The organism is Pseudomonas fluorescens, from assembly GCF_000968015.1.
Classification (GTDB): domain Bacteria; phylum Pseudomonadota; class Gammaproteobacteria; order Pseudomonadales; family Pseudomonadaceae; genus Aquipseudomonas; species Aquipseudomonas fluorescens_W.
The window spans coordinates 266926-307827 of the sequence record NZ_LACH01000002.1 but is presented as its reverse complement, the minus strand read 5'-3'; the positions used below and the strand labels follow the sequence as shown (position 1 = coordinate 307827).

Genomic DNA, 40902 nt, shown 5'->3' with positions numbered 1-40902 from the left:
GTGGATGGGGCCGTGCCTATCCGTTGAGTAAAAGTTCGCGCCGGGCCCACATCCAGTCACGCAGAGCTTCAATGACGCCGTTTCAAGGGTTGATCTGGCCCTGATTGGCGCACAAAGAGCCCAGCCCGAGCAGCAGGGCCGAACGCTTGGGTTTCAGATACGACTCGATCCGCGTCAGGGTGCAAGGCGCCAGGGCTTGCAATGCCGCGGGAAGCGGTTCCTGGACAAACAGCAGTCCCGGCGTATGGGCTACGCTGCTGGCCTGCGACTCGGTGATCGAACTGACGGGCCGCCCCATGTAATAGACCAGGCGAATGTCCGCAGTTCCCAAGCTATAGGCCGGGAAGTTTGGATATGCGTCGGTGGCGGCCTGTATCTGCGCAAATCCGTCGATCCGATGGGCGAACACCCGCCCTTCAAGACCCAAGTAGAACAACGTGTATCCCGCCAGTACCACGGCCGGAACAATTCGCAGACTCCAGCGCTGCCAAGGGTGCCGGGCCTGGGTCAGCAATTGGCTCCAGTGCCAGGCCAACAGCAGGGCAATGGCCGGGTAGATAGGCAACAGGTACTTGGCGTGCTTTTCGGTGAACAGCGAGAACAGCAGCAGCGGCACCAGAATGCAGCACAGCAACAAGGTCAGCTGCGGGCTCAGGCGGATGGCGCGCCAGAGTTGCCGCGGCCGCACCAGTAAGATCAGCCAGAAGGGAAAGAAATCCCCACACAGATACAACAGATAGGCATACCAGGCTTCTGCCCCCTGGCCATTGATTTTCTTGACGATGTCTTCGTTGAGGATGGCCGACCAGACGCCCCAGCCCTCCTGCATGGACACAGCCAGATACCAGGAAGTCCCGACCAGCACCGCAAGCATCCAGCCCCAGCTGTCACACAGAAAAGCGCGGGCCAGACGATCGCGGCTGATCAACGCATAGACCAGTATCGGTGCGGTCACCCACAACAGGCAAACCGGCCCCTTGGTCAGCAAGGCACAGCCGAGCAGCCCGTAACTGAGCCAGACCCAGATGCGACCGCCTTGCTCGAACAGAAAGCGCCATGCACAAAAGAGCGCCAGCAGACACAGGCCGGTCAAAGGCATTTCTATTTCTGCCCGGCGGGCAAACAGGCTGAACCCGGCATTCGCCGCCAGGAACACCACCGCCAGCAGCGCCACTTGACGCCCGGCGAATGCACAAGCCTGGCGATACAAGGTCAGGCAACACAGCGTCGCAAATAGCGCCGAAGGCAGGCGCACGCTCCATTCGGAGAGGCTGCCCAGCAGTGACGTACTGACCAGGGCCAGCCAATAGAACAGCGGCGGCTTGGACAGGTACAGCTCACCGTTCATGTAAGGCAGCAGCCATTGGCCAGCCTCGTGCATTTCCCGTGTCGTAACGGCGCGCCGGGCTTCATTGACGCTCATGAACGGCAAACTCCCCAGTCCCCAGTAAAACAACAACAGGAGCAACACCGCCACACCCAGGGTTTGCCAGTCCAGTGCGCGCCGCGCGGTTTGCGTCGGCAGGAATGCCTCGCCTTCTTTACTCATACCCGCCTTACTCCTTTCCCAAGATGCACGAAAATACGTGAGTCTGCCCAAGAGGTCAGCTCATCGTGTTTTCGTGAACTAATTACAACGCATTGCGCCTTCACGTAAGTTCCCGCTGGTTTCCAACGGAACACGAAGTGTAGCCAAGGCTGTAGAAAAGTAGCGTACGCTAATCACACTTTGCAACCTGCATGAAATACCCACTTAAATGGCTAGCACTAGTGCCTAATGCCAATCAGTTAAGCCGTAACGCAATCTGTAGCAGCTGACATTAAAAACTAGTGCCCACTTAAAATTTAAGTGCACACCATGTCCTGGCCTTGCGGGGTTGGGTGATGACTCGGCCGGACGGATACCGGGATCGAAGCCCTAATACTTCCACGGTGTTCCACCCATTTTCAGCTCAACAAACAGCCCGTTTTTTAAAGAAAAAAAGGGAGGGCATCCAAGCCCTCCCCTTCTTTTTTCACGCGTCTGCGACAGTACTGATCAGGACCTCAAGTGGCGAGAATGAAGTCTGCGGCAGTGACGGTTGTTGCATCGGCCACACCGACCAGGCGGATGGAGTCAGCTATTCCTGGGGCGCTGATCAAGGTATCCGCACCGACATCGGTGATGACGACGGTGCCGGCAAAGGTCGCAGCCGTGACGCCGAACGCGGAAATATCGAGCAGGTCCTGCCCTCCCACCGCGTTGGCATCGAAGCCGATGATCTGATCGACCCCGAAGCCCGCTGAGAACATGAAGATATCGTTGCCACTGCTGGCAACCATCACGTCGTTGCCGGCACCGCCGGTGACCGTATTGTTGCCAATACCGCCATCGATAGTGTCATTGCCGGCACCACCCAACAATGTGTCGTTACCGTCACCACCGAGCAGCGTGTCGTTGCCTGTTCCACCATTCAAGACATCCGCCCCATCACCGCCGTCGAGGCTGTCATCGCCAGTGCCGCCGTTCAGGGTATCCGTGCCAAGGCCACCGAACAGTTGGTCGTTTCCGGCGTCGCCATTCAGTGTGTCGTTGCCGCTGTTGCCGGTGAGGATGTCGTTGCCGCCGCCACCATTGAGGGTGTCATTACCCACCCCGCCGGTGATGACGTTATTCAACCCGTTACCGTTGCCGACGAAGTTGCCGACTCCGGTGTAGGTCAGATTCTCGACATCAGCGCCCAGCGTGTAGCTGGCCAACGAGGTCTGCACGGTGTCCGAACCGCCACCCGCCACCTCGACCACCACGTCTGCGGCTGCATCGACCACGTAGGTATCGTTGCCGGCTCCCCCCACCAACCGGTCAGCACCTGCACCGCCATTGAGGAAGTCGTTACCCACCCCGCCGGTGATGGTGTTGGCCAGCGCGTTACCGGTACCGGTGAAGTTACCGGTTCCTGTATAGGTCAAGTTCTCGACGTTGGCACCGAGCAGGTAGTTCGTCAGGCTGGTTTGCACCAGATCAGTACCACCACCCAGCGCCTCGGTGACGGAGTCACCGACGTTGTCGACCACAAAGGTGTCGTTGCCGGCACCGCCGTTCATGGCATCCGCGCCAAGCCCACCGTTGAGGGTGTCGTTGCCGTCCTCGCCATTGAGGACGTCGTTGTCGTCTCCGCCGTTGAGGATGTCGTTGCCAGTGCCGCCAAACAACTGGTCGCTACCGGCCAGGCCATTCAGCGTATCGTTCCCGCCCAGGCCAGACAGCACATCGTTACCCGCGGTGCCGGTGAGGGTGTTCGCCAAAGCGTTGCCCTGCAGTACCACGCCCTGTACCACCACCGCCGCCGTCGCCGCCGAGGTCACCGACTCCAGCGTGCCGAAGCCATCGGTGTAGCGCACGATCACTCGCAGTTGCAGATTGACCTGCGCCGCACCAGGGGTGAAGGTCGCAGCGGTCGCGCCGTTGATGTCGGTGAAGGACGTACCGACACCTTGCTGCCACTGGAAGCTGAAGGTGCCCAGCCCATCGGCATCGGCAATCCCGGCCGTCAGCGCGGTCAGTACCTGCCCTTGATCCGGCGTCGTATCGCTGATCAGCAACACACCTGTCGGTGCATCGTTGACGTTGGCCACCGGCCCCAGGACGTTGGATGAAACGCTTTCGGCCGCGCCGAAGTCATCCACGTAACTGACCACCACGCGCACTGCCTGGCCGACCTGAGCCTGGCCAAGCGCGAACGTGCTACCGGTAGCGCCGGCGATGTTGACGAAGCCAGGCCCGTTGTTCGCCTGCCATTGGTAGGTGAACTGCGGATTGCTGAGGCCATCAATGTCGATGATGCTCGCCGGGTCAGCGGTCAACACCTGGTTCTGCGCTGCAAGCCCGGTTACGGTCGGCCCTGCAGTCGGTGCATCGTTGACGTTGTCCACCGGCCCGAGGATGTTGGACGAAACGCTTTCGGCTACACCGAAGTTATCCACGTACCCCATCACCACGCGCACTTCCTGGCCGACCTGAGCCTGGCCAAGCGCGAACGTGCTACCGGTAGCGCCGGCGATGTTGACGAAGCCAAGCCCGTCGTTCGCCTGCCACTGGTAGGTGAACTGCGTAGTGCTCACGCCATCGAGGTCGACGATGGTCGACGGGTCAGCGGTCAACACCTGGTTCTGCACTGCAAGCCCGAGAACGGTCGGCCCTTCGGTCGGTGTACTGTTTCCGGACGAGTCGACGATCTCCAGCGTGCCCTTGGCATCCTGATACACCGCACGGACGCGGATGTTCAGACCCGCCACATCATCCGCCACCCGATAGGTGGCGCCAGTCGCCCGCGATACCTCGCCAGCGGCGACAAAGGTGATGTCTTCATAAACACCTGTACCGGGAATGGTTTCGACTTGCCAGTAGTAAGCCACCCCACCGGTCACAGCGCCGGTCGGGTTGGCCACACTCTGGTTGTCCGCGTCGCGTACCGCCGAATCACTGACACGCAGCAACTGGCCGGCCACAGGCGTTTCATCACGCACACCGGTGGCAGCATCGAGGATTGCCAGATGACCCAACGGGTCGTTGTTTTGAGCAGTGCCTACTCCGGATGATTGCGCAACGTCAGCGAACTGCAGACGCTCGATGCCCGTCAAGCGATCGACACCATCACGCCCCGCCACCGAGTCGGTCACGATGACCGTGTCGCCAACGATCTCGATACCGTATTCCCCCAAATTACCGGAGAACAGCGCGGTGTCGAAGCTGTTATCGCCGTTCAGAATCTCCCGCACGATGACCAACTGGCCTGGGTTGTAAGTACCGTTCAGCATCAGCGGCACCATCGGCTCCATGCTGTCGAACGTGGCGATTTCCGGACCGGTGCCATCAGCGTTCGCCCGTACGCTGATGCGTACGTTCAGCCACTTGTCACCATCGATGATGTCGTCACCACCGCGACCTTCGATCAGGTCGCTACCGCTACCGCCGAGGATGATGTTGCCACCGTCGTAGAACGTCGCTCCGGCGGGCAGCAAATCAGCCAGGCCGTTGATCAGGTTGATGTTGGTCAGCACACTGCCGGTTGCCCCCGCAGTGGGCAGCGATGTGGCATCTTCGTTATCACCGCGCAGGAAGTCACCGTGCGATGAACCCGACAGACCTTCCACGATGTCGAAACGCACCAGCGCCGAAGCACCCGAACCCGGCACCGGTGGAACATCGAAAAAGCGGTCGCTGTAATCGATGGTCACGCCCTGAGCGAGGTCCTTGAAGGTTGCCCAGTCATAGCCGGAGCCGCCGATATAGCGGTCACCCATGCCGAGACTGCCCACCATGATGTCGTCGCCACCTTCGGCGTTGAACTTATCGTTCTCGTTACCGCCGATAAACACATCGTTACCGATCACCGTGTCGTTGCCGAGCGGGTCGAAGTTGTCGCCAGGTGCACCGTCCGAAGTGCCCTTCTCGATCCAGTCGTCGCCTTCGTTACCCATGTCCTGTTCGTTGGCTTTGCTGCCCAGGATGAAGTCGTTGCCCTGGCCACCAATGGCCTCGGAAGCGTCCTCACCGGTTACGATGAAGTCATTGCCGAACCCGCCAATGATCAGGTTGACGCCGTTGCCTCCGTGCAGCACGTCGTTGCCGTCGCCACCCTGGATGTTATCGTCGCCGCCGGCGTCAGTGATGATGTCGTCGCCGGCGCCACCGCGCAGTTGATCGTTGCCGTTACCACCTTCGATGCGATCGTTGCCGGCATCACCCCAGACCGTGTCATCACCACCACCCGAGACGAGGATGTCTGCGCCGTTGGTGCCGCCCATCACGATGTGCTCGTCACCCGAGTAGCGGATGTAGTTGGCGTCCGGCCCTGCGGTCAGCGGATTGTCGCGGAACACCACCTGGTCGTTGTTATCGGAAAGCGGATCGGCGTTGCCCAGGCCATCGTTGTACTGCTTGGTCCTGTCCACTTCCAGATAGAACCCAGGGTCCGAGAACACCAGGCCCGGCAAGTGCGTGGCCGAGGTGTTGGCCATGATCAGCTTGGCGAACGAGTTGCTTTCCAGTTCGGCGTTCATCGACAGGCCAGCGGTACGCTCCAGGTAGTAGAAGCGGTCACCGTCCTGCAGTTTTTCCAACTGGTTCTCGAACACGAAGTTGAAGGTCGTGCCGAGCATGCCGCCGAACGGAGTTTTCTCTTCGGCCAGGCCGCCGATCCAGAGGTCGATGGCATCGACGCCCGTGGTCGTCACTCCCTTCAGATCGTCGGCAGTCCCCAGCACCCCATCCTTGCCGGCCAGTGTTACGTTGGCCCAGGCACCGCTGCCGTTGAGGAAGGCCAAGCGGTCAGACGGCGCATCAGCACCACCAAATACCAGCGCCATGGCTGCAGCGCGTTTTTCTGCCAGCGTGTCCGCCGCCGTGATCGTCTCATGCGTGCCATAGGCCGCGATGAAGTTGATCAACGACTCTGGATGTTTGAGGTGCTGCACCAGGTCGACCCAGCTGCTGTACGGCTTGAGTTGGGTATCACCGGTTTGGCTGTAGATGTCGCGGCGGATCGCATTGAGCGAGGGAATCCCCACGTCGCGGCCACGGGCGAGGTTGAGCGCCGGCAGGTCGAGCGGCAGACCGAGCAGGTTATTGCGCAGCGCCTCGGTGACGAACTCATCGATTTCGTTACCGGCCTGGCGAGTCACCCCACGAATAATCGCACTGGTCGCATCCTCTGGCGTCACACCACTGGCGGCGTACGCCAACGGGTTGAGGAACGCCGCGATCAAGCCGATTTGCTGATTCGGATCACCGTTGTTCGGATCGCCAATCACGTTGAAATTGGCGTCGAAGCGATCGACGGTCTCGGTCAGCATCGAGTGGCCAAACCGGTACACGGTGTGGGCGAACTCGGCGACGATCGAGGCATCGAGGTCGACGTCATAGACTTGGGTCGGTGCGAAGAACAGGTCGACCCTGGGCTGGATGGTCCGCGCAAACTCCTCGAACACCAGGTGCTGATACTGCATCTCGGTGCCGAACTTGGCAGCCTGGAACAAGCGCTCGCCATTCCACACCAGCGCATCGATCTCAGTCTGGTTGACTGGCAACGCGCTCACCGGATTGAGCAGCCACTCGTTGAGGAAGGCCACGTCACCCGAATCGAGCACCGTGTCCTTGGTCTGTGCGACCAGCCGATTGTGCTCGGAGTGGAAGATCGCATGCACCGCGGTCAGGCCGATGTTCTCGTTGACCCGGCCGTCGCCAGCGATGTAGTGAGCGTCGAGCAGTTCGTTGTCATAGGTCAGGTTGTTGCCGCCTGGGCCCGCTGGCTGCGCATTGCCGACATCAGTGTCAGTATCCGCCTGCAGAACCCCGCCGACGATGACCGGCGCTGCATTGTTGTTAATGTCGACGAGGAACTGGTGACCGGTGCGCACCGCATTGGTCAGGCTAATGGGGGACAGCGGATTGCCTTCGACAAGGATGTCATCAGCCGTGCCACCCAGACCGTCAGCCCCCTTCATCACAACCATCGGGAAGCCGTTCGGCCCCTTGATGAAATTGCCGTAGGCGTCAGTCGCCAACAACGGGGCGTTACCGACGTCGGCATCGGTAAGGTGGATACCCAGGATGTCGTTGGCCTGCGCCTTGACCACCTTCCAGGTCGCCATGCCACCGATTTCGGTGTCGTCTGCGGTGCCATACTTGCCATCCAATCCCAGGTCAACGTTAGTGATCAGCCTGCCGGTTGCGATGGGGCCGTTGTCGGTCAGCTCATAACCGCGCAGGAAAACCTGGTGCGACGGGTGCGAGCTGTAGGTCTGGTTTTGGTCCACGAACGGCGAGGTGGTGTTGGAGTGCTCATGGATGTCGTCGGCCGTGCCGAGAACACCATCCGCCCCTGGCTGGTTGGTCGCGCGGGTCAGCACCATGAAGTTGGCGTTGCCGCCTTCCACATACAGCGGATCATCCGGTTGCAGCGGGATGAAGATGGTGCCCGAACCGCCTTTGGTCACCAGGTCCAGACCGTGATCGAAGAACTGCCCGAAAAAAGTCATCCAGGCGTTGAACGGCGCGGACAACCCCGCATCCGCCGCGGTGTTCTCGAACAGGTACACATCGTGGTCGTCGTCAGTACCAAACTGACCATCCAGGCCGGGGCTGGCGACTATCCGTACGCCATCCTTGAGCACGTCGTCGTTACCCACCTCGCCGAAGTTGAGCACACCGTCCGCGCCCACGTCGTAAGCCGTGGCATAGGCCGCCGGGTTGTTCGACGTCTGGTCGACGATCAGATTACTGATGGTGCGCGGCTGCGAGTCAAACACAGAGCCGCTGGTCTGCTGGTACGACGATCCCGGGATGGCCGGCGAGCCGGGGCCAAAGAACCCGGCAGGTGCACCTTCTGCCGGATTGAAGACCGGAGTGGTCAAGCGTGGAAAGGTGTTATCGGCGGCACCAAACTCGGTGTTGTTAATGCCGTTGAGGTTCATCAGGTTGTTGTTCGAGCCATCGACCGCACGCAGGCCCAATGGCGCGCGGATATTCGGGATCAGCGAGAGGATGTCCTGACCGGCAGCGTCAGCTTCGGCAATCTTGATCTGATCAAGAATGAAGTTGAGGTCGGAGCGGACCATGTGAAGGCCCTCGCCACCGGCAGTGGCATCGACGACAGGTGTCGGCGCCGTCGGCACAACCGGCGCGCCGGGAACCACCACGGCCGTCGGCTGCGAGAACACTATTTCAGTCGTGCCATGACCATCCTGGTAGATCGCCTTGACCCGCAGTGACAGCCCGGCAAGATCCGGGGAGACCTTGAACGTGGTGCCGTCGGCACTTTGGAACGCCAGGTCGCCGGCCGGCAACAGGATGATGTCCTCGAATACGCCTGTGCCTGGATTTGCCTCGAACTGCCAATAGTAGGACACCGAGGTATTGTTGACCGTACCCTGCAGATTTCCCACCGCGATGTTGTTGGCATCGCGCACACCGGCCATGCTCACCGTCAGTGTGTCGCCCACGGTGATTGCGCCGCCGTTTCCGTCCGTGACGGTCGGCCTGCCCACCGGTTGTGCGTTCAGCCCTGTCACCAGCACTTGCTGGGTATCGGCGAACTGCAGGCGTTCGATATGCAGCAAGGTATCGGTGCCGTCGCGACCTGCTACGGTATCGGCCACCGTCCAGACATCGTCCGCCAGATTGGCCGTGCCGCGAGTGTCTTGCGTCACCACATACTCGGACTGAAGCCCGGAGAAAATGGCGGTGTCGAAGGCCGCCCCGCCCGTCGAGGTGCCGGACATGATTTCCCGCACGGCCTTGAGCTGACCCGGGTTATAGGTGCGGTCCAGCATGAACGGAATCATGTCGACCATGCTGTCGAAGGTGGCGATCTCGGGGCCGGTATGGTTGACGTCGCCAGGGGCATAAACCGCGATTCTGACGTTCAGCCATTTGTCGCCGTCGATCAGATCATCGCCACCGCGGCCCTCGATCAGGTCACTGCCATTGCCACCGAGGATGATGTTGCCCGTGGCAAAGCCGGTGGTCGGCAAACCGGCATCGGCCAGAAACTGCTCCAGTCCGCGGATCAACGCCACATTGGTCAGCGCACTGCCCGTGGCACCACCGTGGTTGACGATAGTGACCGCATCAACATCATCGCCTTTGAGCACATCGCCGTACTTCGAACCGGACAAGCCTTCGACCTCGGCAAAACGGTCGAGAATCGAGGCCGGCGAGGCGCCGACCGGATTGAACACCCCGGCGTTCTGGTTTGGCGCATTGCCGTGTGGCTGTGCCAGCGCGGCCAGGGACAGGTCAACGGTCACGCCGACCCTGTCATTTTTGTAGGTAATCCAGTCGAAACCGGACATGCCATCCATCTTGTCCTGGGCATCGCTGCCGACAAAGATGTCATCGCCACCCTCGCCGATCATTTCGTCGAAACCACCACCACCGACAAAGATGTCGTTGCCGACCACATCGTCATTGAGCAACGGCGAGAAGTTATCGCCAGGCGCACCGTCCTGGGTGCCTTTCTCGATCCAGTCATCACCTTCGTTGCCGGTAGGTGGCAGGTTGGTCTTGGCGCCGAGGATGAAATCGTCACCCTGACCGCCGAAGGTCGTGGTGATGTCTTCGGTGGTGACGATGAAATCCTGGCCATCGCCCCCCAGAATCAGGTTGCCTGCAACCAGCATGCTACCGGCCACGATCACGTCGTTACCGGCATTACCTTCCAGACGGTTGTCGCCAAACGAGTCGGTGATGATGTCATCGCCCGCGCCACCCAGTACCGCATCGTTCCCGGCGCCGCCTTCGAGGCGATCGTTACCGCCGTCGCCGTAAAGGGTGTCATCGCCGTCACCGGAGATGATGATGTCATTACCGGCGGTACCGCCCAGGACGACATGGTCTTCACCGGTGTACTGCAGATAATTACTGTCCAGACCAGGTGTGTCGGGGTTGTCGCGGATCACCAGCGGCACGATTTCCACGCCGTTGATCATGATGCCGCCCGTCGGGTCGGCTTTGCCGTCCACGCCAAGGTTAGTGAACTGATTGGCCTGATTCACTTCGAGGGTGAACGTCGGCGTCAGGAACACGGTGTTCGACAGGTGGGTGACATCGGAGTTGAGCATGATCAGCTTGGCAAAAGAGTTGTTCTCCAACTCGGTGCCGAAGTTCAGGCCCGCGGTACGCGACAGGTAGTAGAAGCGGTCGCCGTTCTGCAACGCCTCCAGTTGGGTTTCAAACACGAAGTTGAACGTTGAGCCGAGCATGCCGCCGAACGGCATTTTCTGCTCGGCGAGGCCACCGACCCAGAAGTCGATGTCGTCCACACCGGTGGTGGTAATACCATTGACCATGGCGTAGATGCCCGAACTGTTAAGGAAGTCCAGGCGATCCGCTGCAGTGGCGGTAAAGGTACGCTCATCGGCAGTGCCGGCGTTGATCACCGCGCTGCCGCCAAACACCAGGGCAGCGGCGACCGCACGCATCTCCACCAGCGTATCCACGTCGGCCGCAGTCAATGCCCCGTGGGTGCCGAAGGCGGCGATGAAGTTGACCAGGGATTCGGGGTGCTTGAGGTGGTCCGCAAAGTCAGCCCAACTGATGTACGCCTTGAGTTGACTGTCGCCGGTGGATGCGTACATCTCACGGCGCGCTTCATTCAACGTGGGGATGCCAGTGTCGCGACCACGCGCCAGGTTCAGGCTCGGCAAATCGAGCGGCAGACCCAGTAGATTGTTGCGCAACGCTTCGGTGACGAACTCGTCGATCTCGTTGCCGAGCTGACGGGTCACACCGCGAATGATCGCCCCTGCCGCTTCGTCCGCAGTCGCCCCGCTGCCAGCAAACGCCAGCGGGTTGAGGAAGGCCGCGATCAGACCCATTTGCGAGTCCGGATTGTTCGGGTCAGTGAGGAGCGGATTGAACTCGGGGTCGAAGCGATCGACGGTCTCGGTCAACATCGAGTGACCGAAGCGGTACACCACGTGGGCGAACTCGGCGAGGATGGCCGGGTTGATCGAGGTGTCATACCCGTTGGGTGCAAGGAATTCGTCGATCTGCGGCTGAATGGTCCGCGCGAACTCCTCGAACACCAAGTGCTGGTACTGCATCTCGGTGCCGAACTTGGCGGCCTGGAACAGGCGTTCTCCGTCCCACACCAACGCCGCGATTCCGGCGGGTGTAGTCGGTATCGCCGCCACGTCGTCCACCAACCACTCATTGAGGAAGGCCAGATCGCCGGCGGCAAGGAGGGTGTCCTTGGTTTGCTGGACCAGGCGGTTGTGTTCGGAGTGGAACACATGGTGCACGGTGGTCAGGCCGATGTTCTCGTTCACCCGGCCGTCGCCGGCAATGTAGTGAGCGTCGAGCAGTTCGTTGTCGTAGGTCAGGTTGTTGCCGCCCGCGCCAACCGGCTGCGCATTGCCGATATCAGCGTCAGCATCCGCCTGCAGAACCCCGCCAACGACGACCGGCGCGGCATTGTGGGCGATGTCGTCGAGGAAGCCATGCCCGGCGCTCACGGCGTTGGCCAGGCTGATCGGAGCATCCCGGTTGCCTTCGACCAGTTGAGTGATGTCATCAGCGGTCCCGGCGATCCCGTCAGCACCGTTACTGACGCGCATCACCACCTGCGGCATGCCGCTCGAGCCCCGGATGAAGTTGCCATACGCATCGGTGGCCAGCAGCGGCACACTGTGCACATCGGCATCGGTCAGATTGATACCAAGAATGTCACGGGCCTGGGCCTTGACCACTGCCCAGGTCGCCATGCCGCCATTGGTGCCGTCGCCATCATCAGCAGTGCCGAACTTGCCGTCGGCGCCGAGATCGCGGTTGGTAATCAAGCGTCCCGTTGCAACAGGGTCACCTGCGGCGTTGAGGACATACTCGCGCAGGAACACCTGATGTGAGGGGTGCGAGCTGTAAGTCTGGCTTTGGTCCACGAACGGCGAGGTGGTGTTGGGCTGGCCATCATCGGCAGTGCCGAGTATTCCGTCCGCGCCGGGGGTATGCACGGCACGTGGCAGCACCATGAAGTTGGTCGGGCTGCCCGGCACGAACAACGGATCGTCCGGCTGCAGCGGAATAAACACGAAGTCGGTACTGCTCTTGGTGACCAGGTCGAGGCCGTGGTCGAAGAACTGGCCGAAGAAGGTCATCCACGAGTTGAAGCCGGCGGTCAGACCCGCGTCCGGCGACACGTTGGGAATGAAGAACACTTCTTTGTCGTCGGCCGTGCCGAACACGCCATCCAGACCGGGGCTGATCACCGGGTCTGCACCGCCGTTCGCCGCAACCGCGGCCGGGTTGTTGGCTGTCTGGTCAACGATCAGGTTACTGATAATACGTGGCTGCGGGTCGACCACATTCCCTGACGCGGCATACGCCGCTCGATACTGGGCATCAAGCACGCGCAGGAAGGAATTGTCCGCGGCGCCAAACTCGCTTTGCCCGGCGACCAGGTTGTTGTAGCTGCCATCGACGGTGCGCAGGCCGAATGGCACCTGACTGTTGGGAAGCAAATCACTGAGGCTGGCGCCATCGGCATGCGCTTCTGCGATGAAGATTTGCTTGAGGATGAACTCCAGGTCCGACTTGTTGAAATTGGCCATTTCGATTGCCCTCGATCTCTTTGGGGAAGGGCACGGGACGATAAGAATCCACCCACGCCCAGTCCGGTGCTGGCTTGCGCAGTGTGTTGGTTCTTTTTTTGGGCGAGCGTTGGCTCGGGAAGGCAGAGCCGTTACACGGCCCCTCCGGGATGCGCGCCTGGAATTCGCAAAGAATGGCTCGCTGAGCGGTCAGGCAGAGCGAACCCTAACCCTGGGTGGGCCATGGAAACTTGAAGAAAAGGCGAACTTCTTGAACATCCCCTTCACTCTGCAGAAGAACGAAATCATCGACATGTGTGCTCCCTCGGGAAAATCATCACGCCTTGCGTTGCCAAAAAGTTGACAGGCTCCAGGCGGGCGGCTCCCTCAATGACTGAGACTAAAGTTGCATAGAGAAAAATTGTCAATTTTACGACACGCAAAACAGACGACCGGTGATTGACCTCTTAACTAACTGTTTTTATGAGACTTATAGAGAATCCTTAGCGGCATTTAGAGCGAAATGTTATTTCAGATTGTTTCGACGACACCTACGCTGCTGCCATGAGAGCGACGCAGAGATTTGCAGGTGATGCGCCCCTAGAGCGACCAACCTGCGGATCAACCAGCCGCCTGCGGAACTGGATCTGTTAGCTGTTGCGCCGCAAGGGCAAACGGCTTTTTGAAGAGGGGTCACCCAAAATGCACAAGCAGTCGAGCACCCGATCCGAGCTGGCCGACGCGCTTTTTCGACTTCGTCGCAGTTTTTACTCGCTGGCAGGGTTCAGCGGCGTGATCAACGTCATGATGTTGACGCCAGCTATTTATATGCTGCAGGTCTACGATCGGGCCTTGGTCAGTCGCAACGTCACAACGTTGACGATGTTGACCATTCTGGTGATAGGCCTGTTCTTGCTGATGGCCACGCTGGAAATGTTCCGCACCCGCGTGCTGATCCGGGTCGGCAACTGCCTCGACATGGACCTCAATCGACGCATTTTCACCGCAGCATTCGAGCGCAACCTGAGCCGCGCCGGAGGTAATCCGGCCCAGGCCCTGCAGGATCTCGCGCAGGTGCGTCAATTCCTCACCGGCAATGGCCTGTTCGCGTTCTTTGATGCGCCATGGACGCCGATCTACCTGCTGGTCGCCTACCTGATCCACCCGCTGCTCGGACTGGTCACGCTGATCGGCTCGCTGATTCTGGTGGGCCTGGCTTATCTCACCGAGAAGGCGACGCAAAAGCCGCTGGCCGAAGCCAATCAGGCCGCCCTCTCCTCCGCCAGCTACGCCAACAACAACCTGCGCAACGCCGAGGTCATCGAGGCCATGGGCATGCTGCCGTCGATCGGCAAGCGCTGGTACCAAAGCCATTTGCGCATCCTGGAAATGCAGACCCTGGCCTCCGACCGTGCCGCCCTGATCAGCAGCACCGGGCGCTTCGTGCGTATCACGTTGCAGTCGCTGATCCTCGGCGCCGGCGCGCTGCTGGCGATCGAAGGCAAGATCACCCCCGGGATGATGATTGCTTGCTCGATCCTCACCGGCCGCGCGCTGGGCCCGGTGGAGCAAGTCATCGCGTCGTGGAAGCAGCTGCTTGGCTGCCGTTCGGCCTGGGGCCGGTTGAATGAAATGCTCAACGACTATCCGCGCCGGCCACCGAGCATGTCGCTGCAACGGCCGCTGGGCATGCTGGCGGTGGAGAATGTGTATGCCGGTTCCCCTGGCACCAACAACACGATTCTGCGCGGGGTGAGCTTCAACCTTTCCCCCGGCGAAAGCCTTGGCATTATCGGCCCATCCGCCTCAGGCAAATCCACCCTCGCCCGTCTGTTGGTCGGCGTCTGGCCGGCACAGGCCGGCAAGGTGCGCCTGGACGGCGCGGACATATTCACTTGGAACAAGGGCGAACTTGGCCCCTGGCTCGGTTACCTGCCACAGGACGTGGAGCTGTTCGAAGGCACCATCGCCGACAACATTGCGCGCTTTGGCGAAGTGGACAGCGACGCGGTCATCCGCGCCGCCAGGACTACTGGGGTGCACGAGATGATTCTGCGTTTGGCGCAGGGTTATGAGACCCGTCTGGGCACCGATGGCAGCCCGCTTTCCGGTGGCCAGAAGCAACGCATCGCCTTGGCCCGCGCGCTGTATGGAGAACCCAACCTGATTGTGCTGGACGAGCCGAACGCCAACCTCGACGACGTCGGTGAAAAGGCTTTGGTCGATGCGCTGGCCCAACTCAAAAACCGCGGCGCCACCGTCATTCTGATTTCCCACCGTCCCAATGTGCTCTGCGCCGTCGATAAGGTGCTGATGCTGCGAGACGGTGGCGTGCAGATGCTCGGCACTCGCGACGAAGTATTCGCAGCGCTGCGCAAGGCCAGTGTGATGCCTGCAGGCGCGTCAACTCCGCTGGCCTCCGTCAAAGCACGGGAGTAACCGATCATGCAAATGAGCCAACACACCGACATGATTCTCACCGATCCCAGGAACGTGGTGGATCTGGACGTCGGTAAACCCGTGCGCTGGGGCATGTTGCTGATGCTCGCCGGCTTCGGCGGTTTCCTCCTGTGGTCCTGGCTGGCGCCGCTGGATGCCGGCGTGGTCGCGACAGGCACGGTAAAAGTCACCAGCAATCGCAAAGCCGTGCAGCATCTGAGCGGCGGCACCGTGGAGGCCATTCTTGTTCGCGAAGGCGATACAGTGAAAAAAGGCCAGGAGGTGGTCCGCCTCGACTCGCTGCGTGCCGCTGCCGAACAGGGTGCAGTCAGCGCCCAGTACATCGTCAGCAAGACTGTGGAAAACCGCCTGGAAGCGGAACGTGATGGCCGCGATGTGGTGAACTACGATCCCGAATTGTTCAAGCGCTTCGGGAATGACCCGCGCCTGGTGGCCGCTATGGATCTGCAACAACGCCTGCTGGACACCCGACGCGCCGGCCTCGCTGGCGAAATCAGCATCCTGCAGGAAAACCTCGCGGCGTCGTCAGTGCAGCTCAAGGGTCTGCAGCAGGTCTATGGCGCCCGCGCCTCGCAGATCAACTTCCTCAACCAGGAACTGAAAGGCACCCGCACGCTGGCGGCCGAGGGCTATGTCCCGCGCAACCGCCTGCTTGAGCTGGAACGCAGCAACGCCGACCTCTCCGCCGGCCAGGCCGAGAACCTCAACAACATCGCTCGTGTGCGTAGCCAGACCACCGAAATCAAGCTGCGCATCCTGCAGCGCCAGCACGATTACCTGAAGGAAGTCGAATCGCAGCTCACCGACACCGCCAAGGAAAACACCACCCTGGCCGACCGCTTGCGTGCGCTGGACTATGAAGTGACCCACACGGTGATTCGATCGCCCATCGATGGCATGGTCCAGTCCCTGAGCATCGCCACCATCGGCGGGATCATTCAGCCCGGCTTCAAGATCATGGAAATCGTTCCGGACAACGAACCGCTGCAGGTCGACGCGATGATTCCCGTGCAGGCCATCGACAAGATGGTCCCCGGCCTGCCCGTGGACATCGCCTTCCCGGCCTTCAACCATGCCCGGACGCCCAACATACCCGGCCGCGTGAAGACCGTCTCCGCCGACCGCCTGCTCGACGAGGAAAGTAAGCAACCATTCTACCTGGCACAGGTCGAAGTGACGCCCGATGGCATGAGCCTTCTTGGCAGCAATCACATTCGTCCCGGTATGCCCGCCAGCGTCACCATCAAGACTGGCGAGCGCAACATGATGAGCTATCTTCTCAAACCAATGCTCGAGCGTGTTGACAGCTCATTCAAGGAACAATGAAATGGAACGTCATGGCCTGTTCTTCTGCCTGCTGGCGCTGTCCCTCCCGACCAGTGCCATGGACCTCAAACAAGCCTGGGATTTGTTGCAGTATCAAGGCCCTGTCTATCGCGCCGCCGTGCATGAAAAGGAGGCCGGTGCGCAAAACCGCGACATCGGCAGGGCCGGCCTGCTACCGCAGATCAGTGCCTCGGCCTACGACAACAAGGTCAATGGCACCCAACGCCAAGGCGGCGTCGAAAGAGATCTCGACTACACCTCCAAGGGCGCTAACGTGCGCCTGCGCCAGCCACTGTTCAACAAACAGAAGATGGCCGAGTACCGGCAGGGCAAGCAGCGTGCCGACTACAGCGTCGCGGTGTTCGATGCCAAGAGTCAGGACGCCGCAGTGCGCCTGGCTGAAAGCTATTTCGACGTGCTCCTGGCCAGCGAAACCATCACCCTTGCCAAGTCCAAACTGAACGCCTTCGACGAGCAACTCGCTTCGGCGAAACGGCGCATGGAGTTGGGGGCCGGCACCATCACCGACATCGACGAGTCGGCCGCTCGCCGCGACCTCGCCGCGGTTGAGCTAATCGAAGCGCAGGACAACCTGGTGAACTCGCGCCGCAAGCTTGAGGAATTTATCGGTGAAACTCCCGAATCGCTGACCACCTTGCGTCCGAGCTTCGATACACCACCGCTGCTACCCGGCAACCTGCAAGACTGGTTGGTCAAAGCCCAGGCCGACAGCCCGCTGATCCATGCGCGCCGTTATAGCAGTGACCTCGCCGAAGAAGAAGTGAAACGCGCCAAGGCCGGTCACTGGCCAACACTCGATTTTGTGGCCGGCTACACCGCGGGGGACAGCCAATCGATCTCCGAGTTGAATCAACGCAACCGCTACGGCTCAGTCGGGCTGGAAGTAAACTTTCCGTTGTACAGCGGTGGCGGCACCACCGCGTTGACACGCCAGGCGAGTGCCAATAGCTATAAGGCCCAGGACGAGCTCGACGCCACGCGTCAGGAAGTCATCACCGGTACCACCCGTGAGTATCGCGGCGTAGAGAGCGGCGCCCAACGTATTCACGCGCTGGAGAGGGCCGTGGAGTCCAACGAACGCTCACTGAACTCGACACGCAAGGGCTTCAAAGAGGGGGGCACCAGCACCAATGCGGACGTCCTCAATGCCGAAGAGCTGCTCTTCGTTGCGCGCCACGATCTGTTCGAGGCCAAGCTGCGCTACTTGATGTCGCGCCTGCGGCTGGCCTCTTCGGTGGGCAGTCTGGGCGACGACGATATCGACCACATCAACGACTACCTCGGCCCGGAACTGTTGGTCACCAACTGACGTTCACCTGTGCCGCACTTCTACAAGATGGTCGACAAAACCCAGGCACAACAGCGTAATGCCGATCAGTTAAGCCATTTCAGCAGCAACGCCTGTCTTGTAGCAGCTGTCGAGCCTGCGAGGCTGCGTTCGGCTGCGAAGCAGTCGTAAACCCTGTGTATGCGGTGCGTCTGACGCACCGCATTGTCTGATTTCACGACTGCTGCGCAGCCGAACGCAGGCTTCGCCAGCTGCTACAAAGTTTGCGTTGCGGCTTAACTGATCGGCATTGCCCCCCCCCCCCCCCCCCGCTTTCGGAGTGAACTCCCCCACTAATGGGTGCCGTTCCCCCGCAGTATTCGCGTCTTGATCAGCAAAAAATTCAGTTTCCGACCACTGTTTTCTGGACCTTCAGGCATTGCACATCTTTTGTCACAGTCCTTGCAACGCAATGACCGAGTGAGCTTCTCCCGTTCATGAAAGGTGGAGAGTCGAGGAGCTGTACCTGTAACCAATGGCTTGCAGGATGAAGTAACCCTGTCAACTCAATGGAAGTGCTGCCGTCATCCTCTGCAACCGTCTCGGGGAAACGCTTATGAACCACCCCACTTCCAAACACACGCCCAGGCCGGATGAATTACTGGCAGCCTTTGTCCACAACCTGATCTATCTGGCGATCAGACCTTTCGTTCGCCGCTTTTTATGCTTTCTGGCTTGCCTGCTGACGGTCACGCTAGTGGCGGCCGACGAACCTCAGGGCAATGACAATCAGGAGAATGAGAAGTGGCTGGAGCCGGCACGCTCCAAGCTCATGCATGTGATTGGCCGGATGCCGTTCTTTCCGCATCGGGCCAATACCACCGGTAACCTGGTTTTGAATGTAAAAGACTTCGACAATGCCCAGGTATGTGGCGCTTGCCATACGGAGATCTACAAGCAGTGGCGCTCGTCGATGATGTCCCAAGCCTGGGATGAACCCATCTATCGGGCCTTGCTCAAGCGTGCCAGTTCGGCCACCGAGGGGAAGGTCGATAATTTCTGCACCGGCTGCCATACCCCGATCGGTCTCACGACCGGGCAAATCACTCCGGAAATCAATCGCTCCACGATTGAAGACAGCACGAAAAATCATCCGATGCCTGGGGTCGATTGCGAGACCTGCCACAACATCAGTGCTCGCACGGGCCTCGATAACGGCGCCTATGTCATGAGCCCTCGAGCGCACGGTAAACCGACTAAGTTCGGCCCGCGTAAAGATGCCGTTTCGCCCTATCACGACACCGTTTATTCCGCTCTGCACACGCGCTCGGACTTTTGCGGCACTTGCCACAACGTCACGCACCCGTTCAGCGGTGTGGCGGTCGAGCGAACCTATGACGAATGGCAGGAGAGCGCCTACAGCCTTAACGATATAACCTGCCAGAGCTGCCATATGCCGGGTTTTGCGGGTAAGGCCGCGATCATGGGGCCAGACCGCGAGCAGGTCGCCTCGCATTGGTTCAGCGGAGCCAACGCTATGATGCTCCAGCATCTCGGTCAGGATGCGGGCGCGCAACGCGGGCGCGACATGCTCGCGCACGCGGGGGAAATAACGTTCCAGCAACTGCCGACAACCATCATTCCCGGGCAATACACCTCGGTAGCCGTGAAAGTTGCCAATATCGGCGCCGGGCACAAACTGCCGACCGGCTTTCCGGAGGGACGGGAGATGTGGATCGATTTCCGGGTGCTGGATGCCAGTGGTCGCGAGCTCTATCGGCTGGGCTCGATCAAGGACGGCAAGACCGAGGACAACACGCGAAATTTCAAAGTGCACATAGGCGACAAGGACGGCAATCCGTTGGACGTCGAGGTCTGGAATGCCACACAAATTCTCTCGGACAACCGCATTCTGCCCAAGGGCTACGATGTTGGAGTGTTCACTTTCCTGGTGCCGGCCGACGCCGTCGGGCCGCTCTCCTTGACTGCCGAACTGAACTACTGGCCGTTTTCGCAGAAGCTGGCCGACTACCTGCTTGGCAAGGATAAGTTGCAGGTGGAAATAACCCAGATGGCCAAAGTCACACAGAGCGTACCCCTGTCGGCAAGCCTGCCAGTCGTCGGTGCAAACACTGCGCACTTTTAGTTGCGCAGTGTCGACGTCCAGGCTGGCCCCGAGCACTGCGTGTGCGCCGTCTATTACGCCTTACGGGAGATACAACTGCGACCGCCGATCCGCATGCAAATCATTACGCGCACTGATTCGCTTGTTCCGCGCCTCAGCAAGATTCAGCGTCGCCAGCAAAATCTGCTCGCCACCCTGCTCCGCCGGCCCTGCCACAGGGTAGCCATCGGCATCGACGATCACCGAGCCTTGCACCCAACTGACCCCACGTTCATGACCATGCCGATCACACGCGGCGATGAACATTCGGTTGACCGAGGCGTTGGCCTGGACTCGCACCACTTCGGCCGGACGCTCGGTTTGCGGCCGTGGCCCATCGGGCCAATTGACCGGTGCGCAGAGCAGGTCCGCACCCGCCAGCGCCGGCAGTCGCACCCACTCGGGGAACTCCAGGTCGTAGCAAATCAGCATGCCAATCCGTCCATGAACGGTTTCTACAACCGGCGGCGCGTCGTTTCCGGCGCTGAAGATTTCATTCTCGCCATCCCACAGGTGCGCCTTGCGGTACACGGCGCGCAGGCCTTGGGCATCGATCATCGCCGCACTGTTGGCCAGTTCATCGCCGGCTAACCGCTCGCAGAATCCACCCACCACGACGATGTTCAATTCTTGGGCCAGCGCCGTCCACAGACGCAAGGTCGGCCCTTCGACGGTTTCCGCCAGGGACAGGGCTTCGCTGCGGTCGGCAAACAAGTAGCCGCTCTGGACCAGCTCAGGTAGCACCACCACCTGGGCGCCCTGGTAAGCCGCCGAGCGAATCGCCCGTTCGGTCAGCTTCCGGTTGTAAGCGAGGTCGCCTATTTTCGGCGCGAGTTGGCAGCAGGCGACCACGGTACTTTGGGTGCTGTTCAACGCCCCTCCTCCACAGACTGATGAGCCATGGAAACTATGTCGCTCTCGGTAATCGAGTCAATGATCCGGCGTTCGTACTCAAGGTCTATCGAACGGCTGAGGAGGTAATACGTCAGACCCGAGACCACCAGGCCCACCAGCCAGGCGATATCCACGCCTTCAAGCATCCGCGCCAGCGGCCCGACGAACACCTCTTTGCCGGCCGACGCATCAAAGATGTAGAAGAACGGCACCATGGCGGCGAAGCCGATCAGATAAGAGACGATGCCGCGAAATTGCCAGGCGCCGTAAATGCCCTTCGGCGTGAAGAAATGCGGAATCGCGTAGCGGCCTTTGCGTACGAAAAAGTAGTCCACCAGATTGACCGCGGTCCATGGCACGAGGAAATACAGGAGCAGCACGAGGAAGGTGTTCAACAGGGCGATGCCATCGCCTTTGATCGACAGCACACAGGTCAACAGAATGACGCTGATCGCGGAAATCGACATCACTCGGGCGCGGGGTGTTGGTGTGATTTTTTTGATCGAATCCACACCCGTCAGCAACGTCAGCATGGCGCTGTAGGTGTTGAGCGCGATGATCGGCAGAAAGCCCAACACCGAAACGATGACCAACACATTGCCCAGGCCTGGAATCATCGAAGAGCCAACCTGATTCAACGCCACCAGCGCATCCGCCGCTTTCAACTGCTGTGCGAGCCAGGCCCCAAGGCCGATCATCCAGCCGCCCGACAACGACGCACCGATGAACACCGCGGCGATCAGTTTTGGTCGACTGGTGTTTTTCGGCAGGTAACGGGAATAGTCAGAGACATAAGGCGCATAGGAAATGTTGTAGCTCGCGCCAATGGCAAACAGCGTGGCAAAGGCAATCCAGCTGAAACCCAGGTCGGTCGCCGGGGTGACGCCCTCCTGGCCTGCGCCGAACATCAAGGCGATGGTGACCAGCGCATACAGCGGCAACGTGGCCAGCAACGCCCACTTGAAGGCTTTGTGCATCAGGTCGTGGCCGTAGATCGACAGCAGCGCGCCGATCAGCACCACCGCGACGGCGACGATGGTAGGGTCGATGCCGAACACATGTTCGAGGCCGTTCATGATCAGCGAGATGTTCACTACGTTGAAACCGACGAACACAAACATCGTCGCCATCAACGCCAGGATCACCCCGCGATAACCAAACTGCGCACGCGACTGGATCATTTGTGGAAGGCCCATTTCCGGACCTTGCGAGCCATGAAACGCCATGAAAATGGTGCCGAACATGATGCCCAGCGCACCGGCCAACATCGTCCACAGCGCCGACAAGCCGAGGCTTGGGCCGACAAAACCGATGGAGATAGTGAAGAAGTGGAAGTTGCCTAGAAACCAGAAAGGGCCCTGGCTGCTGAGCTTGGCGTGACGTTCGTTTTCCGGAATGTAATCGATCGAGTGGCCTTCGATGGCCAACCCGTTGCTCGCCTCGATGGCTTGCGCAGATTGAGGGGACCCTGACATATGCGTGTTCCTATGCTGGTAATTGTTGTTTTTATGGGCAAAGTGCCGGTTTCATTGCAATGTAGGGCGTTGGTCAGGGCTGTAAAATATCGCAGGCACACTGTTTACATAGATCCACGTCTATGTAAGTGAGTATCGGGAGCACGCATGCTGGGAACTGTATCGGAACTGGATCTGCGTTTGATCCGGGTGTTTCTGACCGTCGTTGAGGCGGGCGGGATCTCGGCCGCGCAAACGGCGCTCAATACCACGCAACCCACCATCAGTGCGCAATTGGCGACGCTGGAAGCGCGGGTGGGGTTTCGTCTCTGCGAGCGTGGGCGCGGTGGATTTTCGGTGACGCCCAAGGGCAGCCAGTTTGTCGAGGCGGCGCGCCGATTTCTGGCAGCTGCCGAAGGGTTCCGGGTTGAAGTCCAGCACATCAATCGCAAGGTGTCGGGCAACATCAACATCGGCCTGCTCGGCCAAATCGACCCGGTGGCCAACAAGAAAATTGCCCTGGCCATTGCGCGGTTACGGTCCCGACATGAAGGGCTGTATTTCCATTTCACGGAGCTGTCGTCATCGCTGCTGGAAGAGAAAATCATCAACGGCCATATCGATCTGGCAATCGGCTATTTCTGGCACCGTCTGCCCAATATTGATTACTTTGCGTTATTCCAGGAAACCCAGATCGCCTATTGCGCCCCCACCCATCCACTGTTCGAGCAAGTGGGCGAGCTGACCCGGGATGACGTCAGCGACTACGACTGGGTATGGCCCAGTCATCCTTTGCCGGAAATGCCGGCGCCCGCCTCGATTGAACGATTGACGGTACTCACCGACAGCATGGACGGCGCCGCCCTGCTCATTCTGTCGGGCCAGCATTTGGGGTTTCTGCCGCAGCACTATGCGGCGAAGCATGAACAGCTGGGACAGTTGCATCCGCTGAATCCTGAGCTGTTGCGCTATGAAGTCGGCTTTCATGCAGCGGTCAGGCATTCAGCGCGCCAGCGGGATCTGGTCAGTGCTTTTCTGACTGAATTGATCGAGATTTTCGGGGCTGTGTAAGCGTCAACGGGAGCAAGCCCCTCGCCCGTTTCAGATGCGGATTTCGTTGGTCGGCATGACATCGATCCGCGCCACCGGGCCCGTCAAGTGCGCCAGGTCTGCATTGTGCTCGGTGATGATGTCTTCGGCGGAGAGGTTGCCGTTGTCGACGGTGGAATGCGCATCGGCGGCGAGCACTACGTCATAGCCCAGGTTCAGGGCCTGGCGGACAGTGGCGTTGACGCAATAGTCGGTTTGCAGCCCGCAGATGATCAGGCGGTCGATGCCCAAATCCTGCAATTGGGCTTGTAAGTGGGTTCGGTAGAACGAGTCTCGATTGGTTTTTCGCACGCGAAGGTCTTGCGGCGAAGTCCTCAGGCTTTCGGCCAGTTGCCAACCTTCGGAACCGTGTTGCAGCTGGTCGCCCTTTTCTTCGTGCTGGATGAGGATGACCGGGACGCCCGCTTCGCGAGCCTTGGCACTGAGGTTGTTGATGTTCTCGATAACGCGCTCGATCTCAAAACAGGCGTACTCGCCAGTGCACAGGGCGCGCTGGACGTCGATGATCAGCAGTGCGGTAGCCATGAGCTTCCTCCCTTGATAGGTCGGTGAATCGGAAACGGATTCAGAATCCGTTCCCCTTTTAACTTGTAGCAGCTGTCGAGCCTGCGAGGCTGCGTTCGAGCGCGAAGCGGTCGTAATCCAGCAAATGTGGTCTACCTGAATGAACGCGGTCAACCGATTTACGACTGCTACGCAGTCGAACGCAGCCTCGCAGGCTCGACAGCTGCTACGGGATCGGGGGCCATCCACAAGAATTGGGATGGCCCCGATCTGCCTCAATAACCGAGCGACAACCCGGTATTACGACGTGGGTCGTTCGCTCCATAGAAACGGTTCTTGCCGACCGGTTTGCCCTCCAGCGACGGTGCGCCGACCAGAATCGCCGCCACATGGTTGGCATCCTGCGGTCCGGCAAACTTGTGCCCCCAACTTTCGAGCATCTTCACCGTATCAGGGCTGGTAGTGAAGGTCTCGAGGTTGGTTTCTTCCGGCAACCACTGCTGGTGGAAACGCGGTGCATCGACCGCTTCCTGGATGTTCATGCCGTAGTCGATCACGTTGAGCATGGTCAGCAAGGTTGCGGTGATGATGCGACTGCCGCCAGGGGTGCCGACCACCATGACGACTTTGCCGTCCTTGGTGACGATGGTCGGGCTCATGGACGACAGCGGTGCCTTGCCGGGAGCGATGGCGTTGGCCTCCCCTTGCACCAGGCCGTACATGTTTGGCACGCCGATTTTCGAGGTGAAGTCGTCCATTTCATCGTTGAGGATGACCCCGGTTTTGCTGGCCATGACGCCGGCGCCGAACCAGTCGTTCAAGGTGTAGGTCACCGAGACCGCGTTGCCCCACTTATCGACGATGGAGTAATGGGTGGTGTTGCTGCCTTCATGTGGCGCTACGCCGGGTTTGAGCTCGCGGGACACACCGGCCTTTTTCGGATCGATGGCGGTGCGGATTTTGGTGGCGTAGTTTTTATCCAGCAGATGGGCGATTGGGTTTTTCACGAAATCCGGGTCGCCCAGGTAGCTGTTGCGGTCCACGTAAGCGTGGCGCATCGCTTCAATCTGGTAGTGCATGCTCTGGGCCGAGTGATAGCCCAGGTCTTTCATCGGGTAGCCTTCGAGAATGTTCATGATCTCGCAAATCACCACGCCGCCAGAGCTTGGAGGCGGTGCCGAGACCACATGGTAGCCGCGGTAATCGCATTCAATCGGGGCCAGTTCGCGGGTCTTGTATTTGTCGAGGTCGGCCTGGGTGATGATGCCTTTGTTGGCCTGGCTGGAGGTGACGATGGCATCGGCCACCCAGCCTTTATAGAAGCCGTCGGCGCCGTTCTCGGAGATTTCACGCAGGGTCTTGCCGAGGTCTTTTTGCACCAGTTTCTGACCGACTTGCATCGGCTCGCCGTTGCTCAGGAAGATCGCACCGGAATCCTTGATGTCCTTCTTGAACACGTCGGTGGCGTACTCCAGCAACTCGACATCGCCCTGTTCCAGCACAAAACCGTCTTCGGCGAGCTTGATGGCCGGGGCGATCACTTCCTTGCGCGGTTTGGTGCCGTATTTCTTCAGCGCCAGTTCCATGCCCGACACGGTGCCCGGCACGCCAACGGCCAGATGACCACGGGTGCTCAGGTCAGGGACGACGTTGCCCTCCTTGTCGAGGTACATGTCGGCGGTGGCGGCCAGCGGTGCTTTTTCACGGAAGTCGAGGAAGGTCTTGCGACCGTCCGCCAACTGAATGGTCATGAAACCGCCGCCACCCAGGTTGCCCGCGGCAGGATAAACCACCGCCAGCGCGTAACCGACCGCTACCGCGGCATCGACGGCGTTGCCGCCGTTCTTGAGCACATCGACGCCCACGTGACTGGCCAGATGCTGGGCGGTGACGACCATGCCGTTTTCGGCCGCAACCGGCGCCACGGAGGCCGCGTAAGCACTGAGACAGCTGAGCGCCAATGAGGTCGCAATCAGCGATTTGGCAAAAGGTTCGAACTTCATGAGTCGGTCTCTTTTTGTTTTTAGGTTCTGTAAAAAAACACAGGGAAGGCTTCAAGAGCAGAGGCAAGTATGGCTGGGATTGCGTATTGCGCCTCCCCGTCGAGGCAGTATGCTTGGCCTCTGCTCAGCACTTTTACGGAGTCCACCGGCATGAGTTACACCTTCATCACCCTCGCCACGCCGGTGGGCGAGTTGAAGCTGGTCGCGAACGGCTCGCGACTGGCAGCCATCCTCTGGGAAAACGACAAACCCGGCCGGGTGCGGCTCGGGCCAATGCGCGAGGCACCGGATAATCCGATCCTGATGTGCACCGCTCAGCAGCTGCGGGAATACTTTGCGGGCACGCGCAATCGTTTCGACCTGGAACTGGATTTTTCCGGGACGGAATTTCAGAAGAAGGTCTGGGCGGCGCTGCTGACCATTCCGTTTGGCGAGACCCGCAGCTATAGCGAGATTGCCCGGCAGATCGGCAACCCCAGTGCAGTCCGCGCGGTGGGTGCGGCGAATGGCAAGAATCCGATTTCGATTGTTGCGCCGTGTCATCGGGTGATTGGCGCTTCGGGGAAACTCACCGGGTTTGCCGGTGGACTTGAGGCGAAGGAACAGCTGCTGACGCTGGAGGGCGGGCAATGGGGCGAGACTGGACGACTGGAAGGCTTTTGACCTTGTAGGAGCTGCCGCAGGCTGCGATCTTTTGATCTTCAGCGTCTTCAAGGGCACCGAAGATCAAGATCAAAAGATCGCAGCCTGCGGCAGCTCCTACAGGGATTGTGTGCGCCTCTTAAACTGCGGCGAAGATGTTTTTCATCGCCGCATACTGAAGCAGCATGATGGTCTTCGCATCGCAGATTTCCCCGCGATAAAACGCCTCAAGCGCGTCGTCGAACTTCCACTCCAGCACTTCCAGTTCTTCGGTCTCCTCCTCCAGCCCGCCGCCATCACTGACCTTGGAAGCGGCGTCGTACTCAGCGATGAAAAAGTGCAGTTTTTCGGTCACCGAGCCTGGGCTCATATAGGCCTCGAATACCTTGTGCACATGGTGCACGCGATAACCGGTTTCTTCCTCCGCTTCTTCGCGGATGCGCTCTTCAGGCGCCGCACCTTCGAGCAGCCCCGCCGCCACTTCGATCAGCAACCCATCGTGGCCGTTGACGAACACTGGCAGCCGGAATTGCCGGGTCAGCACCACGGTTTTCTTTTCGCGGTTGAACAGCAGAATCGCCGCGCCGTTGCCCCGGTCATAGACCTCGCGGGTCTGGCGTTGCCATTCGCCGTTGTTGCGCAGGTAATCGAAGGTGATTTTCTTGAGCAGGTACCAGTCGTGGGACAACACCTGGGACTCGATGAGGTTGACCCGCTCGGCTGTATTCGACATGACAACGCATCCCTTTTTTCGTCAGAAGGCGCCCATGTTAGGCGAAAACGAAAGCCTGGCGCTAAGAAAGCTGAGCCTTGTATTCCTTCACATATTGCCCTGCCAGCGTCTCTTTCTGTTTGTCGTCGAGTAGTTTGCCGGCCATCTGGAAGAACTTCTGCTCTTCCTCTTCCAGGTGGTGATTGACCTTCTCGGCGAGCTTCTTCGCGACCACCAGCCAGGCCGGGCTGGACATCTCGGTCTCGTCCAGTTCCTCCATCATTTCGTCCATCGCGTGATGTTCTGCAATGGCATGACGGCTGAGGTCGACACCGTTATCAAACTCCATCAACGGGATGTAGAAATGCCGCTCTTCAGCGGTTTCGTGGGCCTGAAGTTCGGACTTGAGCTGCTTGTAAGCCTCGACCCGTTCCGGGGTGTCGCCGCTGGTCTGGATCAGCGCATCGGCATAGGTGCGTTGGCGGTCGTGGCTTTCGCGCAAGGCTTCGAAAATATTCACGGAAGTGTCCTCATAGGCCGCGTTCTGGAATGACGCTGTTTAGGCTAGACATCTGCACGATGACGACGGTTCCACTTGTTCTCAGGGGATGGAACAAGGCTTGCTACCGAGATAGGCTGCCACTTCACCGCCATAAGGATATAGCCATGACCCTGCGAATCGAGTTGACGCAAAACCCCACGAATGAAGACCGTGAAGCGATCCTTACGCCGTTGCGCGCCTATAACGCCGCGCAGGCGGGAGAGGCGAACCCGCAGCCGATCGCCTTGCTGGTACGCGACGACAACGACGAGATTCTCGGCGGACTCTATGGGCGAGTGTTTTACCGGTGGTTATACATCGAATTGCTGTCGGTACCGGAGCAGGCCCGGGGACAGGGCATGGGCTCGAAGCTGATGCACATGGCCGAAGACCTGGCACGGGAGAAGGGATGCGTGGGGGTCTGGCTCGACACCTTCGACTTCCAGGCGCCGGGGTTCTACCAGAAGCTCGGCTACAGCGAGTTAGGCCAGATCGCTGACTACCCGCCGGGCCACAAGCGCTTCTTTTTCCAGAAGCGCCTGACTTACTGATCACACAAAACCCTGTGGGAGCAGGCCTCATTTTCATGATCGACACAGAACAAATGTGGGAGCGAGCTTGCTCGCGATGGCGGCGGGTCAGTCAACATCTACGTTGAATGATAAACCGCTATCGTCGGAACGCCGCCCGGAGCAAGCTCGCTCCCACAGGGGTGTGCGTCAGCCCGTCAGGTCAGAGGCAGGTCGCCAACGCCGCCAGTCGGCGCTTGGCGACAAAGTCGTCATGCTGCGCGTAATAATTCAGTACGGTGGCGGAAGCGTCGGTCTTCACGTCCACAAAGGACTCCGCCGAGCGCGTGTAAACGGTGGTGCCGCCCTTCTCGCCAGGCTGCAAATACGCGCCCGCATCGACACCGAACACCGCCTCGTCCTGCCAGGAAAACTGCACACACTGGGCGACGACTTTTTCCGGTTTGTCCGACGTCAGGGTTTTGTACGGGGTTCCAGTGCGGGCGTCGTTCATCGCCGAGCCCGCGCATCCCGCCAGCAACGTTACGGCCAGCGCCACCATCAGAATTCGCATTGCGTTCGCTCATCAAGAAAAAGCGGACTGTATCACCGCGGCACGGCGTATCGTTCTGCTTTACTTCATTTATACCGCGACACCGAGTGACGATTCGCGCACCCTGTCGCGCCATTAACACCGCATCGCCCGTTTTCCGGGCTTATTTTCTGGAAAGGTCATGACACCCAACGCCGAATATTACAAACCGACCGCTGAATATGCCGACAAGCTGATCAGCCAGATCGGTCAGACGCCGTCCTGGATTGCCAAGCGAATTGGCGTCACCGACAAGCGGATTCGTTACATCCTCGACGGCGAAAGAACCGTCAAAGGTGAAACCACGCCGATTCAAATGACGTATCCCGAGCAGTTTGCCCTCGAATGCCTGGCAGCAGCGGCCAAGGCCAGCAAGAAGCAGTCTTCGTAACCCAGCCTCAAGGAGCGACCATGGCGGCAACCGAACAGCAACACGAGCAAGCGTTGAAGAGGTTTCTCGATGAGCGCCCGGAACTGCGCGTCGAACTCGATAACCTCAACCCGCTGTTGGCTCAGGCCAAGGGCGAGACCGCGGCGCAGTACCGCGACGAGCGCTTGCATGAAGCCTTCGAAGCCGAGGCCGAGCGCCTGGGATTGTTTGCCTGGGAGCTGACGCTGCAACTGACTGCCGCGACGGCCGAGGACTATCAGGCACAGCGCCTGGAAGTGCACAAGGAAGTGGCCGAGATGGCCGGCATGGACTGGCTGGAGTATTGCGAGTTATATGGGTTGAGTAAGTGACCCTGACGGTCGCTGCCTGAGGACGACCTTCGCTGATGTTGCCATCCCTCTCCACTGACCGCGCCAGTCCAGGCCATCTGCATACCCGCAAATGGCGCGGAAGGATCGGCATGTCGCTGGTGGCCAGCCTCTCGGTGCTCGCGGGCATGACCGACGCCATCGGCTTCATGGCCAGCGGCGATTTCGTCTCGTTCATGAGCGGCAACACCACCCGCCTCGCCGTCGCCATCAGCGACGGCGACCTGAGCCTGACCTTGCGCCTGGTGATCCTCGTCGGCACCTTCATCGTCGGCAACGCTTTGGGCATTGTCGTCAGCCGCCTCGGCGGTCGCCGCGCGCTGCCCTTGCTGCTGTGCATCGCCACGCTGCTCTGCGGCGCCGCCGCCTGGCCCTACGACGAACAATTGCCAGCGCTGCTGGCCGCGATCATCGCCATGGGCATGCTCAATGCCGCCGTGGAAGAAGTGAACGGCCTGCCGGTCGGCCTGACCTACGTCACCGGCGCCCTGTCACGCTTCGGTCGTGGGTTGGGACGCTGGATGCTCGGCGAACGGCGCAACGGTTGGCGTGTGCAACTGATTCCCTGGACCGGGATGTTTGCCGGCGCGGTACTCGGCGCCGTGCTGGAACATCACCTGGGGCTCAAGGCGTTGTTTGTCAGCGGTCTGCTGGCCGGCGCGATCGGGCTGCTGTCGCTGAAAATCCCGCGGCGCTGGCAGCTGGGGTATATGCCACGCTGAGCGGCGCCGGTCAGGCCGCCATCGCGAGCAAGCTCGCTCCCACAAGGGATCTGTGGTGGATTTCAATGTTGTGCACGACACAACTCCCTTGTAGGAGTGAGCCTGCTCGCGATGGTCACGACTCGGTCTACGAGTAAACGCCCTTCGCCGCCCCGGCCATAAAGCTTTATCATGGCCGCAGTTTTACTGATCGAGTCCGTCATGAAGTTCGCCATCGCGCTGTTTTCCGCTGCCCATGCGCCCTCCTCGCGCCGCGCCCTGCTGTTTGCTCAGGCTGCGCTGGCCGGTGGGCATGAGATTGTCCGGCTGTTTTTCTATCAGGACGGTGTCTACAACGCCTCTGGCAGTGTGGTCACGCCGCAGGATGAACAGGACTTGCCCAAGCAATGGCGCAACTTCGTCACCGAGCATCAACTGGACGGCGTCGTGTGTATCGCGGCCGCCCTGCGTCGTGGCGTGCTGAACGAAGAAGAAGCCGGGCGCTATCAGCGTGAAGCCGTGGCGGTGGGCGCGCCGTGGGAGTTGTCTGGTCTCGGCCAGTTGCATGACGCGGTGCAGGATGCTGACCGCTTGATCTGTTTCGGAGGCGCGTGAGATGCCTAAATCCTTGCTGATTATCAGCCGTCAGGCTCCCTGGTCCGGGCCGAGTGCGCGAGAAGCGCTGGACATCGTGCTGGCCGGCGGCGCCTTCGATCTGCCAATCGGCCTGCTGTTTCTCGATGACGGGGTGTTCCAGCTCGCCGCGAAACAGGATGCCAAGGCCCTCCAGCAGAAGGACCTGAGCGCCAACCTGCAAGCCTTGCCGATGTTCGGTGTCGACGAGCTGTTTGTCTGTGGCGACAGCGCCGCTGAACGCGGCCTGGACCCGGCGGGTTTGTCGCTCGAAGAAGCGCAGGTGCTGGCCGCCCACGAAATCACCGCACTTATTGACCGTTACGACCAGGTGATCACCCTCTGATGTCGACTTTGCATGTGTTGTCTCATTCCCCGTTCGGCGACGATCGCCTGACCAGTTGCCTGCGCTTGATGGGCGCTGACGATGCGTTGCTGCTGACCGGTGACGCGGCCTATGCCTTGCAACCAGGCACCGCGCCGTTCAATGCGCTGAACGCCCGCAATCTGAAACTGTTCGTACTGGCCGAAGACGCCCAGGCTCGCGCGCTGGAGATTCCTGACACGGTCACGGCCATCGATTACCCGGCCTTCGTCGAGCTGTCGATTGACTACGACAAGGTCAACAGTTGGCTATGAACTCCCTGACGGTCGGCGCACGCGCCATCGAGTTGGACAAGGACGGTTTCCTGGTCGAACTGAGCGACTGGTCCTTTGAGGTGGCCAGCGCCCTGGCCGCCGCCGAAGACATCGAGTTGAGCCCCGAACACTGGGAAATCCTCGAACTGCTGCGCAGTTTCTATGCCGAATTCCAGTTGTCGCCGGCCACTCGTCCGCTGATCAAGTACACCGCGCTGAAGCTGGGCCCGGACAAGGGCAACAGCCTGCACCTGAACCGATTGTTCAAAGGCACCCCTGCCAAACTCGCCGCGAAACTGGCGGGCCTGCCCAAACCGACGAATTGCTTATGACCGACTATCCAGCGCTGACCCTCGAAACACCCGCCGAACACCCGTTCGCCCAATTCGTGCGCATTCTCGGCAAGGGCAAACGCGGCGCCCGCGACTTGACCCGCGAGGAAGCCCGAGAAGCCATGGGCATGGTGATCGACCACAAGGTCGAAGACACCCAGCTCGGCGCATTTCTGATGCTATTGCGGCATAAGGAAGAAAGCGCCGAGGAGATGGCGGGGTTCACCGAAGCGTTGCGCGAACGTTTACAGGCACCGACGTTGAATGTGGATCTGGACTGGCCAACCTACGCTGGCAAGAAACGTCATCTGCCGTGGTATCTGCTGGCGGCCAAGTGCCTGGCGCAGAACGGCGTGCGGATTTTCATGCACGGCGGTGGTGCACACACGGCCGGTCGGCTGTACAGCGAGCAATTGCTGGACGAGTTGAAAATTCCGTTGTGCCGCGACTGGCAGCAGGTGGGTGTAGCGCTCGATAACGGCGGTCTGGCCTTCATGCCGCTGGTGGATTGGGCGCCCCAACTTCAGCGGATGATCGACCTGCGCAACACCTTGGGCCTGCGCTCGCCAATCCATTCCCTGACGCGGATTCTCAATCCGTTGGGCGCTCGCTGTGGCCTGCAAAGCATTTTCCACCCCGGCTACCAGGCGGTGCATCGCGATGCCAGCGGTTTGCTCGGCGATACCGCAATCGTGATCAAGGGCGACGGCGGCGAAATCGAGATCAACCCGGACGCCGACAGTCACTTGTACGGCACCACTGGCGGCGAAAGCTGGGACGAGGAATGGCCGCAGCTGTCGAGCCATCGCCACGTCAAACCGGCCACCCTCGATCCCGAACATCTAAAAGCTGTGTGGCGCGGTGACGTGGTCGACAGCTATCCGCAAATGGCGCTGATCTCGACCATGGCCCTGGCCTTGCGCGGCCTCGGCCAAACCCGCAAACTCGCCTTCGAAACCGCCCAGCAATATTGGGACGCTCGGGACAAATCGATTTAACCGATCATAAGCGCCCAACCTTTGCGCTTTTTTGTCGAACCTATGCGAATAGACTCCTCTCAAACGCTTATTGGCTGAGGAGTCTTGAACATGGGTTTGTTAGTTGAAGGTCGCTGGCATGACCAGTGGTACGAAAGCGGCAAGGACGGCGCGTTCCAGCGTGAACAAGCGCAGCGTCGCAACTGGCTGACCGTCGACGGCAAGCCTGGTCCGACAGGTGTCGGTGGCTTTGCGGCCGAGGCCGGTCGTTATCACCTCTACGTGTCCCTCGCCTGTCCATGGGCTCACCGCACGCTGATCCTGCGCAAACTCAAAGGCCTTGAAAGCCTGATCGACGTCTCGGTGGTCAGTTGGCTGATGCTGGAAAACGGCTGGACCTTCGACCAGAACCTCGGATCGACCGGGGACAAGCTCGATCATTTCAATTTCATGCACCAGCGCTACACCGCCGATACCGCCGACTACACCGGCCGCGTCACCGTGCCTGTGCTCTGGGACAAACAGCAAAATCGTATCGTCAACAATGAATCGGCGGAGATCATCCGCATGTTCAATGGTGCCTTCAATGATTTGACCGGTAATGACCTGGATTTCTACCCGGCACCGCTACGGGGCGAGATCGATGCGCTGAACGAACGGATTTATCCGGCGGTGAACAATGGCGTGTATCGCGCAGGGTTTGCTACGTCGCAGCAGGCGTATGAAGAGGCGTTCGACGGGTTGTTCGAGGAGCTTGATCGACTGGAACAGCTATTGGGCGCCAATCGCTACCTGACGGGTGAATACCTGACCGAAGCTGATATTCGGCTGTTCACCACGTTGATTCGCTTTGATGTAGTGTATTACGGGCACTTCAAGTGCAACCTGCGGCGGATCGCCGATTATCCGAACCTGTCGAACTGGTTGCGGGAGATTTATCAGTGGCCGGGGATTGCCGAGACGGTGGACTTTACCCACATCAAGAATCACTACTACGGCAGCCACAAGACCATCAATCCGACCGGGATCGTGCCTAAAGGGCCGGCGCAGGATTTCACGGCACCGCATGATCGCGAGCGGTTGAGCGGGAAAGGGGTTTGGCGCAGGGCCCTGGCTTAATCCGAAATTTGCAGCGGATTTGAGGGCCCCATCGCGAGCAAGCTCGCTCCCACAGGATTTTAGGTGATGCCGAAGATTGCAGCATCATCATAAATCCTGTGGGAGCGAGCTTGCTCCGGGCGGCGTTCCGACGATGGGGGCAACTCAGTCTTCAGACTTGTGCCTGAGCGCCCTCGAACCACGCCAGTTTCTCGCGCAATTGCACCACTTCCCCAACGATCACCAGTGTCGGCGCATGCACTTCATGCTCCGCCACCAGGCTTGGCAAATCGGCCAACGTGCCGGTAAACACCCGCTGATTGACCGTGGTGCCCTGCTGGATCAACGCCGCTGGCGTATCCGCTGCGCGACCGTGCTTGATCAACTGCTCGCAGATGATCGGCAAACCCACCAACCCCATGTAAAACACCAGGGTTTGCGCCGGCGCGACCAGGTCGGCCCACGGCAAATCGGTGGAGCCGTCCTTCAGGTGCCCGGTGACAAAACGCACAGACTGCGCGTAATCACGGTGAGTCAGCGGAATCCCGGCATACGCCGCGCAACCGCTGGCGGCCGTGATACCCGGCACCACCTGGAACGGGATGCCATGGGCCGCCAGCTCTTCGATCTCTTCACCGCCGCGACCGAAGATGAACGGATCACCGCCCTTCAACCGCACGACCCGCTTGCCTTGCTTGGCCAAATCCACCAATTGCTGGTTGATCTGATCCTGAGGCACGGCGTGATCGGAGCGACGCTTGCCGACGTAAATCCGCTCGGCATCGCGACGGCACAAATCCAGAATCGCCGGCGCCACCAAGCGGTCATACAGCACCACATCGGCTTGCTGCATCAGACGCAACGCACGGAAGGTCAGCAGGTCGGGATCACCCGGCCCGGCGCCCACCAAATAGACTTCGCCCGTTGCATTCGGCGCTTCACCGGCAATTTTCGCCAGCATCAGGCGCTCGGCTTCGGCGCCCTGCCCGGCCAGTTGCCGGTCGGCAATCGGGCCCTGGAACACGTCTTCCCAAAACGCCCGACGCTGCTGCACATCCGGGAACAGGTGTTTGACCTGACTGCGAAAACGCGCCGCCAGGCCGGCCAGTTGACCGTAGGTGGAAGGAATCCAGGTTTCCAGTTTGGCGCGGATCAACCGCGCCAGCACTGGCGCGTCGCCGCCGCTGGAGACCGCTACGATCAAAGGAGAACGGTCGACGATCGCCGGGAAGATCACGCTGCACAAGGCTGGCGCGTCCACCACATTGACCGGCACACAACGCCGATGGGCATCGGCGGAGACTTGTGCGTTCAGCGGTTCGTCGTCGGTGGCGGCGATGATCAGCCCGCAACCGTCCAGGTCCGACTCAACGTAGCCTCGCACCAGACACTCACCACCACTGCCGGCAACCAGTTCGCGCAGTTGCGGTTCGATTTCAGGTGCGACCACCCGCAGCAGCGCACCGGCTTCGGCCAGCAGGCGGGATTTGCGCAAGGCAATCTCCCCCCCGCCGACGACCAAGACACGACTGCCGCGAAGGTTATGGAACAGCGGCAGATAGTCCATTTAGCCGATGACCTCAAGGCCACCCATGTACGGTTTCAGCACGTCCGGCACACGGATCGAACCGTCGGCTTGCTGGTAGTTTTCCAGCACCGCCACCAGGGTACGACCAACCGCCAGGCCGGAACCGTTCAGGGTGTGAACCAGTTCAGGCTTGCCGGTTTCCGGGTTACGGAAACGCGCTTGCATGCGACGGGCCTGGAAGTCGCCGCAGTTGGAGCACGACGAAATCTCGCGGTATTTGTCCTGGCTCGGGATCCACACTTCCAGGTCGTAGGTCTTGACCGCGCTGAAACCCATGTCGCCAGTGCACAGCGCAATGGTGCGATAAGGCAGCTCGAGCAATTGCAGGACTTTTTCAGCGTTGGCCGTCAGGCCTTCCAGCGCGTCCATCGAGGTCGACGGCTCAACGATCTGGACCATTTCAACCTTGTCGAACTGGTGCTGACGGATCATGCCGCGCGTATCGCGACCCGAGGCACCCGCCTCACTGCGGAAGCATGGGGTGTGGGCGACGAACTTGATCGGCAGCAGTTTCGAATCGACGATTTCGCCAGCGACGATGTTGGTCAGCGACACTTCGGCGGTCGGAATCAGGTACAGATCGGCTTCGCCTTCGCGAGCGATCTTGAACAGGTCTTCTTCGAATTTCGGCAACTGACCGGTGCCTTGCAGCGCCGGCGCTTGAACCAGATAAGGCGTGTACGCCTCTTCGTAACCGTGTTCGCTGGTGTGCAGGTTGATCATGAACTGCGCCAGGGCGCGGTGCATACGAGCAATCGGGCCACGCAACAGGGCGAAACGGGCGCCGGACAGCTTGGCGGCGGTTTCGAAGTCCAGCCAGCCGAATTTCTCGCCCAGGGCGACGTGGTCCAGAACCGGGAAGTCGAACGCGGTCGGAGTGCCCCAGCGGCGCACTTCGACGTTGCCGTCTTCGTCGTCACCGATCGGCACGGATTCGTGCGGCAGGTTCGGGATGCCGAGCAGAATCGAATCCAGATCGGTCTGGATCGCGTCCAGCTCGACTTTGCCGGCGCTCAATTCGTTCGCCATGCGCTCGACGTCGGCCATCAGCGGTGCGATGTCTTCGCCGCGCTGCTTGGCCTGGCCGATGGATTTGGAGCGCGCATTACGGTCAGCCTGCAGTGCTTCGGTGCGGGTCTGGACGGTCTTGCGCTGTTCTTCCAGCGCTTCGATGCGCGCAACATCCAACGTGTAGCCACGGGATGCCAGGCGGTCCGCTACGTCCTGAAGGTTGCTACGTAACAGTTTGGAATCGAGCATGTCGGTCTCTCGTTATCAAAGTTTGGTCAAGGACAGGCCAGCCCAGGTAGCGAGCAGCCCGCCGAATACGCTGATGGCAGCATAGACAAAAGCCAGCGGTATTTGCCCGGTTTCCAGCAGACGCACCGTATCCAGTGAAAAAGATGAAAAAGTCGTCAGCCCCCCGAGGAAGCCGACCATCAACCCGGCACGCACCTCAATCGGCACCTCCGGGCGTACTAAAAACAGACCGTATAGAACGCCGATCAGCAGACAGCCGACGATATTAACGGCCAGCGTCGCGGTATAGAAGTGCCGCGGCCAATTAGCGTTGATCCAGTTACCCGTGGCAAAGCGTAAAAGCGTTCCGGCGATACCGCCCACAGAAACGGCAACGATCAAAGGGATCACTATTTTCTCCGCTGCCGAGGGCTGAGACGGTCAAGTTGCGCGAGGTGATTGAGCTTCTCGCCGATTTTCAGCTCCAGGCCACGCGGCACCGGCTGATAGAACGGTTGTGGCTCGAGTTCTTCCGGGAAATAGTCTTCGCCAGCGGCGTAAGCGTCCGGCTCATCGTGGGCGTAACGGTATTCGTCGCCATAACCCAGTTGCTTCATCAGCTTGGTCGGCGCGTTGCGCAGGTGCAGCGGCACTTCCAGCGAACCGTGTTCGGTGGCGCTGCGCATGGCGGCTTTGAACCCCATGTACACCGCGTTGCTTTTCGGCGCGCAGGCCAGATAGGTGATGGCCTGGGCGACCGCCAATTCGCCTTCCGGGCTGCCGAGGCGCTCCTGCACTTCCCACGCTGCCAGGCACAAGCTCAGGGCGCGGGGGTCGGCGTTGCCGATGTCTTCGCTGGCCATGCGCACCACGCGCCGGGCCAGGTACAGCGGATCGCAACCGCCGTCGATCATTCGGGCGAACCAGTACAGTGCACCGTCGGGATTGGAGCCGCGCACCGATTTATGCAGCGCGGAAATCTGGTCGTAAAACGCTTCGCCACCCTTGTCGAAACGTCGACGGGTATCACCGAGCAGGCTTTGCAGCAGATCGATGCCGATCTCGCTGTTGTCTTCAGCCAGGTCCGAGGCGTTTTCCAGCAGGTTGAGCAGACGCCGGCCATCGCCATCGGCGGCCGACAGCAGCATCTGGAAGCCTTCATCGCTGAGGGTCAGTTGCCGCTTGCCCAGGCCACGCTCTTCGGTCAGTGCGCGATGCACCAGTTTGCGCAGTGCCGCTTCATCAAGGCTTTTGAGCACGTAGACGCGGGCCCGGGAGAGCAACGCGTTGTTGAGTTCAAACGAGGGGTTTTCAGTGGTTGCGCCGATGAAAATCAGCGTGCCGTCTTCGACGTATGGCAGGAACGCATCCTGCTGGGACTTGTTGAAGCGATGCACTTCATCGACGAACAGGATGGTCCGCTTGCCGTACTGCCCGGCCTGCTGCTTGGCGATTTCCACCGCCTGACGGATTTCCTTCACGCCGGCCAGTACCGCCGAAACCGTTTCGAAGTGCGCATCCGAGACTTCCGCCAGCAGCCGCGCCAGTGTGGTTTTCCCCACACCCGGCGGCCCCCAGAAAATCATAGAGTGCAGGGCACCCTGCTCCAGGGCTTCGCGCAAAGGCTTGCCGCGAGCGAGCACGTGTTCCTGACCGACGTACTCGTCCAGATTGGCCGCACGCAAACGGGCGGCCAAGGGCTGAGCAATCGGGGCACTGCGAAACAGGTCCATCACTGCTGTCGAAACCTCACTACTTGAACACCGCAGGCCTCCTGTAGGAGTGAGCCTGCTCGCGATGACGGCATTACATTCAACATCAATGTTGACTGACCCGACGCTATCGTCGGAACGCCGCCCGGAGCAGGCTCACTCCTACAGGTTTTGCGGTGGCTCTTTATTCCTGGATCACATCGGCACCCTTGGGGATGTCGAACTTGAACTTGGACGCCGGGATCGGCTCGTTGGCCTTCACGCCGGTGAACAGGATGTTGGTGCGCTGGCCGACGCTGTCGATCATCTGCATGTCATTGACCAGACCGTTACGGAACGACAGGCGCAGGCTGTCGAACAGGGTGTCCTTGGTTTTCGGCTTCAAGGTGAAGTCGATCACGCCACCGGCTTCCTTGGCGCTGATGTCGAAGCTCTGGCTGATCTTGGACACGTCACCGGACAGCAGCAACGCCGGGGTCTGGGTCAGGCGCTGATCGAGGTTCTTGATAGTGGCCTGCTCCAGGTCCGGATCCCACAACGTCACCTTCTTGCCGTCGGAGACCATCGTTTGTTCGGCCGGCGCGTTGGTGTGCCAGTAAAACAAGCCGGGACGCTGCAAGGACATTTCACCCGCGGTTTCCTGCAACTGGGTGCCACTGCCGTCGAGGGTCAGCTGGGAGAAACGTGCAGTCAGGGTCTGGGATTTTTCCAGCAGTTGGGTCAGACGTGCCACGTCCTTGTCATCGGCGTGGGCCGAGAGCGTGGTCAAAGCCAAAACCGGCAGCAACAGCATGCGGATAAGACGCATGGGAGTCCTCATAACATTCGTGGGGGTGCGATGGCGCGTCATTACGCCACCGCGCTTCAAGCAATTCAGTCGCGTACCGGGCCCGGAGCCAGGACTTCACGCGAACCGTTGGTGTTCATGGACGTCACGACCCCGGCCATTTCCATGGCTTCGATCATGCGCGCGGCGCGGTTGTAGCCGATTTTCAGCTTGCGCTGAACCGCAGAGATGGACGCACGACGGCTTTCCAGTACGAACTGCACCGCTTCGTCGTAGAGCGCATCGGATTCACTGTCTTCGTCACCGCCGCTGCCGCCTTCAAAGCCGCTACCCGGCTCTTCGACACCGGCGAGAATCTCGTCGTTGTACTCCGGCGCGCCGCGCAGTTTCCAGGCTTCGACCACCCGGTGAACCTCGTCATCGGACACGAAGGCACCGTGGACACGAATCGGCAGACTGGTGCCCGGCGGCATGTAGAGCATGTCACCGTGGCCCAACAGTTGTTCGGCGCCGCCCTGGTCGATGATGGTCCGGGAGTCGATCTTGCTCGACACCTGGAACGCCATACGCGTCGGAATGTTGGCCTTGATCAGACCGGTGATCACATCAACCGACGGACGCTGGGTCGCGAGAATCAAGTGGATACCGGCAGCACGCGCCTTCTGGGCGATACGGGCGATCAGTTCTTCAACCTTCTTGCCGACGATCATCATCATGTCGGCGAATTCGTCCACCACCACGACAATCGTCGGCAGCTTGGTCAGCAGCGGCGCTTCGTCGTGAATGCTTTCGCGCTTGTACAACGGATCGGTCAACGGTGTACCGGCGTCCTGGGCTTCCTTGACCTTGGCATTGAAGCCCGACAGGTTACGCACGCCCATTTTCGCCATCAGTTTGTAGCGACGCTCCATCTCCGCCACGCTCCAGCGCAGGGCGTTGGCGGCGTCCTTCATGTCGGTCACGACCGGGCACAACAGGTGCGGAATGCCTTCGTAGATCGACAGCTCAAGCATTTTCGGGTCGATCATGATCAGCTTGGCGTCTTCCGGGCCGGACTTGAACAGGATCGACAGGATCATCGCGTTCACGCCCACCGATTTACCGGAACCGGTCGTACCGGCTACCAGCAAGTGAGGCATCTTCGCGAGGTCGGTGATGACCGGCTTGCCA

31 protein-coding genes (1 of these 31 only partly in view) are annotated in these 40902 nt (G+C 60.1%); 16 read left to right on the top strand and 15 right to left on the bottom strand.

Translation table 11 applies throughout. The features are described 5' to 3' along the window. Positions 1–82 precede the first annotated feature (82 nt). On the bottom strand, positions 83–1549 hold the full coding sequence (locus VD17_RS02525; protein WP_046052517.1) for an ArnT family glycosyltransferase: 1467 nt from the start codon (positions 1547–1549) through the stop codon (positions 83–85). A 497-nt stretch (positions 1550–2046) separates the two neighbouring features. Then, a complete protein-coding gene (locus VD17_RS02520) occupies positions 2047–13089 on the bottom strand; it encodes a peroxidase family protein (protein WP_046052516.1) in 11043 nt (3680 codons plus the stop codon). Between the two features lie 681 nt (positions 13090–13770). On the opposite strand from VD17_RS02520, the gene VD17_RS02515 reads away from it, so the two are divergent. The 4 genes from VD17_RS02515 (at position 13771) to VD17_RS02500 (ending at position 20288) form a co-directional block, all read left to right on the top strand. Next, positions 13771–15507 carry a type I secretion system permease/ATPase gene (locus VD17_RS02515; RefSeq protein WP_046052515.1) on the top strand — a complete coding sequence of 579 codons (1737 nt, stop codon included), beginning with the start codon at positions 13771–13773 and terminating at the stop codon, positions 15505–15507. 6 nt (positions 15508–15513) lie between these two features. Next, positions 15514–16854 carry an HlyD family type I secretion periplasmic adaptor subunit gene (locus tag VD17_RS02510; RefSeq protein ID WP_046052514.1) on the top strand — a complete coding sequence of 447 codons (1341 nt, stop codon included), beginning with the start codon at positions 15514–15516 and terminating at the stop codon, positions 16852–16854. 1 nt (position 16855) lies between these two features. After that, complete coding sequence (locus VD17_RS02505; RefSeq protein ID WP_046052513.1) at positions 16856–18184, top strand: TolC family outer membrane protein; 1329 nt, start codon at positions 16856–16858, stop codon at positions 18182–18184. A 574-nt stretch (positions 18185–18758) separates the two neighbouring features. Beyond that, complete coding sequence (locus tag VD17_RS02500) at positions 18759–20288, top strand: cytochrome c family protein (protein ID WP_259674524.1); 1530 nt, start codon at positions 18759–18761, stop codon at positions 20286–20288. A 60-nt stretch (positions 20289–20348) separates the two neighbouring features. Here VD17_RS02500 and VD17_RS02495 read toward each other — a convergent pair whose 3' ends face one another. Continuing rightward, positions 20349–21179: a nitrilase family protein gene (locus VD17_RS02495; protein WP_046052512.1), complete on the bottom strand. Its 831-nt coding sequence runs from the start codon at positions 21177–21179 to the stop codon at positions 20349–20351. Continuing rightward, positions 21176–22675 carry a purine-cytosine permease family protein gene (locus VD17_RS02490; protein WP_046052511.1) on the bottom strand — a complete coding sequence of 500 codons (1500 nt, stop codon included), beginning with the start codon at positions 22673–22675 and terminating at the stop codon, positions 21176–21178. The genes VD17_RS02495 and VD17_RS02490 overlap by 4 nt, the downstream gene beginning before the upstream one ends. 147 nt (positions 22676–22822) lie before the next feature. Here VD17_RS02490 and VD17_RS02485 point away from each other — a divergent pair, with 147 nt between their 5' ends. Beyond that, complete coding sequence (locus VD17_RS02485) at positions 22823–23725, top strand: LysR family transcriptional regulator (RefSeq protein WP_046052510.1); 903 nt, start codon at positions 22823–22825, stop codon at positions 23723–23725. 30 nt (positions 23726–23755) lie between these two features. Here VD17_RS02485 and VD17_RS02480 read toward each other — a convergent pair whose 3' ends face one another. Further along, positions 23756–24289, bottom strand: coding sequence for a cysteine hydrolase family protein (locus VD17_RS02480; RefSeq protein WP_046052509.1), 534 nt, complete (start codon positions 24287–24289; stop codon positions 23756–23758). A gap of 254 nt (positions 24290–24543) precedes the next feature. Beyond that, on the bottom strand, positions 24544–26271 hold the full coding sequence (gene ggt / locus VD17_RS02475; protein ID WP_046052508.1) for a gamma-glutamyltransferase: 1728 nt from the start codon (positions 26269–26271) through the stop codon (positions 24544–24546). A gap of 150 nt (positions 26272–26421) precedes the next feature. Here ggt and VD17_RS02470 point away from each other — a divergent pair, with 150 nt between their 5' ends. Further along, positions 26422–26934: a methylated-DNA--[protein]-cysteine S-methyltransferase gene (locus tag VD17_RS02470; RefSeq protein ID WP_046052507.1), complete on the top strand. Its 513-nt coding sequence runs from the start codon at positions 26422–26424 to the stop codon at positions 26932–26934. 118 nt (positions 26935–27052) lie between these two features. On the opposite strand, the gene VD17_RS02465 is transcribed toward VD17_RS02470, so the two are convergent. Together VD17_RS02465 and VD17_RS02460 are read right to left on the bottom strand one after the other, a co-directional pair. After that, entirely contained in the window at positions 27053–27646 is a 594-nt protein-coding gene (locus VD17_RS02465) for an NUDIX domain-containing protein (RefSeq protein WP_046052506.1), read from the bottom strand. A 61-nt stretch (positions 27647–27707) separates the two neighbouring features. Next, positions 27708–28145 carry a hemerythrin domain-containing protein gene (locus VD17_RS02460; RefSeq protein WP_046052505.1) on the bottom strand — a complete coding sequence of 146 codons (438 nt, stop codon included), beginning with the start codon at positions 28143–28145 and terminating at the stop codon, positions 27708–27710. A gap of 146 nt (positions 28146–28291) precedes the next feature. On the opposite strand from VD17_RS02460, the gene VD17_RS02455 reads away from it, so the two are divergent. Next, entirely contained in the window at positions 28292–28717 is a 426-nt protein-coding gene (locus VD17_RS02455; protein WP_046052504.1) for a GNAT family N-acetyltransferase, read from the top strand. A 181-nt stretch (positions 28718–28898) separates the two neighbouring features. On the opposite strand, the gene VD17_RS02450 is transcribed toward VD17_RS02455, so the two are convergent. Beyond that, on the bottom strand, positions 28899–29249 hold the full coding sequence (locus tag VD17_RS02450; RefSeq protein ID WP_008154821.1) for a hypothetical protein: 351 nt from the start codon (positions 29247–29249) through the stop codon (positions 28899–28901). 160 nt (positions 29250–29409) lie between these two features. On the opposite strand from VD17_RS02450, the gene VD17_RS02445 reads away from it, so the two are divergent. The 9 genes from VD17_RS02445 to VD17_RS02405 all read left to right on the top strand — a co-directional run bounded on the left by VD17_RS02445 (position 29410) and on the right by VD17_RS02405 (position 34427). After that, positions 29410–29658 carry a hypothetical protein gene (locus VD17_RS02445; protein WP_008154823.1) on the top strand — a complete coding sequence of 83 codons (249 nt, stop codon included), beginning with the start codon at positions 29410–29412 and terminating at the stop codon, positions 29656–29658. 20 nt (positions 29659–29678) lie between these two features. Further along, the gene (locus VD17_RS02440) at positions 29679–30008 is read left to right on the top strand and encodes a DUF6388 family protein (RefSeq protein WP_046052503.1); all 330 of its coding nucleotides are present in this window, start codon (positions 29679–29681) and stop codon (positions 30006–30008) included. 35 nt (positions 30009–30043) lie between these two features. Further along, entirely contained in the window at positions 30044–30748 is a 705-nt protein-coding gene (locus VD17_RS02435) for a YoaK family protein (protein ID WP_046052502.1), read from the top strand. 201 nt (positions 30749–30949) lie between these two features. Next, positions 30950–31342, top strand: a complete 393-nt coding sequence (gene tusD, locus VD17_RS02430; protein ID WP_008154829.1) for a sulfurtransferase complex subunit TusD — start codon at positions 30950–30952, stop codon at positions 31340–31342. Position 31343: 1 nt separating this feature from the next. Next, positions 31344–31706 (top strand): sulfurtransferase complex subunit TusC, encoded by a 363-nt coding sequence (gene tusC, locus VD17_RS02425; RefSeq protein ID WP_046052501.1) that lies wholly within the window; start codon positions 31344–31346, stop codon positions 31704–31706. Then, on the top strand, positions 31706–31999 hold the full coding sequence (tusB, locus tag VD17_RS02420) for a sulfurtransferase complex subunit TusB (RefSeq protein WP_046052500.1): 294 nt from the start codon (positions 31706–31708) through the stop codon (positions 31997–31999). Before tusC ends, tusB begins: the two co-directional genes overlap by 1 nt. After that, positions 31996–32331 carry a TusE/DsrC/DsvC family sulfur relay protein gene (locus VD17_RS02415; protein WP_033057029.1) on the top strand — a complete coding sequence of 112 codons (336 nt, stop codon included), beginning with the start codon at positions 31996–31998 and terminating at the stop codon, positions 32329–32331. The genes tusB and VD17_RS02415 overlap by 4 nt, the downstream gene beginning before the upstream one ends. Next, positions 32328–33329 carry a glycosyl transferase family protein gene (locus VD17_RS02410; protein WP_046052499.1) on the top strand — a complete coding sequence of 334 codons (1002 nt, stop codon included), beginning with the start codon at positions 32328–32330 and terminating at the stop codon, positions 33327–33329. The genes VD17_RS02415 and VD17_RS02410 overlap by 4 nt, the downstream gene beginning before the upstream one ends. 90 nt (positions 33330–33419) lie before the next feature. Then, the gene (locus VD17_RS02405; RefSeq protein ID WP_046052498.1) at positions 33420–34427 is read left to right on the top strand and encodes a glutathione S-transferase family protein; all 1008 of its coding nucleotides are present in this window, start codon (positions 33420–33422) and stop codon (positions 34425–34427) included. Positions 34428–34578: 151 nt separating this feature from the next. On the opposite strand, the gene cysG is transcribed toward VD17_RS02405, so the two are convergent. The 6 genes from cysG to VD17_RS02375 all read right to left on the bottom strand — a co-directional run. Next, positions 34579–35973, bottom strand: coding sequence for a siroheme synthase CysG (cysG, locus tag VD17_RS02400; RefSeq protein ID WP_046052497.1), 1395 nt, complete (start codon positions 35971–35973; stop codon positions 34579–34581). Beyond that, positions 35974–37254 carry a serine--tRNA ligase gene (serS, locus tag VD17_RS02395; protein WP_046052496.1) on the bottom strand — a complete coding sequence of 427 codons (1281 nt, stop codon included), beginning with the start codon at positions 37252–37254 and terminating at the stop codon, positions 35974–35976. It lies immediately after the preceding gene. 15 nt (positions 37255–37269) lie between these two features. Next, positions 37270–37644: a fluoride efflux transporter CrcB gene (gene crcB / locus VD17_RS02390; RefSeq protein WP_008154847.1), complete on the bottom strand. Its 375-nt coding sequence runs from the start codon at positions 37642–37644 to the stop codon at positions 37270–37272. Next, entirely contained in the window at positions 37644–38966 is a 1323-nt protein-coding gene (locus tag VD17_RS02385; protein ID WP_046052495.1) for a replication-associated recombination protein A, read from the bottom strand. The genes crcB and VD17_RS02385 overlap by 1 nt, the downstream gene beginning before the upstream one ends. 163 nt (positions 38967–39129) lie before the next feature. Next, the gene (lolA, locus tag VD17_RS02380) at positions 39130–39753 is read right to left on the bottom strand and encodes an outer membrane lipoprotein chaperone LolA (protein ID WP_008154853.1); all 624 of its coding nucleotides are present in this window, start codon (positions 39751–39753) and stop codon (positions 39130–39132) included. A gap of 65 nt (positions 39754–39818) precedes the next feature. Then, positions 39819–40902 carry the 3' end of a DNA translocase FtsK gene (locus tag VD17_RS02375; RefSeq protein ID WP_046052494.1) on the bottom strand. Its footprint extends 1319 nt past the window's final position, so only the last 1084 of its 2403 coding nucleotides appear in the window; its start codon lies beyond the right edge, outside the window — the gene reads right to left on this strand; the stop codon is at positions 39819–39821.

Excerpts from the sequence above, each read along its gene's own strand:
- VD17_RS02525 (WP_046052517.1), bottom strand. The coding sequence starts at position 1,549 with ATGAGTAAAGAAGGCGAGGCATTCCTGCCGACGCAAACCGCGCGGCGC.
- tusD (WP_008154829.1), top strand. The coding sequence starts at position 30,950 with ATGAAGTTCGCCATCGCGCTGTTTTCCGCTGCCCATGCGCCCTCCTCG.
- VD17_RS02450 (WP_008154821.1), bottom strand. The coding sequence starts at position 29,249 with ATGCGAATTCTGATGGTGGCGCTGGCCGTAACGTTGCTGGCGGGATGC.
- cysG (WP_046052497.1), bottom strand. The coding sequence starts at position 35,973 with ATGGACTATCTGCCGCTGTTCCATAACCTTCGCGGCAGTCGTGTCTTG.
- VD17_RS02485 (WP_046052510.1), top strand. The coding sequence starts at position 22,823 with ATGCTGGGAACTGTATCGGAACTGGATCTGCGTTTGATCCGGGTGTTT.
- VD17_RS02440 (WP_046052503.1), top strand. The coding sequence starts at position 29,679 with ATGGCGGCAACCGAACAGCAACACGAGCAAGCGTTGAAGAGGTTTCTC.
- VD17_RS02505 (WP_046052513.1), top strand. The coding sequence starts at position 16,856 with ATGGAACGTCATGGCCTGTTCTTCTGCCTGCTGGCGCTGTCCCTCCCG.
- tusB (WP_046052500.1), top strand. The coding sequence starts at position 31,706 with ATGTCGACTTTGCATGTGTTGTCTCATTCCCCGTTCGGCGACGATCGC.
- VD17_RS02455 (WP_046052504.1), top strand. The coding sequence starts at position 28,292 with ATGACCCTGCGAATCGAGTTGACGCAAAACCCCACGAATGAAGACCGT.
- VD17_RS02510 (WP_046052514.1), top strand. The coding sequence starts at position 15,514 with ATGCAAATGAGCCAACACACCGACATGATTCTCACCGATCCCAGGAAC.
- VD17_RS02405 (WP_046052498.1), top strand. The coding sequence starts at position 33,420 with ATGGGTTTGTTAGTTGAAGGTCGCTGGCATGACCAGTGGTACGAAAGC.
- VD17_RS02445 (WP_008154823.1), top strand. The coding sequence starts at position 29,410 with ATGACACCCAACGCCGAATATTACAAACCGACCGCTGAATATGCCGAC.
- VD17_RS02435 (WP_046052502.1), top strand. The coding sequence starts at position 30,044 with ATGTTGCCATCCCTCTCCACTGACCGCGCCAGTCCAGGCCATCTGCAT.
- VD17_RS02415 (WP_033057029.1), top strand. The coding sequence starts at position 31,996 with ATGAACTCCCTGACGGTCGGCGCACGCGCCATCGAGTTGGACAAGGAC.
- lolA (WP_008154853.1), bottom strand. The coding sequence starts at position 39,753 with ATGCGTCTTATCCGCATGCTGTTGCTGCCGGTTTTGGCTTTGACCACG.
- VD17_RS02480 (WP_046052509.1), bottom strand. The coding sequence starts at position 24,289 with ATGGCTACCGCACTGCTGATCATCGACGTCCAGCGCGCCCTGTGCACT.
- VD17_RS02500 (WP_259674524.1), top strand. The coding sequence starts at position 18,759 with ATGAACCACCCCACTTCCAAACACACGCCCAGGCCGGATGAATTACTG.
- ggt (WP_046052508.1), bottom strand. The coding sequence starts at position 26,271 with ATGAAGTTCGAACCTTTTGCCAAATCGCTGATTGCGACCTCATTGGCG.
- tusC (WP_046052501.1), top strand. The coding sequence starts at position 31,344 with ATGCCTAAATCCTTGCTGATTATCAGCCGTCAGGCTCCCTGGTCCGGG.
- VD17_RS02465 (WP_046052506.1), bottom strand. The coding sequence starts at position 27,646 with ATGTCGAATACAGCCGAGCGGGTCAACCTCATCGAGTCCCAGGTGTTG.
- VD17_RS02385 (WP_046052495.1), bottom strand. The coding sequence starts at position 38,966 with ATGGACCTGTTTCGCAGTGCCCCGATTGCTCAGCCCTTGGCCGCCCGT.
- VD17_RS02520 (WP_046052516.1), bottom strand. The coding sequence starts at position 13,089 with ATGGCCAATTTCAACAAGTCGGACCTGGAGTTCATCCTCAAGCAAATC.
- VD17_RS02470 (WP_046052507.1), top strand. The coding sequence starts at position 26,422 with ATGAGTTACACCTTCATCACCCTCGCCACGCCGGTGGGCGAGTTGAAG.
- VD17_RS02490 (WP_046052511.1), bottom strand. The coding sequence starts at position 22,675 with ATGTCAGGGTCCCCTCAATCTGCGCAAGCCATCGAGGCGAGCAACGGG.
- VD17_RS02410 (WP_046052499.1), top strand. The coding sequence starts at position 32,328 with ATGACCGACTATCCAGCGCTGACCCTCGAAACACCCGCCGAACACCCG.
- serS (WP_046052496.1), bottom strand. The coding sequence starts at position 37,254 with ATGCTCGATTCCAAACTGTTACGTAGCAACCTTCAGGACGTAGCGGAC.
- VD17_RS02515 (WP_046052515.1), top strand. The coding sequence starts at position 13,771 with ATGCACAAGCAGTCGAGCACCCGATCCGAGCTGGCCGACGCGCTTTTT.